Source organism: Rhizobium sophoriradicis (genome assembly GCF_003939025.1).
In the GTDB taxonomy this organism is placed as follows: domain Bacteria; phylum Pseudomonadota; class Alphaproteobacteria; order Rhizobiales; family Rhizobiaceae; genus Rhizobium; species Rhizobium sophoriradicis.
Window position 1 is genome coordinate 226,270 of the sequence record NZ_RQIH01000009.1, and the last position, 56,357, is coordinate 282,626.

Consider the following 56,357-nt stretch of genomic DNA (forward strand, 5'->3'; position numbering starts at 1 on the left):
TGGAAGGCCTCGCCCTGGTTGGCGTAGATCTCGGTCGTCGCCGTCAGGTCGAGCGCGGTATCGTCACGGGAAATCTTCACCGGTTCGGCCGCCCGGGCAACACCCGCCGCAAGGGCGAAGGCCGCCAGGAAAAGGGCTGCGATCACCGCGATCACTCGTCCGGACGGTGACTTGGGCAGCATGCGGTCTCTGGTCATCGGCTGTCGGTTATCCTGCCTTTATCCGTATCGGTGGCGAGCCGTGAAAACATCACATGGTCGTGCCACCGACCGTTGATCTTCAAATATCCGCGCAGATAGCCTTCCCGCTGAAACCCGGCCTTTTCAAGCAGACGCATGCTGCGCGCGTTATCTGGAATACAGGCTGCTTCGATACGGTGCAACTCAAGCCCGGTGAAGATGTAAGGAATAACCAATTGCAGAGCGGCGAACATATGCCCCTGGCCGGCATGGCGTTCGCCCATCCAGTAGCCGATCATGCAGCTTTGTGCCGCACCCCGCCTGATATAGCCGATGGTGACGCCGCCGACGAGGGTGCGTTTTTCCTTGAGGAAAATGAACAGCGGGATCGCCTGGCCGGAAGCATATTCCTGCTTGCCGCGGATGACGCGGGCGCGGTAGGAGCCCTCCGTCAACTCGTCGCGCCGCCAGGTCGGTTCCCAGGGTTCGAGGAAGTTGCGGCTTTCCGCCCGCAGCCGGTGCCACTGGTTGAAATCCTGGTAGCGCGGCAGGCGTAGGAGATATTTGTCGTTTTCCAGTTCGACCGCATCCGGCTGCCGCGACAGGAACCGAAACACCGATTTTGGCATCGATTACTCCCGGCAGACGGATGTCGGCTCAGCGGCCTGCCTGCATCGTCCTCGGCGCCGAGACCGAAAGCGAGGCGGTGATGTCTTCCATCGGTGCGAGCTGTTCGAGCGGCCCGATCGCCGAAAGCGTCGGCACCGTGTCGTAGAACAGCCGGCCGGCGAGATCGGTCAGCCGCTCGATGGTGATGCCTTCCAGCCGTTCCATCATCTCCGGATTGGAGATCGGCCGGCCGTAGAGCATCATCTGCCTTGCGATCTGGCCGGCGCGGGCGGCCGGGCTCTCCTGGCCCATCAGCAGCTGGGCGCGGATCTGGGCGCGGGCGCGCTCGATTTCCTTCTGGTGGATCTCATTGGCGGATTTGTGCAGTTCGTCGATGATCACGGGCACCAGCTCCGGCAGGTTTTCGCCGCCGGTCGCCGCATGAATGCCGAAGATGCCGGTGTCGGAAAAACCCCAATGGAAGGCATAGACGGAATAACAGAGGCCGCGGAATTCGCGCACTTCCTGGAACAGCCGCGAGGACATGCCGCCGCCGAGAATATTGGCGAGGATCTGCGAGCAGTAGAAATCGCGGGCATGGTAGGGCTTGCCTTCGAAGCCGAGCAGGATCTGCGCATCCATCAGGTCGCGCGGTTCGCGCACGCTGCCGCCAACATAACGCGCCGCTTCCATGACCGGCGGGGCGGATGGCGATGTCGGCAGGCTGGCGAAGCGATCCTCGACCATGCGCAGGAATTCTTCATGATCGACGGCGCCAGTCGCCACGACGAACATGCGGTCGGTGGTGTAGTTGCGGCCGAGATAGGCGCGGATCTGCTGCGGCGTGAAGGAGACGACGGTCTGCGGCGTGCCGAGGATCGCCCGTCCGAGCGTCTGGTCGCGATAGGCGGCCTCGGAGAAGCGGTCGAACACCACGTCGTCGGGCGTATCGTTGGCAGCGTTGATCTCCTGCAGGATCACCTGCTTCTCGCGCTCCAGCTCCTCCTCCTCGAAGGCCGATTCCGTCAGGATGTCGGCGAGGATATCGACGGCGAGCGGCACGTGGTCTTTCAGCACGCGGGCATAATAGGAGGTCGTCTCGGTCGAGGTGGCGGCGTTGACCTCGCCGCCGACATCCTCGATTTCCTCGGCGATCTCACGGGCCGACCGGCGCGCCGTGCCTTTGAAGGCCATGTGTTCGAGCAGGTGGGCGATGCCGTGCTCGTCTGCCGTCTCGTTACGCGATCCCGATTTGATCCAGACACCGAGCGCAACGCTTTCAAGGTGCGGCATGGTTTCTGTGACTACTGTCAGCCCGGATTTCAGCCGGGTGCACTCAACTGTCATTGGCTATCTTTCTGCGCCTGCCGTCGTCTTGCCGCGGGCGTGTTTGCCGATAAAGGTTTGAACGGCTTTAAGCTCCGGTTCGATGATCTGGAAGCGCTCCTCCCTGTGCATCAGATCAGCAAGCCACGTCGGAAGCGCCGGGTCAATACCGCTGGCCGATTTTACGGCGGCCGGGAATTTCGCCGGATGTGCGGTCGAAAGCGTCACCATCGGCGTATTCGGCTTCTCCTTCTTGGCGGCGACGAAGACGCCGATCGCCGAATGCGGATCGAGGAGATAGCCGGTTTCCGCATGGGTCTTGCGGATCGTCTCGGCGACTTGGCTCTCGCTGGCGCGCCCGGCGCGGAAGTCGCGGCGGATCGCCTTCAGCGCTTGCGGGCCGATCTCGAAGCCAGTGGATTGCTTGAGGCTTTCCATCGAAGCGCGCACCTTCGAGGCGTCGCGCCCATAGGCTTCGAAGAGCAGCCGCTCGAAATTCGAGGAGATCTGGATGTCCATCGACGGCGAAGTCGTCGCCTTGACCGCCTTCATGTCGTAGCGGCCGGTCTTCAGCGTGCGGGTCAGAATGTCGTTTTCGTTGGTGGCGATGACCAGCCGGTCGATCGGCAGGCCCATGCGCTTGGCGCAGTAGCCGGCGAAGATGTCGCCGAAATTGCCGGTAGGCACCGTGAACGAGATCTTCCGGTCCGGCCCGCCGAGCGCCACCGCCGTGGTGAAGTAATAGACGATCTGGGCCATGATGCGCGCCCAGTTGATCGAGTTGACGCCCGACAGGCTGACCTTGTCGCGGAACGCCGCGTCGTTGAACATCGCCTTGACGAGGTTCTGGCAGTCGTCGAAATTGCCTTCGACGGCCAGCGCATGCACATTGGCGGCCGTCGAGGTCGTCATCTGCCGCTGCTGCACCGGCGAGACCTTGCCGTGCGGGAAGAGAATGAAGATATCGGTGCGCTCACGTTCGGCGAAAGCGTCTATCGCCGCGCCGCCGGTATCACCCGAGGTGGCGCCGACGATCGTCGCCCGCTCGCCGCGCTTCTCAAGCGCATAATCCATCAGCCGTGCCAGCAGCTGCATCGCCACGTCCTTGAAGGCGAGCGTCGTGCCGTGGAAAAGCTCCATGACGAAGCTGTTCGGCCCGGTCTGGACGAGCGGCGCGATTGCCGGATGGCGGAAGGTGGCGTAGGCCTCGTCGATCATCGCCCGGAACGTCGCCGCGGGGATCTCGCCATTGGTGAAGGGCGACAGGATGGTGAAGGCGATCTCCTGATAGCTCTTGCCCCTCAGCGCGCGGATTTCTTTCTTCGAAAACTGCGGCCATTCCCGGGGAACATAGAGCCCGCCATCACGCGCCAGCCCGGTCAGCAGGGCGTCGCAAAAGCCGAGGGCAGGGGCCTCGCCGCGGGTCGAGATATAGTCCACGTTGGTCATCCTTGATCTATCGCTGGAAGAAATTCGGCCGGGCAGAGCCGGGGCCTGCTCTGCCGGAAACCGGCAAGCGGCTGCCCTCAGGCCATACCATTGCCGTTATCTTGTTGAAGTTGCCCGCATCCGGCGGCGAAAAGTGCATCAAAACGGCGCGTACCCAATCGATTTTTGTTTGCGCCGCTGATATAGACCATCGCAAACCGTCGTGAAAGGCCTCGCGAAAAAGACTGGGGCCTCCAAGAAACGCTTGTGCAAAGGGTGGAACATAGTGCTCGGCAAGGTCTCGCGTCTTATCATCTCCACGTCTTTCGTTGCCCTGCTTGCCGGCTGCAACTCGCTCGGCATCGGCGGCGACAGCAAGCCGGAGGCGGCGCCGGCCCAGCCGAACGGCAATGCTCAGATCATGCCGCTGGCGCCGGCCAACCCGTCCTCGAACAACCCCTCGATCGGCACGGCCAAGACGGCGCAGGGCGCCGTCGCCCCGGTCGTCCAGGGCGCCTGCCCGCAGATTTTCCTGCGTGACCAGGATGCGATCTTCCGCACCTATGCCAAGGGCAAGAAGGACGACCCGCAGCAGATCGTCTTCCAGGCCTCCTTCGGCGACTACACCCGCCAATGCACGCTGAACGACACGGCCCTGACGATGACCGTGGTCGCCCAGCTGCGGCTGATCACCGGCCCGGCCGGCAATCCCGGCCCGGTGACGCTGCCGGTCCGCGTCACCATCCTCGATGGCGAGAACGTGCTCTATTCCGAGGTCACCAAGTTCCCGACCGAGATCCCCGCCGGCTCCCCGGGCACGCAGGTCATCTTCCGCAAGGAAGGCATCCAGATGCCGGTCGGCGCCGGCGCGCTGGTGCGCGTCAACGTCGGCTTCGACACCCAGCCGGCGAAGAGCAAGAAGAGCAGCTGATTATTTCGGGTAAAGTGCGGTCTGGCCGCCGCGTGAGCCGGCCGGTTCGAGCAACATCTGGCAGCCTCATCGATCTGTTCCGGGGTCATCGCGCGGACAACGTTTCGCATTGGCTGCTGATGTCGTTTTGACGTGTGACGGAGACGAACGCCGCCCCTGGGATCCACAGCTCCGCACTCGACTTCTTTAATTTCCCTGGGGTTGGATGCCGTGTCTCTTCACGGGGTGGCAGCCGCATGGATCCCAGGGTCAAGCCCTGGGATGACGGAGGAGATGTGGTGCCTGGTGACATCGGCTCAGCAGCCGCGAAAGAGCGACGGCAAAAACAGCGCCTCAAAATTGCGCCGGCGGTGCGTCTGGGCGACGAAGCCAACCCCACACTCCGTCATCCCAGGGCTTGACCCTGGGATCCACAACCTCGCACTTGGCTCGCTAATTTCCTTGCAGATGGATGCCGTCGCTCTTAACGCAATGCCCGCTGCATAGGCGCCGGATTAAGGCAGAGGACGACGGAGCGAGGGGAGGCCGGAGAGCATCCGGCAGCGGCGGCGGGCGATGGTCGTAGCCTGCCCGCGCAATGACCGCAGATCCCTAAAGCACGCCTTCCCAGGCCGCCAGCGCGGCAACCACGCCCGGCAGGTCGTTCATGCGGGAAATCACCGTCTCGGCGCCGGCATCGGTCAGCTTGTCGGCATGGGCAGGGTAGCTGTGCGAGGCGCCGGTAAAGCCGATGACGCGCATGCCGGCGGCGCGCGCCGCATGCACGCCGTGCACGGAATCTTCGACGACGACGGTCCTGTCGGGCGAGACGCCCATGCGGCTTGCGCCGTGCAGGAAGATATCCGGCTTCGGCTTGACGCGGTCGGGACCGAGATCCTTGGCGGAAAAGATGTTGGGTGCAAACAGCGGCTTCAGACCCACCTTGGTGAGCATCATGTCGAGCCGCTTCGTGCTCGAATTCGAGCAGATGCAGCGCTTCATCGGCAGCCGGGAGACGGCGAATTCGACGCCCGGTATGGCCTTGACGTCGTTCGCCAGCCTGACGTCGAGCACTTGCTCCGACTTATCAAGCAGCGAGGCCGAAAGCGGGATGCTCGCCTCGCGCTCGATCTGAAGCAGGATATTGTGCCATGTCATGCCGGCGAAGCGCTCGCCCATTTCCTCGGCGCCGATCGGATATCCGGCGTCCGTCAACAGCGCGGATTCCACTTCCGCGGCGATGATTTCGGAATCGACGAGAACGCCGTCGCAGTCGAAGATGATGAGGTCGAAGCCGTCCATATGTTCACGCCTTGCTGAAAGTCTGGTCTGTCCGGGGATGCCGCGGCTTTACACGATGGCTGGCCAAAGCTCAACCTGATCGCAAGCATGGCTGCGATGCGGCAGGCGACCGGCTCGGTGGAACCACGGTCGCCGGACGCCCATGAAGCGGGCACTTCAGGCCGCTGCAGGCTGCCCCGCCGCTTCGTAACGAGCTCGGCTCAGGCTGACCAGGCCGGCGATCGCCGTGCAGCCGGCTGCAATGGCGACCGCGAAGTCGAGCGCCGCCGACAAGGGCAGCGTTGCGAAAATGATCGACATCGCGACCCCGCCCAAGGTTTGGCCGAGAAGCCGCGCGGTCCCTTGCATGGCGCCCGCGGCACCGCTTCTGGCTTTCGGTGCCGAAAGCAGCAGAATTCGGTTGTTGGGAGTCTGGAATAGTCCGAAGCCGAGGCCGGCGATCACCGTGCCGACGAGAAATCCGATACCTCTCGGGTCCGGCGGCGTGAGACCGGCCACCAGAAGGCCAAGCGCCATAAGCGCGCCGCCGATTGCACAAAGCCATGACGTCTTGAACCGGTTTGCCAGACGTCCCGAGATCGGCGCGATGATTGCTGTCGCGGCAGGCCAGGGCATCATGTAGAGACCAGCCAGAACCGGCGTCATGTGCAGCCTGTGTTGGAGGTAGAAGGGCAGGGCGATGTAGCTCAGCATCTGTCCGCAGAAGCAGGAGATCGAGGCGATCACCGCCATGCGGAATGCCGGCGCCGCTAACAGGTCGGTCGGAATCAGAGGCAGGTCACTGTTTCGTTCCAGACGCAGCAGGCCGAATAGGCAGGCGAGTGAGGCGGCGATGAGGGCGGCACCGCTGACCGGCGCGGTGGCTATCCGGTCGGCGCCTGAGAAGAACAGGATGAACATCAGCGTATTGGCCAGCAACGCCTTCGCTTTCAGCTTCCGCTTCGCGCCCTCAACGTGGCCGAGCAGGCCGCCGCCGAGGAGAACGATGACGCCGAGCGGTATATTGACCGCAAACAGCCAAGGCCAGGTCGTGACGGAGAGGATGGCGCCGGCAATGCCGGGGCCGGCTGCGGAGGAAATTGCGATGACCATGGCATTGATGCCGATGATCGGACCGAGCATGCGCTGCGGCAAGGCCTGGCGCAGGATCATCATCGCCAGCGCCATGATCGCGCCCGCGCCAAGGCCCTGGGCGAAACGCGCAAGGATCAGCAAGGGCAGGTCGCCCGCCAAGGCGCAGGCTGCGGAAGCCGCGGTGAACAGCGCGACGCCGATCAGGAAGACCCGCCGGGCGCCGTAGATCTCTCCGAGCGCCCCGCATGGAAGAATGGCGACGAGCACGGCCAACTGGTAGGCCGAGACGACCCATACGGTGTTATCCGCTTCCGCCTGCAGCGAGAGTGCAATCGACGGCAAGGCGACATTGGCGATCGCTCCATCCAATACGACGAGAACAACCGCCAGAAGCAGGAGGGCGACCGCCAGATAGCGTCGGGGCGCCGCCAGACCTTCTTGAGAAACCGGTGTGGTGTAGCTTAGAGACATGGGAAATCCTCGGTGTGCCTGGGATGGTGACTAGTTACTCCCAGCTCACCCATTGCGCCAGACGCAACGGAAGCAATGGTCAGTTGCGTGTGGCGCCACGTCTGCTAGGATCGCGCCATGTCTGATCTCGATTTGAACCTTCTCGTCGCGCTGGACGCTTTGCTGGCCGAACGAAGCGTATCGGCTGCCGCGCGCCGGCTTGGCCTCAGCACGTCCGCCATGAGCCGGACACTGTCACGCTTGAGGACTGCGCTCGGTGATCCGATCCTGGTGCCGGCCGGCCGCGGCATGGTTGCGACGCCCCATGCCCTGGCCATTGCCGAAGATGTGCATCTGTTAAAAGACGCTGTGAAAGCGGTGCTGAGCCCGCCGTCGACCGTCGACATTCGGGAGGTGCAGCGCCACTTCACGATCCGCGCCAATGAAGCCTTCGTGCTTCTCTACGCCGCGGATCTGAGCGCCGCAGTGACGAAGGCTGCACCGGGAATAAGGCTTCGTTTTGCGCCGAGATCCGACAAGGACGTTCAGGCATTGCGGGAGGCGGCGATAGATCTGGACATCGGTGTGCTCCCGCGCGACAGCGGCGAGCTGCGTTGCCAGAGCCTCTTCGAGGATCGGTACGTCGGCGTCGCAAGGGTGGGGCATCCGATATTCGATGCAGATCGGATAACGGCCGAGCGTTATGCCGCCTGCGGCCACGTAGTCTTCTCGACGCAGGCGGACTACGCCGGTCCGGTCGACAGAGCGCTCGCCGAACTGGGCTTGGATCGGGATGTCAGGCTGATCGTGCCAAGTTTCCCGGCGGTGATCGCAGTTGCAGCCTCATCCGATCTGATCGGTTCAGTTCCGAAGTCCTATTGCAAATCCGCGGCGACGAGAGAGATCAGAACCTTCGACCTGCCGGTCGCGATACCGGGTTTCAACATCGTCCAGGCCTGGCACCCGCGCATGGACGCAGATCCCGCTCATCGCTGGCTGAGGGCGCTTATCTTCGAGACGTTCCACTCGATGAACTGAACACGGGCCAGTCAGGGTCCAGCTCTTCACGAAGACGCAGAATGTCAGCAAGCACTTCGGCTCCGGCCCATCGAGGGCCATGGGCTCGCCTCCGTCCGAGTGAAGCGAGCCCTTCCGACCTACTGCTCCGGCAGGATGATTTTGTTGGTGGTGGTACTTTTGACCGGCTTCTCGCCGGGCACATGCGACATCGTGCGGGTCGTGCTTTGCAGCGAGTCGCCATCGGTGCTGGTCTTGGTGCGCGACTTGCTGAACGTTCCCTGGTCGACCGCCTGGGCCTTGGTCTGCGCCTTCAGCTTGTCGCCATTGTCGTTGATATGCGTCTTGCTTTGCGCCTTGCCGTCGGCTGTGGCCGCACTTCCCCCCGATCCGATCGAGGATGTCGTGCCGCCGTCGGTCTGGCAGGCGCCCGCCGTTCCCACAGAGCTGGCGGATGTACCGCCGGCCGAAGCGCTTCCAGCCGTTCCGACGGTGCCGGCCGCATTGCATTCTTCCGCAAGGACGGCCGAACTCGACGCGAGTAGAGCGATCGAGGCGGCCGCGATAAGATTGATAGGTCTCATTGCCATCTCCTATTTCGCAGGTTTCGTTATCGAACAGGTGCCATCAGAACGCTTGGTGATGACGGTGCCGTCAGGCCGGGTGATGCTTGCGGTGGAAAAGCTGTCGACGCTTCCGGAGCTGGCCGAGGAGCCGGCAGAGGCGGATGACGAGGACGAGCCGGCCGACCCGCTCCCTGTTGTGGTCGAGGAAGACACCTGCCCATTGCCAGCCGTCACGGTGGTGGAAGTGTTACCCGCCTGTGACTGAACGATCGTGCAGGTCGTTCCGTCGTCGAGCTTGATCTCCTCCGACATGGTTGGGCCGGCGATCAGCGCGAGCGAAGCGGCGAGTGCGATTAAGGAAAACCGGGTCATTGGTTTATCTCCCAAGGGTTTGGCCGGCGCCCCAAGGGCGCCGGCCCGGGATCATTTGCAGTCCTCGGTGCCGGCGGCATCCTTCTTGACCTGGCCGGGCGCGCAGCCCTTCTTGCCCTGGTTGTCCTTGGAGCCTGCAGCGCTGCTGCCGGTGCCGACGGTGCTGCCGGTCTTGTCTCCATCAGCCGACGAGGCGCCGGTGCCGACGCTCGAGGCCGAATTCGCATCGCCCGAGCCTGCGGCGGAGCCGCCCGTGCCGACCGAGCTGCTCGATGTGCCGCCGCCGGCCGAGGAGCCGCCCGTGCCGAGCGTCGAAGCGGAACCGGAGCCCGATCCTGCGGCCGAGCCGCCGGTACCGACCGAGCTGCTCGACGTGCCGCCGCCAGCCGACGAGCCGCCTGTGCCGACTGTCGAGGACGAACCGGGGGTGCAGTTGGTCGCGCCGGCAGCGCAGGTGCCCCCGGCAGAGCTGCCACCAGTACCGACCGTGCTGCTCGCAGTTCCGCCGCCGGCCGACGAACCGCCGGTGCCGACCGTGCTCGAGGATTGGGCGAATCCGGAAGCCGCCGTGCCGGCCAGAAGGGCCGCAGCCAATGCAAGATGTGTTACCTTCATCATGGTATTTTCCTCCATTTGTCGTTGAGCTGCTGTCGCCTTCCAAGAGAATGGACAGCTGCCTGACAAACTTCGGTTACATCGTGACTGTTCCTATTCTGGGCCCTCAGTCGGATAGGCGCCGGACCTTGGTCTGGTCCCGTCGCCCGCGGGTTGCGGAGCTACGCAAAACTTCGGGTCTCTACTTATGCATCGACCGGAAACAGCTTCAGGAACTGCCGGTCGCCTTCCGGCGAAAAGAGGATCGAGCGGCTTTCGGCGGTGCGCCGTGCCCAGCCCTTGTCGAGGAAGCTTGACAGCAACGCCTTGCCGAGGCTGCCGGCTAGATGCGCCCGCCTTTCGCTCCAGTCGAGGCAGGAGCGGCAGAGCGGTCGGCGCGACGATTTGAGGCTGCCGACATCGATGCCGATGCGCTTGAGGTCGCCTTCACCCTTTTCCGTCAGCGCCAGGCCGTCGCCGACCGCGTCGATCGAACCCGACGCAATCAGGCTGTCGAGCATGCGCACGCCGTAATCGCCGGCCAGATGATCGTAGCAGATGCGCGCCTTGCGCAACGCCGGTTCCTTCGGTCCGGGCCGGTGGCGCAGATGCCCGCGCCCGGCGGCAAAGCCCATCATGCTTTCGATCAGCCGCGCAACGGCCTCGTCGGCCAGCGTGAAATAGCGATGGCGCCCCTGCTTGCGCTGGGCAAGCAGGCCGCCGGACTCGAGCTTGGCCAGATGCGTGCTCGCCGTCTGCAGCGTGATGCCGCCGACCCCGGCAAGCTCGGTCGCCGTCAGCGCCCGGCCACCGGTCAGCGCCGCAAGCATGTTGGCGCGGGCGGGATCGCCGATGAGCGCGCCGATCTGCGCAATGTCAGGACCTTCCTTCATACTTCGATCGTAACCGAAGCATCGCCGTCAGGCAATGTGCGAAAAACGGGGAAGCAACAAGGAGAAACCGATGATCACCTGCTTCATCCGCTATCAGATCGATCCCTTCAAGAAGGAGGCCTTCGCCGAATATGCCCGCAACTGGGGCCAGGCGATCCCTCGGAACGGCGCCGACCTGATCGGCTATTTCGGCCCGCACGAGGGTTCGGCGACGACCGCTTACGGCGTCTACAACATCGAAAACCTCGCCGCCTACGAAGCCTATCGCGCCAGGCTGGCCGCCGACCCGCTCGGCCGCGACAATTACGAATTCGCCAGGCGTGAAGGCTTTATCCGCAAGGAGGACCGGATCTTCCTCAAAAACGTCTCCGCCCCTCACGCCAAGCTGGTGCTGCCATGATCGCCGTCATCTTCGAAGTCATGCCCTATATGGGCGAACGCCACAAATATCTCGATCTCGCCGGCGAGCTCAGATCAGAGCTCGAAAAGATCGACGGCTTCATCTCGATCGAGCGTTTCGAGAGCCTGACCAACCGCGGCAAGCTGCTGTCGCTCTCCTTCTTCCGCGACGAGGATGCCGTCAAAAAATGGCGCAACCTCGAAGCTCATCGCGCCGCCCAGCAGGCCGGACGCGGCGGCATCTTCGCCGACTATCGCCTGCGCATCGCCAGCGTCCTGCGCGATTACGGCATGTTCGAACGCGACGAGGCGCCGGCGGATAGCCGCAAGGTGCATGATGCGGCGTGATGGTGTTTCTCGCTGGTTGGGGCACCCACAGGAGCTCCATATTAAGCGAAATTCCGGCCTGGGAGATCGGCGAGGGCGCCCCTCATCCGGCTGCCGCCACCTTCTCCCCGCGCGCGGGGCGAAGGGGATATGCCGCATCCTCTCGGTCCCTTTCCAGCGTTTCGCAGGGCACGTCCCCTCTCCCCGTCGGAACGGGAGAGGGTTAGGGTGAGGGGCAATCATTAGTATGAACTGGACAGTCCCATCCCCGCCGACTCGGTCCGACTGCTGCCGCAATAAATTCCCGAAATCGGCCGCCCCTTCAGGCTTTGGTAACTAAGTTGCGTAACCATAACGGAGAGTTAAGCGTACAGCGTATGAGTGAGTATCAGAATGGCATCAGTTTTTCCGCTTGCCGACCTCAAGGCCTCCGTCAAGTCGGATTCCCGGCCGGACTCCTGGGTTGACACGATCATCAAGGGCGATTGCGTCAGCGCCCTTGAAGCCTTGCCCACCCACTCCGTCGACGTGATCTTCGCCGACCCGCCGTACAATCTCCAGCTCGGCGGAACGCTGCACCGTCCCGACCAGTCGCTGGTCGATGCCGTCGATGACGAGTGGGACCAGTTTGCCTCCTTCGAGGCCTATGATGCCTTCACCCGCGCCTGGCTGCTGGCCTGCCGCCGCGTCTTGAAGCCAACGGGCTCGATCTGGGTGATCGGCTCCTATCACAATATCTTCCGCGTCGGCGCGACGCTGCAGGATCTGAACTTCTGGATCCTCAACGACATCATCTGGCGCAAGACCAATCCGATGCCGAATTTCAAGGGCCGCCGTTTCCAGAACGCTCATGAGACGATGATCTGGGCAAGCCCCAATGCCAAGGCCAAGGGCTATACCTTCAACTACGATGCGATGAAGGCCGCCAATGACGACGTGCAGATGCGCTCGGACTGGCTGTTCCCGATTTGCAACGGCAATGAGCGGCTGAAGGGCGAGGACGGCAAGAAGGTGCATCCGACCCAGAAGCCGGAAGCGCTGCTTGCCCGCGTCATCATGGCCTCGACCAAACCGGGCGATATCGTGCTCGATCCCTTCTTCGGCTCGGGCACCACGGGCGCCGTCGCCAAGCGCCTCGGCCGTCACTTCGTCGGCATCGAGCGCGAGCAGGATTATATCGATGCGGCCTCCGCCCGCATCGCCGCCGTCGAGCCGCTGGGGAAGGCGGAACTGACCGTCATGACCGGCAAGAAGGCCGAGGTTCGCGTCGCCTTCAACGTGCTTGTCGAAAGCGGCCTGATCAAGCCCGGCCAGGTGCTGACCGACGCCAAACGCCGCTACAGCGCCATTGTTCGCGCCGACGGCACCGTCGCTTCAGGCGGCGAGGCCGGCTCTATTCATCGTCTCGGCGCTAAGGTGCAGGGTCTCGATGCATGCAACGGATGGACCTTCTGGCATTTCGAAGACGGGCAGTCCCTGCGCCCGATCGACGATCTCAGGTCCGTCATCCGCAGTGATCTGGCAAAGGTGGAGTGAGCAGCACCTTCGCAAGGTCGAAATACCTTCTTCCGGTTTCCCTCCAGTTGCGGAAGAAGGCCAAGGCGCCCGGAGTTCAAGCTCCGGGCGTCTTCTATTTTCAGAAGGTTTTGTAATCGGTGACGTCGACGCGGGTGATGCAGCCTTCGGCATTGAAGGTGATCGTCTCTTCGCCTTCGCGGATCAGCGGCTTGCCCGTCTTGCTATGGGTGGCGCGAAGCGACCAGACGGCTCGACCGGAAAGCGGCGTCAGCGTTTCGACCAGCGAATTCTCCGCCGTCTGATCGGGATAGTCGTCGAAATAGTGCCGGAAGGCGGCCATGATCTCTTCGCGGCCGGCAAGACTGCCGACGCCGTTCGAGACATAGGTCGCGTCCTCGGCGAAATAGCCCTCGATAACAGGGAAATCGAGGGCGTTGATCGCGGCGTGGAAGCGTTCGATTTCCTCGGCCGGGTCGAAAGCCATGGCTCAGACCTTCAATCCGTAGGCGGCAAGATCATTGCGCAGCTTCTCGGCGCCCGAAAACAGCACCGCATTCCAGCCGAAGGCCTTGGCGCCTTCGACATTGGCGGGGGCATCGTCGATGAAGATCGTCGCCTTTGGATCGAGGTCGAAGCTCTTCGTATGTGTCTCGTAGATCGCGATATCCGGCTTGATCAGGCCGACATCGCCGGAAACGGTCACGCCGCGCGGCAGCTTGAGGAAGGGAAAACGCTCCTGCGCCTCGCGAAACGTGTCGGAGGCGAAATTGGTCAGCATCGTCACGTCCCGTCCTTCGGCGATCAGCCCTTCCAGGATCGCGACGCTGTCGTCATAGGCGTGCGGCACCATCTCGTGCCAATGTTTGCGGAAGGCGCGGATATGCTCTTCGCGAGCCGGATGTTCAGCAATCAGCAGCGCTTCGGCATCCGCCCAGGTGCGGCCGCGGTCCTGCTCGACGTTCCAGTCATGGGTGCAGATATTGGCGAAGAACCAGTTGCGCTCGGTTTCATCAGGAATGAGCCGGCTGAAGGGAAGATGCGGATCGTAGTGAATGAGGACTTTGCCGATGTCGAAAACAATATGCTGTATGTCGGTGGTCATGGTCATGCCTTGGATGTTTTGAACGCGAGAGGAATAGCCGCTGCGATCGCTTTTTTCATGACGGTCGGCAAGGCCTGCGCTTCAAGATTTGTAACCGGCTCCCACCATCCGTCATCCGCTTCCAGCTTCTGAACGATCGCCGCGCGCCAGATCGACAGCCTGAGCTCGAAATGGGTGAAGACATGGATGACGGTGCCGCAGGCCTGCCAGGCGGCGGCGAAGGGCGCGGCCGCCGCCGAGGTCTCGCCGTCCAGCCGCGCCGTCCAGGAGGTCGTTGGCACCTCGGTCATGCCGCCGAGCAGACCGCTTTCCGCGCGCCGCCTGAGCAGGATCTCGCCGTCGCCGGTCACCGCTATGAAGGCGGCACCCTGCCGCACCGGCTTTTCCTTCTTCGCCGCCTTGACGGGAAAGAACTCGGGATCGGCAAGCTTCAGTGCCTGACACGATCCGCGGAACGGACAGAGCGAACAGGCCGGCCGCTTCGGCGTGCAGATCGTCGCGCCGAGATCCATCATCGCCTGGGCGAAATCGCCGGGCCGGTTGGCAGGCGTCAACAGCGTCACCTTGTCCTTCATCACAGGCTTGGCGCCCGGCAGCGGCGCTTCGATCGCGTAAAGCCTGGAGATCACCCGCTCGACATTGCCGTCCATGACGGCCGCCTGCCGGTTGAAGGCGATGGCGGCGATGGCCGCTGCCGTATAGTCGCCGATGCCGGGCAGCGATTTGAGACCGGTTTCGGTATCGGGAAAGACGCCGCGATGGTCCTTCGCCACCGCTTCGGCGCATTTCTTCAGGTTGCGGGCGCGGGCGTAATAGCCGAGCCCCGCCCAGGCGGCCATCACCTCGTCGTTCTCGGCGGCGGCAAGGTCGGTCACCTCAGGCCAGCGCTCGAGAAACTTGGCGAAATAGGGTTTGACCGCCTGCACCGTCGTCTGCTGCAGCATCACCTCCGACAGCCAGACGCGATAGGGATCGGGTTTGACGCCGCGTGCCGCCATGCCGGGCGACACCCGCCAGGGCAGGTCGCGGTGATGGCGGTCGTACCAGTCGAGCAGGGGCTTTGCAGAGAGGCTGTCTAGTGTGGTGATCGTCATGATTTGCCGGGATCAGGGGAAGGCCCTATACTTGGCGAAGCAATGCCGGCGGATCAAGCCGGCGATGCGAATTGCCTGCGCGATTGGCAGGGGCGTCCAAGGGTTTCGATGAGTTATCCACGCAAAGATGTAAAGCAGATTTCCGAGCTGGCGAACGGGCTGATCGATCCCGTCCTGGCGCGCCGCGCCGGTATCAATACGGCGCTGCTCGGCTCGTGGAGCGAAATCGCCGGCGAGGATTTCGCCGATTGCACCCGGCCGGAAAAGATCGCCTGGGCCCGCGGCGGCGGCGATGACGGCAGCTTCCGCCCCGGCGTGCTGACGATCGCCTGCGAAGGTGCGCGCGCGCTTTTCCTCACCCATGCCCAGGGCGAACTCATCCAGCGCATCAACAGCTTCTTCGGCTTCGCCGCCGTCCACCAGATCCGCATCGTCCAGAAGCCGGTCTCCCAGGCCGTGCGCCGCTCCCGCACCCCGCCGCCGCTGAAGGGCGAAGCCGCCCGCAAGCTGGAAGGCATGATGGAAGGGATAGAGGGCGACAAGCTGCGCCAGGCGATCCAGCGATTGGGTACGGCGGTGATGGGGAAGCGGGGTGGGCGTTGATGAGCAAGATGCCTGAGTTGGTCCGAAACGCCGAAACTGGCTGTGATCGGCGTAGGGATGCGAGCGATGAAATCACGCGTCGACAAATCCGGGAGGCTATAGACGATCCGAGCACGGATATCGATGTCGATGCGGTTTTTGAGCGATTGGAGCGATTGCACGCTGAGCGGATGAAGGCTGAGGACTCCGTCGCTTAGCCCGCGCCGCGCATTCATCAGCGCTATGGATCCCAGGCTCAAGGCCTGGGATGACGAGATCGAGGAGGGCGACAGGCTGGAGGCGCCAATGCTGGATGCGCTTCACCCGTCGCGGCAAGAGCGATGTGCGCGAGCGTCGCGGAACTGCTGCACATTTCCAGGCGATAAGGCGTCCGCCTCTTGCCAATCTCCTCAACCTCCGTCATCCCAGGCCTTGAGCCTGGGATCCACGCGTCAGGGCTCGGCTGCATGGCTGATCCAGCGGTCCTCGAAAACCACGGACGTCCAAGCGAAGGCCTACTGGCGATGGGAGCTTCTGAGCGCTATACCCAATAGCGGACGGGAGAAAAATCATGCTGGCCTTGCGGTTGCCACCTGATATCGAAACGCGGCTCGATGAGCTTGCCAGGCGTACGGGGCGCAACAAAAGCTTTTATGCACGTCAAGCCATCATCGAACATCTTGACGATCTAGAGGATATCTATCTCGCCGAAAAACGCCTCGACGAGCTTCGCGAGGGCGAGAGCGATAGTGTGCCGCTGGCCGAGCTGGTCGAGTGCCATGGTATGGAGAATTGACTTTCACCGAGCAGCCGAGGGTGAGCTTGGAAACGTGGGCATGCTCCCATCGGCAACCGCCGCGATGTCTATCGCTAATCAGCAAGCCGACAGCTCGCATTTCGTCTAGCCGTCCCATCACGGTCACAATTCTTTGAAGGAAGTTGGCGAACCGTGGCTTGTGAGTGGCCGTCAGCCGTTATATCGCACAGTCACGCCGTCACTCTCATACCTATGGGGAACCCATGCAGATGTCCGAAATGCAACTGACGAAACGCCGCCTGCTCAGCGGTATCGCCATCGCCGCCGCTGCCGTAGCGCTTGTCGCCTGCAACGACAGCAAGGACGCTGCCGATGCTTCGTCCTCCGGCAAGACCATGGCCGACGGCACCAATGTCGATACGATGCAGACGGCCGCGACGTCGGCGACCGACATGCCTCAGTCCGACGGCGATGTCGACATGGCCGAGGTGCTGAAACCCGGCGCGCTGCCGGAAATGGCGCTGGGCAAGGCCGACGCCCCGGTCAAGATCGTCGAATATATGTCGATGACCTGCCCGCATTGCGCCCATTTCCACAACACCACCTTCGACACGATCAAGCAGAAATACATCGATACCGGCAAGGTGCAGTTCATCATCCGCGAATTCCCCTTCGATCCGCGCGCCGCCGCCGCCTTCATGCTCGCCCGCTGCAGCGCCGCCAATCCGGGGCAGATGAGCACGCCGGAGCAGTATTTCGCGATGGTTTCGATGCTCTTCAAGCAGCAGCAGGTCTGGGCCGCCGCCGAGGATGGCCGCGCCGCATTGCTGCAGATGTCGAAGCTGGCCGGATTTACTGAGGATAGCTTCACGAAATGCTTGACGAACCAGAAGCTTCTGGATGAAGTGAACGCCACGCGGGAAAGGGGATCCAAGGATTTCGGCGTCGACGCAACGCCAACCTTCCTCATCAATGGCAAGCGCTATTCTGGAGACATGCCGGTTGACACCATGTCGAAGCTCATCGACAGCCTCATCTGAACCGGACCGTTTGACGACGACGGGCGACGGCGAAAGCCGTGCGCCCGTTTTTCGTTTTCAGCGCAGTTTGCGGGGGTGGCCCCTTCATCCGCCTGCCGGCACCTTCTCCCCGAGGGGAGAAGGGGTACGCCGCCTGCCTTTCCTTCCCATTATTCGAGGGAAGATTTGGGCACGGCATCGACCCCGAGTCTCTTCTCCCCGGCGGGGAGAAGGTGCCGGCAGGCGGATGAGGGGGCTTCCTGCCGTGGATTTATCCGCATGAAGTTCAACAAGCTGCGCCTGGTCGGCTTCAAATCCTTCGTCGAGCCGACGGAATTCATCATTGAGCGGGGGCTGACCGGCGTCGTCGGCCCGAACGGCTGCGGCAAGTCCAATCTCGTCGAAGCGCTGCGCTGGGTGATGGGCGAGAATTCCTACAAGAACATGCGCGCCTCCGGCATGGACGACGTGATCTTTTCCGGTTCCGGCAACCGCCCGGCCCGCAACACCGCCGAGGTGGCGCTCTACCTCGACAATGGCGAGCGCACCGCGCCGGCCGCCTTCAACGATGCCGACGAGATCCAGGTCACCCGCCGCATCGAACGCGAGCAGGGCTCGCTTTATCGCATCAACGGCAAGGAAAGCCGCGCCAAGGACGTGCAGCTGCTGTTTGCCGACGCCTCCACCGGCGCCCGATCGCCCTCGATGGTCGGCCAGGGCCGCATCGGCGAGCTGATCCAGGCAAAGCCGCAGGCCCGCCGCCAGCTCCTGGAAGAGGCGGCCGGCATATCGGGCCTGCATTCGCGCCGCCACGAGGCCGAACTGCGCCTGCGCGCCGCCGAAACCAATCTCGAGCGTCTCGACGACGTCACCTCGCAGCTCGAAAGCCAGATCGAAAGCCTGAAGCGCCAGGCCCGCCAGGCGAACCGCTTCAAGACGCTGTCGGCCGATATCCGCGGCCGCGAGGCGATGCTGCTGCATATTCGCTGGGTGCAGGCGAAGGAGGCCGAAGCCGAGGCCGACAGCGCCCTCAACCAGGCAACCGTCATCGTCGCCGAAAAGGCGCAGATGCAGATGGAGGCGGCGAAGAACCAGGGCATCGCCAGCCTGAAGCTGCCGGAACTGCGCGAGGGCGAGGCGCGCGCCGCCGCCGCGCTGCAGCGTCTGCAGATCGCTCGCAGCCAGCTGGAGGAGGATGCCGGCCGCATTCTGCGCCGCCGCGACGAGTTGACCCGCCGTCTCGCTCAGCTCGCCGAAGACATCCGCCGCGAGGAGCGGCTGGTCGCCGACAATGCCGTCATCCTCGCCAAGCTCGACGCCGAAGAGGCCGAGATATCGGAAATCCTCGCCGATTCCGGCCGTTATGCCGAGGAAACCCGCGAGGCCTTCGAGGGCGCGGCGGCAAAGCTTGCCGACAGCGAACGCGTCTTCACCCAGCTGACCGCCGAGCGCGCCGAGGCTGCGGCCGGCCGCAATCAGCTGGAGCGCGCCATCCGCGATCTCGCCGACCGCCGCATGCGCCTCGAACGGCAGATGAACGAAGCAAACCAGGAACTTGCGGCGATCGGCGAGAAGATTGCCGACCTGCCCGATCCCGAGGAGAAACGCGCCATCGTCGAAGCCGGCGAAATCGCGCTCACCGATGCCGAAGCCGCCGTCCAGGGGATCGAGCAGGCGCTGGCCGCCGCCCGCCAGACCGAAGCGCTGTCTCGCGCCCCGGTCGATCAGGCCCGCGCCGGCCTCAATGCCATCGAAACCGAGGCCCGCACCATTTCCCGCATGCTCGCCGCCGGTGCGGCCGCCGGCAAGTTTCCGCCGGTTGCCGACGAGCTGAAGGTCGATCGCGGCTTCGAAACCGCGCTGGGGGCTGCGCTCGGTGACGATCTGGAATCGCCGCTCGATGCCGAAGCGCCGGCCCATTGGTCGGAGAATGGCGATGGCGCCGGCGATCCCGCGCTTCCCGCCGGCGCCACACCGCTGTTGACCCATGTCCGCGCCCCCGCCGCGCTCACCCGCCGCTTGCGCCAGATCGGCCTGGTCGACGAGGCCGAAGCGCAAGCGCTGATGGCGGCGCTGAAGCCCGGCCAGCGGCTGGTGACGAGAGAAGGCGCAGTCTATCGCTGGGATGGCCATGTCGCCGGCGCCGACGCTCCGAGCGCTGCCGCCCTGCGCCTTGCTCAGAAAAACCGCCTGGCCGAGCTCGAGGGCGAAGCGGCGCTTGCCCGCGACGTGCTCACTGAGGCCGAGGAACGGCAGGCGGCGGCCGCCGAGGCGATCCGGGTGGAAGAACGCAAGCTCACTGAGGCGCGCGACATGAGCCGGCTGTCGGCGCGTCATCTGGCCGAAGCCCGCGATGCGCTTGCCGCGGCCGAACGTGCCTCCGGCGATCTGATCCGCCGCCGCGACGTCGTCAGCGAGGCTGCCAGCCAGCTCGGCGCGCAGCTGGAGGAGATCGGCATCCAGGAGGAAAATGCCCGAATCGAGCTGGAGGATGCGCCCGATCTGACCGAGATCGACGAGCGGCTGCGTTTCCAGCAGGTGGAGGTGGCGACCGATCGCGGCGCGCTCGCCGAAGCCCGCGCCCGCCATGAAAGCCTGGCGAGGGAAAACGAAGCCCGCCAGCGCCGCATCATGGCGATCGCCCAGGAGCGCGAGACCTGGCGCCAGCGGGCGGCAAGCGGCGAGGATCATGTCGCGACACTGCGCGAGCGCGAGGAGGAGGCGCGCGAAGAGGCGGCCGATCTGGAAATGGCCCCGGATGAATTCGACGACAAGCGCCGCGCGCTGCTCTCCGAATTGCAGAAGGCCGAGGAGGCGCGCCGCAATGCCGGCGATCTCCTGGCCGAGGCCGAACGCATCCAGCGCGAGGCCGACCACAAGGCGGCGACCGCACTTTCGGAACTGGCCGAATGCCGCGAACGCCGCGGCCGCGCCGAGGAGCGCCTGGTCTCGGCCCGCGAAAAGCGTGGGGAAAGCGAAAGCCGCATCCGCGAGGTGCTGAATGTTCCCCCGCACGAGGCGCTGCGGCTCACAGGCCTCCAGCCGATGCAGGCGCTGCCCGATCCCCGCGAGGTCGAGCGCGATCTGGAGCGGCTGAAGATGGAGCGCGAGCGGCTCGGCGCCGTCAACCTGCGCGCCGACGAGGAACAGAAGGAACTGAGTGAAAAGCTAGAAGCGCTGATCAAGGAGCGCGACGACGTCATCGATGCGATCCGCAAGCTGCGCGGCGCCATCCAGAGCTTGAACCGAGAGGGCCGCGAGAGGCTGATCGCCGCCTTCGACGTCGTCAACGGCCAGTTCCAGCGGCTCTTCACCCATCTCTTCGGCGGCGGCACTGCCGAGCTGCAGCTGATCGAATCCGACGACCCGCTCGAAGCCGGCCTCGAAATCCTGGCCCGGCCGCCCGGCAAGAAGCCGCAGACCATGACGCTGCTCTCCGGCGGCGAGCAGGCGCTGACGGCAATGGCGCTGATCTTCGCCGTCTTCCTCACCAATCCGGCGCCGATCTGCGTGCTCGACGAGGTGGACGCGCCGCTCGACGACCACAATGTCGAGCGCTATTGCAACCTGATGGACGAAATGGCGGCCTCCACCGAAACCCGCTTCGTCATCATCACCCACAATCCGATCACCATGGCCCGCATGAACCGCCTCTTCGGCGTCACCATGGCCGAACAGGGCGTCTCCACCCTCGTTTCCGTCGACCTGCAAACCGCCGAACGCCTGCGCGAGATCGCCTGAGGTTTGCGTGGCGGCTGTGGATCCCAGGCTCAAGGCCGGGGATGACGGCGGAGAGGTGGTGCCTGGATGGCGGAGGAGAGGTGTTGCCGGGGCGACGGAGGAGAACTGGTACCGACTTGACCGGGGAGGGTGGCGAGGCAAATAGGGCGCGCCGGCGCGATCAAGCTACGGCAGGCGGGGGCGAAGCAAGCTGCATCGCCGGTGCGTCTGGCAACAAAACCAACCACACTCTCCGTCATCCCCGGGCTTGACCCTGGGATCCACGACCAACACGCGGACTTCCATTTCTCTGCAGTGGGACGCCTTCGCCGTTCGCCCAGCGCCAGCCGCATGGATCCCAGGGTCAAGCCCTGGGATGACGGAGGAGAGGTGGTGCCCGGATGGCGGCGGAGAGGTGGTGCCCGGATTGGCTGAGGAGAAGTAGTGCCGGGCTGACGGTGCAAGGGTGGTGCTGGGTTGGCCGTGGAGAAGGTAGTGCTTGGCTTGCGGTGGAGAAGTATCGGTGGACGGAGCAGAGGTGGTGCCGGGACCACAAGCTGCGCCGGACGCAATGAAGCGAGCCGCGAGCGCGGCGAGGCAAACAGCATCGCCAGTGCGTCTGGCGAGAACGCCAACCACACTCTCCGTCATCCCAGGGCTTGACCCTGGGATCCACAACCAAGCACGCGGACTTCTAATTGCTCTGCAGTGGGGCGCCTTCGCGGTCCACCTAGTGCCAGCCGCATGGATCCCAGGGTCAAGCCCTGGGATGACGGAGGAGAGGTGGTGCCCGGATGACGGAGGAGAGGTGGTGCCTGGGTGGCGGAGGAGAGGAGGTACCAGATTGACGGCGGAGGTGGTGCTCCGCTCGACCGAGGAGAGAATATCCGAGTGGACGGAGCAGAGGTGGTGCCAGGAAACGAGCCGCGCCGGGCGCGATCAACCGAGCGCGGCGGAGAAAGCTGCATCGGCGGTGCGTCTGGCGGCAAAGCCAACCACACTCTCCGTCATCCCAGGGCTTGACCCTGGGATCCACAACCAAGCCACTCGGCTACCGTGGGACTGTTCGCCGACCCGGCATGATCCCCGATCACCCACTCGATGCCGCCTGGAAGACGGCGAGCTGCGCGGCGAAGGCGCGTTGGTAGGCCGGGCGGGCTTCGGCGCGGGCGACATAGGCGGCGAGGTTCGGGTATTCATCCAGGATGTTCGATGATTTCAGCCGCAGCAGCACCGTGACCATCAAGAGGTCGCCGGCGCTGAAGGCGCCATCGAGCCAGTCGGCATCGCCGAGGCGGGCGGAAAGGCTGTGCAGCCGCTTGCCGATGCTCTCCTCGAGTGCGCGCAGGCGCTGCTCGTACCAGGGCTGGTCACGTTCGAGGATTCTGGCGAGGCTGTGATCGAAGACCGGCGGCTCCACGGTGTTGAGCGCGGCAAACATCCATGAAATCGCCCGCGCCCGGGCATTGGTTTCGTCCGGCAGCAGGCCGCCGTGACGCTCGGCGATATGCAGGACGATCGCGCCGGACTCGAACAGGGTGAGATCGCCTTCCTCATAGGTCGGGATCTGCCCGAAAGGCTGCAGCGCCAGATGCGCCGGCTCCGTCATCGCCTTGAAGGAGACGAGACGAACCTCGTAAGGCTGCCCCACTTCCTCGAGCGCCCAGCGAACCCGCATGTCGCGCGCCAGGCCGCGGCCGCGATCGGGCGAACGTTCAAAGGCGGTAATGGTAATCGTCATCGCTTCCTCCATCGCTGTCTGTCCTGAAGACGTCCGGCCGGACGGGATTCCGACATCGATATTCGAGATAGTCCTCGCCGCAGCTTCGCATAGGGCGCAAGCGATGCACGCTACCGGCGCCGAGCGTCAGCCTTCTGCCTCGCCGCATTTCGAGAGGATCTCGTCGACAACGACGGCGAGCGGCGCCGTGGCGTCGATGCGCTGCGCATGCTTCGGGACATCCTCCTTCGTCGCATGCAATCGCATGATCAGCGCCCGTTCGGCCGGTCGTCCGCCGAACTCGTCTTCGGGCCTTGCGGCAAGTCGCCGCTTCAGCGTGTCGAGATCGACATCGAGCTCGAAGACCGCGTCGAACCAATCGACGAAGCTTGGAAGATTGCGACAGCCACCGCAGAAGAAGGAGATGAGGCTGCGCCGATCGACGATCATGGCTCTGACCTTCCCGACATCCCAGATGTGATGCGCGTGCACCCATGCGCTGCGGTCCGCCACGCGCTCGTCGGCAGGCTCGTCCACCGGTTTCCCGGTCGTGGGATCGCCGCGATAGGCAAGCTCCCGGTCGCCATGGACGACATGGTAACCGCGCCGCTGCAGCTCGTCGGCCACCGCGGTCTTTCCGGCGCCGGAAACGCCTTCGATCAGATAGTTTCTGACGCCCATTTCGTTGATCTCTGAAGCAGCCGTCCTCATGCAACGGCGCGATTGACTTAACATGGTTGCCGCCGCTCCGAAACGGCCGGCAGCGCCGGCCGGCATCGGCGGCATCCTGCTCAGGCCGGGATGAAGCGACCCCGATAAAGGGGAGGCGGCCAACCTTCGTCTCCCCTCAAGCGGCGGAAGATGCAGATCGCCGCCCGTGGCGTGGCTCCAGGTCGAAGGCCTGCGATGACCGAGAGTGGGCCAATTCCGTCGCCATCTATCGAAATCAAGAGGACATCTCTGGTCGGGCCGCATCCGCCGACCGGTAACAAGGATTAGCCCGGCCTTGAGGGCCTCGAGCCAACAAATCGCTCCCATTTTTCGCGCCTTTGGCGACAAACACCAAAAAAGGTCGGCTGTCTTGCGCCCCGTACCCCATTTGGGTGATGCTCTTTTCGCTGACTTGCATTAGAAGTTGTTTCAACGCAACCTGATTACTTTGCTGAAAAAGGCGGGCGCTCAGCGTTGCGGATGTCGAAATTTGCGATGCGCTTTCCGGGTAGAGGGCAAGAATCCGGGGAGCTGTTTTGAGCAATGACGGGGGCGTAAGGCGGCTTTCCAGCATTGCGGAAAACAAGGATCGGAGCGGTTCCATGAACCGTTCCGGGTTGCGGGACCCCCCGTCCGGTTTTCCTGGCCGGACGGAAACAAGGCTTTGCGGGGCAATGTTGCAGCCCCGCAAAGCTTTTTTTGTGCCTTCTTCATTTCCTTCTCATCGTCTCGACCGCTGGCGGCGTGCAAGATTTATTGTGCAACGCAACATTTTGCCGCATTTGTCGATTTTCATTTGAACTCCAAGGGATTAAGCTAATCCCTAAGTTTGTTGACGGACGTCGCCTTTTACTCGGCGTTGTCGGCAGTCTGAGGGATCACGCTGATCCTTCCGTGGTGTTGGGGGGAAGATGACCAAGTGGGTCTATAGGTTCGGCGACGGACAGGCTGAGGGCGGCGCGCGCGATCACGAAATTCTGGGCGGCAAGGGCGCCAATCTCGCGGAAATGTGCGCGCTCGGTCTGCCGGTTCCGCCGGGACTGACGATCGTCAGCCGGGCCTGCGAGACTTATTACAAGAATGGCGGCCATATCGAGGACGGGCTGAAGGCCGAAATTCGCGCCGGCATAGCGGCGATCGAGGCGATCACCGGCCGCCATTTCGGCTCCACCAGCCAGCCACTCCTGCTCTCGGTGCGCTCCGGCGCCCGCGTCTCGATGCCCGGCATGATGGACACCGTGCTCAATCTCGGCCTCAACGACGAGACCGTGCAGGCGCTCGGCCATGATGCCGGCGACGCGCGTTTTGCCTGGGACAGCTACCGCCGCTTCATCCAGATGTATGCCGATGTCGTCATGGGCCTCGGCAACGACGCCTTCGAGGAAATCCTCGAGGACGAGAAGGCGAGACTCGGCCATGAATTCGATACCGAGCTCAGCGCCACCGAATGGCAGCACATCGTCTTTCTCTACAAAAGGCTGATCGAGGAGGAGCTGGAGCAGCACTTCCCGCAGGATCCGGAGGTCCAGCTCTGGGGCGCGGTCGGCGCGGTCTTTTCCAGCTGGAAGAGCGCGCGCGCCGTCACCTACCGCCAGCTCCACAATATTCCCGAAGGCTGGGGCACGGCCGTCAACATCCAGGCGATGGTCTTCGGCAATCTCGGCAATGCGTCTGCGACCGGCGTCGCCTTCACCCGCAACCCCTCGACCGGCGAGAAGGCGCTTTACGGCGAATTCCTCGTCAATGCGCAAGGCGAGGATGTCGTTGCCGGCATCCGCACGCCGCAAAGCATCACCGAGGAGGGGCGGATTTCCTCCGGCTCGGAAAAACCTTCGATGGAAAAGCTGATGCCGGAGGCCTTCCACGAACTTAGCCGCATCTGTTCCGAGCTCGAAGTCCATTACCGCGACATGCAGGATATCGAATTCACCATCGAGCGCGGCAAGCTGTGGATGCTGCAGACCCGTTCCGGCAAGCGTTCGACCCGGGCGGCGATGAAGATCGCCGTCGACATGGTCGACGAGGGCGTCATTACCGAGGAGGAGGCGGTGCTGCGCATCGAGCCCTCCAGCCTCGACCAGCTCTTGCATCCGACGATCGATCCGCGTGTCACCCGCCAGGTGATCGGCACCGGCCTGCCGGCCTCGCCGGGGGCGGCCACCGGAGCCATCGTCTTCACCGCCGAAGAGGCGGTCGAGGCCGAGGCCGAGGGCCGCAAGGTCATCCTGCTGCGCGTCGAGACCAGCCCGGAAGATATTCACGGCATGCATGCGGCCGAAGGCATCCTGACGACACGCGGCGGCATGACCAGCCATGCGGCGGTCGTCGCCCGCGGCATGGGCACGCCCTGCGTCGTCGGCGCCGGCACCATGCGCATCGATCAACGCAACGAGCGGCTGCTCGGCATCGGCGTGACGCTGAAGAAGGGCGATATCATCACCATCGACGGCTCGGCCGGCCAGGTGCTGAAGGGCGAGGTGCCGATGATCCAGCCGGAGCTTTCGGGCGATTTCGGCCGCATCATGGGCTGGGCCGACCGCGCCCGCCGCATGACCGTGCGCACCAATGCCGATACGCCGGCCGATGCGCGCGCCGCCCGCTCCTTCGGCGCCGAGGGCATCGGCCTTTGCCGCACCGAGCACATGTTCTTCGAGGGCGAGCGCATCCATGTCATGCGCGAGATGATCCTCGCCGAAAACGAGAAGGGCAGGCGGCTGGCGCTCGACAAGCTCCTGCCGATGCAGCGCACGGATTTCACCGGCCTCTTCACCGTCATGCACGGCCTGCCGGTGACGATCCGCCTGCTCGACCCGCCGCTGCACGAATTCCTGCCGAAGACCGATGATGAGGTCGCCGAAGTCGCCTTCGCCATGGGCATGGAGCCCTTGGCGCTGCGCCAGCGCGTCGATGCGCTGCACGAGTTCAACCCGATGCTCGGCCATCGCGGCTGCCGGCTGGCGATCTCCTATCCCGAAATCGTCGAAATGCAGGCCCGCGCCATCTTCGAGGCGGCGGTGGCCGCCGCCCAGGAAACGGGGGCCGCCGTCGTGCCTGAGATCATGGTGCCGCTGGTCGGCCTGCGCTCCGAGCTCGATTACGTAAAGGCCCGCATCGACGAGGTCGCCGGCGAAGTCATGGCCGAGGCCGGCATGAAGATCGATTATCTCGTCGGCACGATGATCGAGCTGCCGCGCGCGGCACTGCGCGCCCACGTGATCGCCGAAGCCGCCGAATTCTTCTCCTTCGGCACCAACGACCTGACGCAGACAACCTTCGGCATTTCGCGCGACGACGCCTCCGCCTTCATTCCCACCTATCAGCGCAAGGGCATCATCGAGCACGACCCCTTCATCTCGCTCGATTTCGATGGCGTCGGCGAATTGATCAGCATCGCCGCCGAACGCGGCCGGCGCACCCGCAACGACATGAAGCTCGGTATCTGCGGCGAACATGGCGGCGACCCGGCCTCGATCCGCTTCTGCGAAACGATCGGCCTCGATTATGTCTCCTGCTCGCCGTTCCGCGTGCCAATCGCACGACTTGCGGCGGCGCAGGCGGTGATCTCAGCGGCGAGGTAAAGAGCCGGCGGCGCCTGTGGCGGTCAGTAACGATACCGCCAGCGATCGCGGTAGACATAGGGCCCGTTCAGATCCCAGGCCATGCGGTTCATCATCTCGGCACTTTGCGCCCGTGATTCCGCCCGCCGGTCGAGATCTATGCGCTGCAGGCAGGTGGCAAAACCATCCGAGCCGCGGCGGAAGCCATAACTCAGGCACTGCCGCTCATCCGCCGCCCGCCGCTCCTCCGGCGTCATCGTCTGACAGGCGGACAGGCCGGCGGCAAGAAGGGTGATGAGGAGGGCGATGCGCATCGGGGCTATTCCTTGCTTTTCCCTGAGGAAATGCCATTCGGGCGGGGTTAGTCAAGCTGCAGGCGCGGGGCGTGCCCACCTGGTTTCGCTGGTGGATGGCTGACAGGGATGCCTGTGAATGGGTCTCCTGGCCCACCCCACCCATCGGCAGCAGTCGCATGGATCCCAGGGTCAAGCCCTGGGATGACGGAGAGTGTGGTTGGCGTTTCGCCTAACGCGCCAAAGTAGGGAGGCTCCGCACAAGAACGAGCGAGTGTCCGCCCCGCGCTCCGTCATGCTCGGCCCGCGCCGCCAGAGTAGGGGAGACCCCGCACAAGAGGAAGCGTGTGCCCACCTCACCCTCCGTCATGCTCGGCCTTGAGCCGAGCATCCACGCCGCGTCCACCAGCAGTTGCATGGATCCCAGGCTCAAGGCCTGGGATGACGGAGAGTGTGGTTGGCGTTTTCGCGAAACGCGCCGCCAGAGTAGGGGAGACTCCGCACAAGAAGGAGCGTCTGCCCACCCCACCCTCCGTCATGCTCTGCCTTGAGCCGAGCGCCCATACCGTCTCCATCCGGCAGCAGTCGCATCGATCCCAGGCTCAAGGCCTGGGATGACGGAGAGTGTGGTGGGCAGTTTTCGCCAAATGCGCTGCCTGAGCGAGAAGGGGAGGCTAAGCTGCCCCGGCCGGATCGCCGATCGGCAGCAGCGCCGGATCGAGCGGCGGATCCTGCGGGTTCTTCGTATCGGACGGGTCCTGCGTCGGCGTCAGCGGCGGCTTCTGCTGCGTGGGGTCGGGAATGCCGGGTGTCGGCGTCGGGCCGCGCGGCGTGTCGGTCGTCGGTGTCGGGATCGGATCTCTGTTCGGCATGATCGCCTCCTTTTCCAAAAGGGAACGGCATGCCGGAAAGATGGTTCCACTTTCGCCGCCCACCTTGCTAGGCATGAAGGGCATTCCTCTGTATGAGGAGAGCCTCAAGCATGAGGACGAGCATGGCCATTCGCGATCGATTTTCGAAGAAACTGAGCTGCCCGCAATGCGGCAACACAGGCTTTGCTGAGGCCTCGGAGATCGACGATGCCAAGCGCAAGCACCCGGATTTCAAGGTCGATCAGCTGCCGCGCGGTTTTGGCGTGCAGCGCGCTTCCAACCACCAGGAAAGCTTCATGCTGAAATGCGAATGCGGCCGCAAGTTTCCCTTCCGCAGCCTGGCGGAGGCCGCGGCCGAGCGGCGCTAGGTCATCATTTCGGCAACAACGCCCAAGGCTTCAGATCCGCTCCAGCACTTCGACGAAGGCATCGGCGAAGCGCACCAGATGCGCGGTCTCCGCGTCGGGCGCCTGCATGCGGATTTCGGTGCCGGCATAATCGAGCAGCGCCAGCACGACGCGCATCTCGCTTTCGCCATCGGGAATGCGAAGCACCGCGATGCGCCGGCAATCGGCGACAAGGCCTGCGGCCGGCAGGTCGAACAGAAGCTCGCCGCCCGCCCGGCCTGCCGCCTGGCGCACCGCCTCGCAGAAACCGGCATCGCCGTCGGCATAACCTTCGAGCGAAAGTTCGAGCTCGACGAGCTCCATCGGCAGCATCGGTTCGCTGTGGTCGATTCCGCCAAGCGCAGACGCTTGCGGCCTTGCTGCTATCTCAGGTGAAATCATCCCGCCTCTCCGTGCCTATAAATCAGGAGATGAAACCGCGGCAGAATGACCTGTTTTTAAAATATCAGCAAGGGCTGATGATTCGGGCCGGCCATCGCCTCCACCATGTCAGGAGAATTCCATCGGATATTCCCAGACAACAGTTTCAATTCAGCCGAATCTTGCCAGATCCGGATGATTTTGGGCCGGGCTGGCCTAAAATCTGAATCCGGATCTAGAGCCTTTCCTGGTTAGATTGAAGCATTCTGTTGGCTCAAACGGAGTCGGATGGTCGACCGGCCGGCGCGCGTCGTAGCCCAGTTCTACGGCCAAGCCGGCCGGTCGATCAGCCGGCCCGTTTCAGCCAACCCTCCCGCAGATTTGCCTGGCAAATCTGCAAGACTTGGGAATCGCCGGACGCACTGATCGCTTCGCCATGGCGAAGCGGTGCGGCCGGTGGGCCGGGCATCTCTAGCCAGGATCAGAGGCGATCGGCTCGGGCGTATCTTGGGGTATGCCCATCGCCAATCGCCTCTGCCCTGACGAAAACCTGCTCCGGCAGAATGCTTCAATCTAACCAGGAAAGGCTCTTAATCAAAGAAATAGAGCATGATGTCGTCCGAAAACCGCTTCACACTTTTCGGCATCATGCTCTAAACAGGGATATGGCGATTTGCGTGGTTGAGGGCGCGGCGCTGACGAGCAACCGGTAAGTTTGATGGCCATCCGTTACGACCGTCCCGTTTCCAGCGCCGCCCGCATTTCGCGGCTGCTCGGGGCGTTTTCCCTGGTTCTGGCGCTGGCGGTGCTCGTCGCCCATCGCTTCGGCGGGCTTGCCACCCCCTATCTCGTGCTGCTGCTGTTCACCGCCGCCGGCTTCGCGCTGCTCGCCGCGCTGCTGGCAGCCGTCGGCCTGCGCAGCCTCTGGATGACAGGCGCCGAAGGCGGGCTGGCCGCGATCGCCGCGCTGATCTATACCGCCTTTCCGCTCGGCATCGGCGCCTTTGCCGCCGAGCGCTACATGACGCTGCCTGATATCTACGACGTGTCCACCGATCCGATCTCGGCCCCGGACTGGCTGTCGACCCCGAAGGCCGATCAGATCTGGCTGAAGCGCAACCTCGTGACACCGGAGGACCGCGAAAAGCAGCTGGCCGCCTATCCCGAGCTGACCGGCCGGCGTTATGAGGGCGCGCTCGACCGCGTGCTGGAGGCGGTGCGCAAGGTCGCCAAGCAGAGCGGCTTTACCATCGTCAGGAGCACCGGCACGACAGAGCCGGACCGCGACCCGGAAGACGGACCGGCACAACCGGCGGCCGGCGACGACGCCGTCGCCGATGCGCCCGGCATCATCCCCGTGCCGACACCGCGCCCCTATGACGACGACGTCGCCAAGCTGATCCGCGGCGCCAACGGCGTGATGCTGCAGGCGACCAACCGCACGCTGATCCTCGGCCTGCGCTTCGATATCCTCATCCGCCTGCGCGAAGAGGCCGAAACCACCTTCGTCGACATCCGCGTCGCCTCCCGCTACGGCCAACACGACCTCGGCTTCAGCGCCGCAATCGCCGGCGATTATCTGAAGGCGCTGGACGCCGAGTTGCTGGGGCTTGCGGGTGGGTGAGCCGCGGTGCCGCCAAAGGCGGCAGCAATCGATCCAGTGAATCGATTGCAGCGGCGAACGCCCTGAGCTTAGAGCGAAGGGCCGGGAGAGGGTGCGGCAAACGCAACCCAATTCCGGCGCCCCGAATTCGACGTCGATTTTATATCCCAAGCCCACTTCCCTCATCCAGGGCGGCACAACGATCAGTCCTCATCCTGAGGTGCCCCGCAGGGGCCTCGAAGGACGAGGGCGGGTGGCTGGTTGCCAGCCCCGTCCTTCGAGGCTCCGCCCTATGGGCTTCGCACCTCAGGATGAGGCTGGAGAGAGGGCGTGCCATTAGCTGGAGAGAGGGCGTGCCATGCCAGCCCCCCTCTGCCCTGCCGGGCATCTCCCCCACAGGTGGGGAGATTCGCAAGAGGTTGGATCATCGCTCCCTCTCTATCGTTTCGCCCATCCTGCAACGTCAGTTGTTTGGGGAAGCCAGCGCTCCCAGCCAATCTCCCCACCTGTGGGGGAGATGCCCGGCAGGGCAGAGGGGGGCGGCCACGGCACACCGCAAAGAGGCTGGCAGGCGGCAGGCACAACGATCAGCCCTCATCCTGAGGCGCCCCGCAGGGGCCTCGAAGGACGGGGGCGGGTGGCTGCGGTGGCCAGCCCCGTCCTTCGAGGCTTCGCCCTACCGGCTACGCGCCTCAGGATGAGGCTGGAGAGAGGTCACGCCATGACGCTGGCGAGGGCTCACTCCACCACCAACCACCCCGTATACCGCACCACCAGCCCGGTCAGCCGCCCACCGATCTCGACGTGAAAATGAAACCGCCCATCGCGCGCCTCCTCGAACGTCTCCCCGCCCGGCGCCAGAAACAGCGGCAGCGGCATCCCGCAAAACCGCCAGCCGCGCACCACCAGCCGCAGCCGCTCGCCCTCCGGCACCAGCGCCACCAGCACCCGGAACGGCCCGAAGACTTCGGTGAGCAGGTGGCGGTCGCGGCCCTTGGCCTCGAGCTGCAGGCTGTGGAAGCTTTTATCCCCGAAATGCCGCGTCCAGATCTCCTTCTCGCCATCGGCGGTAAAGCGCACCGTGACCGGCACATCCTCACCCGCCGGCGGAAAGCCGATCAGCCGGGCGACGATCCTTGCCAGCCAGCCGCGGCCGCGCTCGACGCGCGCCCGGCCGGAGGCGACGCGGACGCCGGCCCCAGGGGCGCCCGCATGCCCGCGCGCATGCATGGCTGATATGGCTGGCGGCAGCCGCTCGAAGGCGCTGCCGAGAAGCCTGTGGTAAAGCGGCAGGCCGGCGCCCTCGCTTTCCGCCCTGATCCCTGTCGTAATCGAAAACCGCCGGAATTCCGCTTCGAAATCCTCAAGCTGCAATTCCCCCGTCGCCGGCCGCGCGCCACTTTCCGGCCGGACGCCGCCGAGCAGCCGGCGCACCAGCGCCGCCACGCCTGCGACCGGAATGAACGGCCCGTCATCACCCTCGGCAATCAGATGCCAGCCGCAGGCGAGCGGCTTGCCGGCGGCATCGAGGCCGCTCAGGCGCACGAACATGCCGCCGCGATGGTCGCCGATCGCCAGGCCGTGGCTCGCCCGCTGCATGAGCCGCGCCAACGGCGTGAGCGACGGCAACAGCTTCAGTCGCACCAGACCTGCCGCAAACCCGAGCAGCCGCTGCAGCAGCTGCGGCTCCGTGCCGACGCCGGTGAAGCTCGATTGCAGGCCGGCAAGGCGCGCCGGCAGCAGCGCCAGATCCGGCGCATCCACCAGCAGGAAATTCCGGCTCCTGAGCGGCGCCACGCCGGGTGGGGAGATCGTCACCCGCATCGCCTCGATCAGCCCGCGTCCCTGCGCCGGCCGCCCCTGCCGCAGCACCGAGACCGGCTTGCCGGCATAACTCGCGATTGCTCTGACGACATTGAGGCCGATCTTCACATGCGCCGACGGGGCAATGCCGGCGGCCACCGCATCGATCCGGGAAAACCGCGGCGCCATGACATCGAGCGCGGCGAAGGACAGCGCCGGCAGGCTGCTGAGGCCGGAAAGCGCAAACACACCCTTCGCTTTCGCCTCGGCATCGAGCCCGCCGATGCCAGCGACGAAGCCGGTGCTGTCGGCAAGATCGGCATAATCGATGTCGAGGCCGATGCAGGCGCGCACCACCTTATAGGGGTCTTCCCCAAAACTCTGAAACGGCCCGGAGGCATCGACGACGAGATCCGGCCGCAGCCGCGTCAGCTGTTCGGCGAGATCGCCGTCGCGATCGAAGGCCACCGCCTGCAGGCTCGCCCCGAGCGCGCTGCTTCCCAGGCCCTCGGATCCATCCTTCGGGGATCTGAGCTCGGCGACGAAATCGTCGGCCTTTTCAAGCGAGCGACCGGCGATCAACAGCCGGAGCCGCGGTTCATCGCCAAGCAGCCGCGCGAGCCGTCCGCCGAAGGTGCCGTAGCCGCCGATGATCAGCAGCGAAAGCCGCTCGCCGCTCATGCGATGAAGCGGCTGCGCTGCTCCGCCGTCGGCACCATGCAGCTCTGCCGCCCGGCAATCTTCAGCCGGTTGCGGGCGATGAATTCATAGAGCGCATCCGCCACCCGCCGCGGCAGCAGCCGGAAGACCTTCGCCAGCGAATAGGGAAAGCCGAGGCCGGCCACCATGCGGATCGTGCCGTCCGACTTGAAGAAGGCGCGGCCGTTCTCGATGAGGATATTGGTTTCATAGTCGCGCTCATTCAGCCCATAATGCCGGTAGAGCGCTGCGCCGAGCGGCGACTGGGCGGCGAGGAAGCGGTATCGCCGCTTTCTGTCGTGCTTCAGCACGAATTTCACCCAGCCGGAGCAGAAGACGCATTCGCCATCGAAGACGATCAACGGCTGGTCATCGGCAAAATCCGGCACATCGGCATCATCGCGATAGCTGTAGGCGGCGCGCGTCATGGTAATCTCCCCATCTCCCGCTTACAACAGCCGGTAGGTGGCGGCAAGAGAAGGCGGCCCATCCGCCGCGATCTCGCCGCGCTCGACGAGATCCTCGATATGGGCAAGCACGGAAAGTGCGGCCGCCCCGTGCAGCTTCGGATCGGTATCGCGATAGATCGCCTTCACCATCTCTGTTATCGCGCGGTCGCCCGCCCCGATGCGCTCGAGGATCGCCCGCTCGCGCCCCAGCCGGTGCGCCTTCAGGCTCCGCAGGAAGGCGGCGGGCTCGCGGACCGGCCCGCCATGGCCGGGCAGCAGCAGACGGTCCTGGCGCTCCATCAGCCGCTCGAGCGAGGCCATGTAATCGGCCATCGACCCATCCGGCGGTGCCACGATCGAGGTCGACCAGGCCATGACATGATCGCCCGAGAACAGAAGATCGCGGCCTTCGAGCGCGAAGGCGGCATGATTGGCCGTGTGCCCCGGTGTCGGCACCGATGTCAGCGCCCAGCCATCGCCCGTTAGGGTCTGCCCCTCACTGAGCGCGATATCCGGCACGAAGGCGAGATCCGAGCTTTCGGAAAAGGGATTGATCTCGCCATCCCTGAGCGGCCGTGCCGGCCGGTGCGGCCCCTGGCCCACCGTCACCGCCCCCGTTTCCGCCTGCAGCCGGCGGGCAAGCGGCGAGTGATCGCGATGCGTGTGGCTGACGAAGATATGCGTCACCTCACGGCCGGCAAGCGCCGCCATCAGCGCCTGATAATGCGCCTCGTCCTCCGGCCCGGGATCGATGACCGCGACCGAGGCGGCGCCGACGATATAGCTGTTGGTGCCGTAAAAGGTGAAAGGCCCGGGATTCTCCGCCGTGATCCGCTCGACCTGAGGCCCCACCGGCACGGCGCGCCCATAGGCCGGCTCGAAAGCAAGGTCGAATGCGGGGCTTTCCATGAGGGCGATGATCTCGCGGCCGATGACGTCGCCCATTCCTAGCACGGCCCTTGGCACTCTGCAGCGCATAAATCTGCCCGATGCGCAACTTAGTCATTGTGACAGACGGAGAGCTTTGCTAATCAGGCGTCGATTTGAGCTGGCGCTTCGCGCCGAAAGCTCTGGTGGGGCGTCGCCAAGCGGTAAGGCAACGGTTTTTGGTACCGTCATCCCTGGTTCGAATCCAGGCGCCCCAGCCACTGTTTGTTTTTACGTTTATTCATTTTGCGCCTCATGAAGCCGCCAGCCGTCTCCCATGCCCGAACCATCAAAATAACTGTTAGATTTTTACGAAGGTCTTAAGTTTCGCAAAAGCATTATTTCCGTCAAGCGTGCTCCCCAGCTATTGGCGCGCTGTATAGGTTTCTCTGCCAGAATGAGGGCAGGAGGGCTTCACCCGTTTTGAAGACACTCGACGAGTTTCGGCTGCGGCTTGATCCTCCACCCAGTCCACCCTTGACGCGGTAACGCGACGCCGCCCAATCATAAATGTACACCGAATCCTCGTAGCAACGTGTAGTATACCGCTTGCACAAGAGAGGATTCACTTTGAACGGATTTGATGATGCAGGGACAATAGGCGGGTGGCGTGCCGACCACCTCTATGTTCACCCTTTCAAGAATGGCGTTGGGAAGTTCTTCACGGTGATCATCGAGGACGATGGCAACCGTTCTGTCGAGTATATCCCGCCGTTTCCGTCCCGGAACAGGATGAAGGTGAAGTTCACCTTCATCACCGAACGCAACGAGATCACCAAAATCGAGTTGCGCAAATACAAGGAATACAAGGACGGCTGGCGGGAGCAGTGGTCAGGGGCGGATGATCCGATCGGCCTGACGCACTTCTCGTTCCAGAAGATCATGGCGCTGCTCCAGTTGATGACAGAGCTGGATCTGGCCAGCGTCACAGAGCGCAGGCTAGCGATCCATAACGGCCCCGGCCCTATCGACAAGGAAACGGCTGACAAGGTTAAGTCCATCGTTGCCTTGCCGGAAGGGCATAAGATACTCGACGAGGTCTTGCAAAGCGGCCTGATCCAGTCCCACGACATCGTCAACATCGGTTATCGCAAGGCGCAACTCGCCATCTTCAAGCGGCTGCTGGAAGAGCCGGATTACCTCGACGCTTACAAGGCGGAGGAAGGCTTGACGACGCCACAGGAGGAAAAGGTCTGGCAGCATTTTTTCCAGAAGAACCCTTGGATCTTCGGCTTCGGGTTGGATTACCGCTACCTGAGCATCTTGCAGACTGAGGCGCATATAGCCGATACCGATCTGGGCGGCAATGATGCCGCGATCGTGGACTTCCTGATGGGCTGCACGAACTTCACGGTACTGGTCGAGGTGAAAAAGCCGTCCACGCCTCTGTTCCTGAAAAATCAGAACCGGGCGAATAGCTGGCGGCTGTCGAGGGATTTCACGGATGCCGTTTCGCAAATCCTGGAGCAGAAGGCGAGCTGGCAGCTTAAGGCCGAGACTAACGCGCACAAGAACCTCAATGCTGCTGGGGAGCTACTGCGCCAACGCACCCTAGACCCCAAATGCATCCTGATCACGTCGTCCAGCGGGGCGTTCGCCGGTTCGGAAAGGGAGCGCGAGATCAAGCTCAGGACTTTCGAGCTATTCCGGCGGGACACCCGGAACATTGAGATCGTCACCTATGACGAGCTGTATGAGCGGGCGTGCTTCATCGTTTCCGACAAAGGCTCTGGCAGCCATGCAAACACCAATGCCAGTGATGCCGATTATCCCTTCTGACCGCAGGGAGCCGAGATGGCTTCTTTCGTAAAAGGCAGGTGCATATCCAATGCAACCTGGCTTGATTGACGAGGTCTGCGGGCAGCAAGGGCAAGGATTTCACGCGGCGGGCGCACAAGCGCAACGCGGAGCCTCGGGAACCGCCGCCGGCGGGGTAGCCGACTTCAGGAACAAGGTATCCGGGAAGTATTTCCTCGGCGCATGGGGCACACGTAACACCTCACGGTTCGTCGTGAACCTCGGGCTTATATGCAGATGTCAGTCGCAAGGAGGCTCCGGATGCTCGGCTTGCTTTCTGTTAAGAAAAAAGAGCGCTCTGCGAGACGTCGGCGGACATAAGGGCGATCGGCGTCTCGCGCCTTACCCCCGCTCTTCAAACAAACTCACCCCCGTCAACCTCGCGAGCCTCCCCACCAAGGCATCCTGAAACCCGACATCACCAACCTCTGCCGCCGCCTCACGCCGCTGCCGATGATACCAATACCCGCCGCTGACCTTGGCCGAGCTTTCCTCGCTCGTCGCCAGCCACGTCTGCGTGAGATGCCCCATCTCCAAATCATCCGGCGCCCCGGCGCCGCCCATTTTGGTCGGCACCCAGCCGGGGTCGACGGCGTTGCTGAAGACATCCTGCCAGTGGCGGGCGAGGGCGGCGGCGAGGGTGGCGATGTAGAGCTTGCTTTCCGAATAGGCCTGGCTGGCGTTCCATGGCCGCCGCTTCCAGTCGATATCGTCGAGACTGCCGGCGCCGCTGCGGTGCATGCCGCTCGTGAGATAGATCAGGCGGTCGGGGCGGGTGATCCAGGCGGTGAGGAGATAGGGGGCGAGCACGTTGACCGCCAGCGTCTTGGCATGACCTTCAGGCGTTTCGCCGCGGCTGCGTTCGAGGTAAATGCCGGCATTGTGGATGACGGCGTCCATGCGGCCGATGGCGTTGACCTGTTCGGCGATGGAGCGCGTCTCGGCGGCGCTGGCGAGATCGCCGATGACGAGGCCGAGGGCGGTGGCTGAGGTGTCTGCGATGGCGGCGGCGCGCTCGCGGGAGCGGGCGTGGAGGACGACGTCATGGCCTTGGCTGATGAGGGTGCGGGCGGCGGCAAGCCCGAGGCCATCGGTGGAACCGGTGATGAAGATGCGGCTCATGGGGTTTCCTTTCGCGGTGGCGTGGTGGGGGCAGAGTGCTTGGGTGGGGGTGCTTGGGTCAAGCCCGAGGACGACGGAGGGTGGGGAGTGGGGATTGGCTGGAGGTGAGATGGTGCGGCAATTGGTGAGGTTGGAGCTTGGCAGGGCGCCTCCACACACTCTGTCATCCCAGGCCTTGAGCCTGGGATCCATGCGGCGAGTGCTGTGCTGGCCGCCGGCAGTGGGAACGGCAGGGCATCTATCCGTGAACGTGTGCACGTCGAGTGCTGCGTGTGGATCCCAGGGTCAAGCCCTGGGATGACGGAGAGGGGGGAGACTTCGGCTGGACCCGCAATGCCGGCAGGCGGATGAGGGATGCTTTTCGCTGTGATTTCAGCGTCTTGACGACGGTGTCCGTCGGCGTCATCGGCGACGGGCGTGGATCCTCGGGTCAAGCCCGAGGATGACGGAGAGTGGGGGAGCGTCGCTGCCAAACCCCACCGCCGGGCATGCTCAAGCCCACTTCCGGCCGCCAAGCTCGTCCGCGGGCCGCACTCATACTTGCCGCCGCCACGTCAGGCCTCACTCGCCCGCTTCCCGCCGCCGCTCCGCCCCGGCCGCAATCGTCTGCACCAGTTCGTCCACCTCGCGCGCCAGCCGCTCCAGCGGCAATCCCACGAAGCGGCCCTCCAGGCTGATGCTGACCACCCCGTGGACGGCGCCGAAGAGGGTGCGGGCGCGGATGGCGCGGTCTTGCGGCGGCATGTCGGGCTGCAGTTCGGCGAGCGGTTCGGCGATCACGTCCATCAGGAAGAGGTGTTCGTCGAGGTGCCATTGCGGCGTCGGGCTGGTGTCGGGGGGGAAGTGGTCGAACAGCGCCTTCCAGAGGTTGCGGTGCTCGACGGCGAAGGCGAGGTAGCCCTGGGCGAGGTTGCGCAGGCGGTCGGTCGGGCTTTTGTCGCGGGCCTCGGGCAGGGTCAGCTTCGCCTCCAAGGCCTTCAGCGTCGAAGAGTTGACGTGGATGACGAGCTCGGCGAGGTCGGAGAAGACGGTGTAAAGGCCGCCGAGCGCGCAGCCGGCGTCCTGGGTGATGTCGCGGGCGCGCAGGTTCGTCAGCCCGTCGCGGGCGATGCGCTCGCGCGCCGCCTCGATCAGCCGCGCCTTCAGATCCTCGCGTTTTTCTTCTCGCCTGCCGGCCATTAACCATTCCACTTCGATTTTTTGAACGGTGTTCAAAATTTATCTTGAACGTCGTTCATGATTCTGCCATAACAGCACTCGTGAACAACGTTCATAAACCGGAGGCAAGAAATGTTCAAACTGATTTCCATTCTCTTGCGGGGCAGGGCGCATGATGCCGAGCAGGCCTTTGCCGATCGCCACGCCGTGCCGCTGCTTGCCCAGCAGATCCGCGATGCCGCCCAGGCGATCCAGTCGGCCCGGCGCAGCGTCGCCGTCGCCATCGCCCAGAACGAGCAGGAGAAGGCGCAGCATCAGACGATCCTTTCCCGCATTGCCGATCTCGAGACCCGCGCCTGCGCAGCGCTGGATAAGGGCAATGAGAGCCTGGCCCGCGAGGCGGCCGAGGCGATCGCCTTTCTCGAAGCCGAGCGCGATGCGTCGGTCGCGGCGCAGGCCCAGTTCACCACCTCGATCGGCAAGCTGAAGGGCATCGTCCGCTCGGCCGAGGCGCGGCTGCAGGAGCTGCAGCGCGGCGAGCGGCTGGCCCGCGCCACCGAAGAGGCGCAGAAGCTCGATGTCGTCGTCGCCGGCCCCGGCCTTGCCACCCTCGACGAGGCCGAGGAGACCTTAGCGCGGCTGCGCCTGCGCCAAAGCCAGAACGAACTGACCGCCGCCGCGCTGAAGGACATGGAAAGCGCCACGCGGCCGGCCGGCATCATAGAAAAGCTCGCCAATGCCGGCTGCGGCGCGCCGCTCACCTCATCGGCCGATGATGTGCTCGCCCGGCTGAAGAGCCGCATCACCCCGGCCGCCTGAATTCATCCATCCCACCATTCACCCCTAAAAATTGAAGGGTCACTGCAATGAACGACAGTTTCCAGAAACATTCCGCCAGCTGGGTCAGCTTCTCCTACATCTCCTTTGGCGCCGCCGCCTTCATGCTGGCGCTCGGCCTTTACATGATGCCGCTCGATCTCTGGGGCAAAGGCTATCTCGCCATGGGCATCTTGATGCTGGTGCAGACCACGGTGAACATCACCAAGACGCTGCGCGACAATGCCGAATCCGAGAAGCTGATCCGCAAGGTCGAGGACGCCCGCACCGAAAAACTGCTCGTCAAATTCAATCGTAGCGATGAAGATTGATCTTCCTTAACCACAGCGCAGAGTTGTTGCCGCATTCAACCAATGGGTAACAACTCTGTGGCCTTCTCGAGCTGCCGAAAGAGGGACCAAGCCCGTGCAACACAATCTGATGATGTCTAGGAAATTCGCGCCGCTGTTCTGGACCCAGTTCCTCACGGCCTTCAACGACAATTTTCTGAAGAACACGCTGGTGTTCCTCATTCTCTTCAAGATGTCGGCAAGCGAAGGTGCTGCCCTGGTGACGCTTGCCGGCGTCATCCTCATCGTGCCCTTCCTGCTGCTCTCCGCACTCGGCGGCGAGCTGGCTGACAAGCACGACAAGGCGAAGGTCGCCGAACTCCTGAAACGCTCAGAGATCGGCATTGCCGCGCTTGCCGTCGTCGGCCTCGGCTTCTCCTCCATCTCAGTGCTGATGGTCGCGCTCTTCGGCTTCGGTGTCGTCTCTGCGCTGTTCGGGCCGATCAAATACGGCATCCTGCCCGATCATCTCGATCGCCGCGACCTTCCGAAGGCCAATGCCTGGATCGAGGGCGGCACCTTCATCGCCATCCTCGCCGGCACGATCATCGCCGCCCTGGCCTTTTCCAGCGGCGACAATGTGCTGCTGTTCGGCTCGATGATGATGGGCCTGTCGCTGCTCTGCTGGCTGGCGAGCCGGATGATCCCGCCGACCGGCTCGAAGGCGCCGGATCTGCAGATCGACCGCAATGTCATCCGCTCCAGCTACACGCTGGTGATGGAAATCCGGCAGGACAAGCGGCTGTGGCGTTCGGCGCTGATGAACTGCTGGTTCTGGCTGGTCGGCGCCTTCGTTCTGTCGATCCTGCCGACCATGGTGACCGAGCTGCTCGGCGGCTCGGAGCTCGTCGTGCCGGCCTATCTCACCGTCTTCGCCATTGCCGTTGCCGTCGGCTCGGCGATCGCCGCCTGGATGTCGTCGGGCCGCATCGTGCTCTTGCCGGCCCCGGTCGGCACGGCGCTGCTCGGCCTCTTCAGCCTCGATCTCGCCTGGAACCTCTGGGGCCTGCAATCGACGACCCATGCGACGACGATCCTCGATTTCTTCGCCGGTCAAAACACCATCCGCGTCGCCATCGATCTCGCCGGCATGGCGATCGCGGGCGCCTTCATCGCCGTTCCCACCTTCGCCGGCCTGCAGACCTGGGCGCATGAGGACCGCCGCGCCCGCGTCATCGGTGCGGCCAACGTGCTCTCGGCGCTGTTCATCACCGTCGGCCTCGGCCTCGTCGCCGTCATCCAGGCGCTCGGCGCCTCCATACCTCAAATCCTGATCGGCCTCGGCATCCTCAATTTCGCCGTCGCCTGGCTGATGCTGAAGACGCTGCCGACCAACCCGTTCCGCGATTTCATCTCGATCCTGTTCCGCGCCTTCATGCGCCTCGAGGTCGAGGGGCTGGAGAATATCAAGAAGGCCGGCCGCGCGCCGATCATTGCGCTCAACCATGTCAGCCTGCTTGATGGCGCCCTGGCGCTCGCCATCACCGAGGAAGAGCCCACCTTTGCCGTTGATTACAAGATCGCCCAGGCCTGGTGGGTGCGGCCCTTCCTGAAAATGTGCAAATTCCTGCCGCTCGACCCGACCAAGCCGATGGCGACGCGCTCGCTGATCAAGGTGGTGCAGGATGGCAGCCCAATCGGCATCTTCCCCGAGGGACGCCTGACGGTGACCGGCACGCTGATGAAGGTCTATGATGGTGCTGCCATGGTCGCCGACAAAACAGGCTCGATGGTGGTGCCCGTCAAGATCGACGGGCTGGAGAAGAGCTATCTCTCCTATCTCGACAACGGCAAGATCCGCCGCCGGCTGTTTCCCAAGGTCAAGGTCACCATTCTCGAGCCGGTGAAGCTGGAAGTGCCGGCGGAGCTGAAAGGCCGCAAGCGCCGCACGGCGGCAGGCGCTGCCCTCTATCAGGTGATGTCGAACCTGCTGTTCGAGACCGCCGATACCTCGTCCACCGTGCTCACCCGCGTCATCCAGGCGGCCCAGGAATTCGGGATGAAAAAACTCGCCGTCGAGGATCCGGTCACCGGCAGCCTCACCTATGGCAAGCTCTTGACCGGTGCCGCCGTGCTCGGCGCCAAGTTCCGCGCCCGCTTCCCGGAGGCAAACATCGGCGTCATGCTGCCGAATGCCAATGGCGCCGCCGCCACCATTCTCGGCGTCATGAGCGCGGGCAAGGTGCCGGCCATGCTGAACTTCACCGCGGGCGCCGCCAACATCCTCTCCGCCTGCAAGGCCGCCGAGATCAAACATGTGCTGACCTCGCGCGCCTTCGTCGCCCAGGCCAAGCTCGGCCCGGTTGTCGAGGAGCTGGAAAAGCAGGTGACGATCGTCTGGCTCGATGATCTGAGAGCCGAGGTCAGCGCGGTCGACAAGATCCGCGGACTCCTGCGCAAGGCGCGCCCGCTGGTGAAACGCCAGCCGGATGATCCGGCCGTCATCCTCTTCACCTCCGGCTCCGAGGGCACGCCGAAGGGCGTGGTGCTGACCCACCGCAACATCCTGTCGAACGCCGCCCAGGCCGCCGCCCGCATCGATTTCCACAGCGGCGACAAGGTGTTCAACATCCTGCCGGTCTTCCATTCCTTCGGGCTGACGGCCGGCACCGTGCTGCCGCTAATTTCAGGCGTGCCGGTCTATTTCTATCCCTCGCCGCTGCATTACCGCATCGTGCCGGAGCTGATCTATGTCTCCAACGCCACGATCATCTTCGGCACCGATACCTTCCTCAACGGTTATGCCAGGACCGCGCATCCTTACGATTTCCGCTCGATCCGCTATATCTTCTCCGGCGCCGAGCCGGTGAAAGCCTCGACCCGCAACACCTATATGGAAAAATTCGGCCTGCGCATCCTCGAAGGCTACGGCGTCACCGAGACGGCGCCGGTCATTTCCATCAACACGCTGATGTACAACAAGTCGGGCACGGTCGGCAAAATCCTGCCGGGCATGGAATGGAAGCTCGAACCGGTGCCCGGCATCGATGAGGGCGGAAGGCTGCATGTGCGCGGCGCCAATGTCATGGCCGGTTATCTCCGCGCCGAAAAACCCGGCGTGCTCGAGCCGCTCGCCGATGGCTGGCACGATACCGGCGACATCGTCACCATCGACGAGGACGGCTTCGTCAAGATCCGCGGCCGCGCCAAACGCTTCGCCAAGATCGGCGGCGAAATGATCTCGCTCGCCGCCGTCGAAACACTCGCCGCCGAGCTCTGGCCCGGCGCCCTCTCCGTCGTCTCCTCGCTGCCCGACCCCAAGAAGGGCGAACGCCTGGTGCTGCTCACCGAAGCCGAAACCGCCACCCGCGCCGAATTCCTCGCCTTCGCCAAATCCAAGGGCGCCATGGACATGATGGTCCCGGCCGAGGTCACCATCGGCAAGGTGCCGGTGCTGGGTTCCGGCAAGGTCGATTTCGTCGCGGCGCGCAAGCTGGCGGAGAGCGTGGCCGAGAAGGGGGAGGCGGCGTAGGCGTGAGTGGGATGCAGGGGAGGGCACCACCTCTCCTGCGTCAACCGGATCACCACCTCCCTCCGTCATCCTAGGCTTGACCCTGGGATCCATGCGGCTGGCACTGGGTGGACTGAGATGGCGTCCGACTCAGCGAGACAATTGAAGCCGCGCGCTTGGTCGTGGATCCCAGGGTCAAGCCCTGGGATGACGGAGAGTGTGGTGGGCGTCTCGCCAAACGCACCGCCAATGCGGCTTGCGACGCCGCACTCGGCTCAGCTTCATTGGCGCCCGGCGCGGCTGTGAGCCTCGGCACCACCTCTGCTCCGTCTACCCGCTGCCTCTCTCCACCGCCAACCAAGAACCACGCCTCCACCGTCAACCCGGCACTACCTCTCTTGCGCCACCAGGCACCACCTCTCCTCCGTCGACCTGGCACCACGCCTCCTCTTCCATCCCGAGCACCACTTCTCCTCCGTCATCCCAGGGCTTGACCCTGGGATCCATGCGGCCGGCACGACAGGAGCGCAGCCGGCATTACCAGAGCGTCAGATAAAGGTCATCCCACCCGGGATTCATCGCCTCGACCAGATCGAGCTTCCATTGCCGGTTCCAGCGTTTCAACGACTTCTCGCGCTGGATCGCACTGCCGATGTCCCAATGTTCCTCGTACCAGACGAGACGGGTGCAGCCATATTTCCAGGCAAAGCCCGGCGTCAGCCCCTCGCGATGTTCATGGATGCGTCGCTCCAGATCGGATGTCACGCCGATATAAAGCGTGCCGTTTTTCTGGTTCGTGACGATGTAGACATATCCTGCCATGCCGGCTTGGTTGTGGATCCCAGGGTCAAGCCCTGGGATGACGGAGCGTGTGGCTGGCGTTCTCGCCAGACGCGCCGGCGAGGGAGCTTGCCGTGCTGCTCGCTTGATCGCAGCCGACGCGGCTCGTGGGTCGCGGCAACACCTCTCCACCGTCAATCCAAGCATCACCTCTCCTCCGTCATCCCAGGGCTTGACCCTGGGATCCATGCCGCTGGCACCAGGTGAACAGCGAAGGCGCCCCACTGCAGAAATAGAAGTCCGCGTCCGTGGCCGTGGATCCCAGGGTCAAGCCCTGGGATGACGGAGCGTGTAGTTGGCGTCTCGCCAAACGCACCGGCGGTGAAGCTTGCGGCGCGGCGCTCGTGGTTCGCTCATCGCGCTCGGCGCGGCTTTTGGTCCCGGCACTATCTCTGCTCCGTCGACCCCCGGCACCACCTCTCCACCGCCAACCGGGCACCACACCTCCACCGTCACCCTAGCACTACCTCTCCTCCGTCATCCCAGGGCTTGACCCTGGGATCCATGCGGCAGGCACCGGGCGAACAGCGAAGGCGTTCCATGCGGAGAAATGGAAGTCCGCGTGCTTGGTTGTGGATCCCAGGGTCAAGCCCTGGGATGACGGAGTGTGTAGTTGGCTTTGTTGCCAGATGCACCGACAACGCAGTTTGCGGCGCCGCGCTCGCGGTTCGTTTCATCGCGTCCGGCGCGGCTTTTGGTCCCAGCACCACCTCTCCACCGCCAACCGGGCACCACCTCTCCTCCGTCATCCGGGCACCACCTCTCCTCCGTCATCCCAGGGCTTGACCCTGGGATCCATGCGGCTGGCACTAGGTGGACCGCGAAGGCGCCCCACTGCAGAGCAATTAGAAGTCCGCGTGCTTGGTTGTGGATCCCAGGGTCAAGCCCTGGGATGACGGAGGGTGTGGTTGGCTTTGTTGCCAGACGCACCGGCGATGCAGCTTGCGGCACCACCTCTGCCGCGCCGTCCCGGGCGCCACTTATCCTCCGTCATCCCAGGACCGCCGATCTCCAGGCAGGAAAGCGCGTCGCGTGCCGCTGCCCATACGCGCCATCATCAACGATACGGCCCCCAATGACGCGTTTCGCCTCTCCTGCGGCGCATATGAGGTTGTCTCGCCCGAGCAGTCGCTTCACCATGACGGCAACTTCAGCTTCGAAAAACAGACAGGCAGGCCATGACAGATATCGCGCAGATGCAGGAACAGCGATTGAACGCCCTTCGACAGACCGCGTCGGGTGCGCCGAAACTGCCGTCCAACCCGTTTTTCGGCGTCGGGCCGATCACCGATGCGACGACCGATGAAGTCGATAGCCGCCTCAGGCGCATCGCTTTCGACGCCTGGATCGAGAAGACCTATCGCAAGTTCGACGACCGGGGCAACGATATCGGCGGCTTCACCACGGCCGAGATTTCCCGCAGCATGCATCGCGGCTATCCGGCCGACAAGATCCTGACCGACATGATGCGGGCGATCCATCGTTATTTCGGCTTCCCGAAGGAGAACCGCATGGCGGTCGGGCTCGGCGGCGGCCATAGCGGTTTCACCGTCTGCATCCAGCACCTGATGAATGCCAATGACCCCGCCCAGCGCGTCTATGTCGATACGCCGCGGCCGGAGAGCGATCCGTCCAAGGCCGCCGGCTTCTTCCGCCAGTCCTGGGCGACGCAGCTGATCGAGATGCAGCGCTTCGCCGAAAAGGGCTGCGAGAGCCGCATTCATTTCGCCGCCTCCGAGGGGGTGATCCCGACGGCGGCCGAGCTTTCGGCCCTCGGCGTGTCGATCTTCGTCGGCGTCGGTCACGAGACGACAGGCGCCAATGCCTATACCAGCGCCGAGATCCGCGAACTGCTGAGCTGGCTCGACGGCGATCCGGCCAACCGCCATGCGGTGTTCGACGCCACTTCGATGCTCGGCGCTATGCCGTGGGAGCCGGAGCTCGTCAGCGCCGTCATGGCGAAGTGCTGCCTGTTCATGCCGTTCCAGAAGGCGATCGGCGGCATCTCCGGCTATTTCGTCGCCTCCTTCACGCCGCATGCGCTGGCGCTGATCGAGAAGAATCAGCAGGATCCGGCCTGGGCGATCCCGCGCCAGCTGAAGATCGCGCCGCCGATCGATCCCCGGCAGCCGTTTTCGGCCAAGCGCTCCGTCGATGCCGGCCCGTTCTACGATGCCGGCGAAGACCGCATGCTCGGCGGCGTCATCAATACCTACAGCGCGCTCGCCTTTGCCGAGACCACCTTCGGCCTGCTGCAGTCGGAAGCCCGGGTCGGCTCCGTCGTCGAGCTCAACCGCCGCTCCGCCGCCAACCGCGCCGTGATCGACGAATGGGTCAAGTCGCACCCGCTGCTGTCGTTGACCGTCACCGATGCCGAGCGCCGCGGCGCCGCCGTGACGCTGCTGAAGGTCGAGGACACCGACATTACCGATGCCGGCATCCACGCCCGCATCATCGCCCGCTCCAAGCAGCTGCTCGGTTATGAGGGCATCACCCATCCGAACGGCGAATACGAGCCCGGCCTCGATGCGGCCCGCTACGTCAATGCCTTCCCGGGCACACCAGGCGATTACCGCGCCTGGGTCGGCGGCATCCGCGAGCCCGACGATGTCGTGGCGCTGTTGGAAAACCTGCAATATGCCTATCTCAGAGCCAAGATCGTCGTGCTCGAGGAGGAGCTCGCCAAAAACGGCGTGACCTTCGAGGCGCCCACCAAGGCCGACGGCGCTATGCGTAAGGACGATCCGAACCGCGCCTATACCGTACTGATCGCCGATCTCATCGGCTTGCGTTTCGGCGCCGACGGCGAGCCTGATTATAGCGAGGTCAAGGCCTATATCGAGGAGAAGGGCGGCAGCTTCCATCTCGGCCCGCTCGGTGATCGCGCCAGCCTCGAAAAGGGCCGCATCCACTTCTTCTACCAGCCGAATCTCAGCACCGAGGCGGAGATCCTGCCGCAGACCGACAAGGGCCAGTATGATGCGCTGATCGCGGCGGCGACCTTCATCCCGAAGGCTTCGGTCTTCCCGCTCGGCGGCGTGCGCATCGGCGCCGGCACCGGCAATATGGCCTCGGCCTCCTGGGGCGGCGGTAACGGCGAGGGCGGCACTGCGCCCCTGATGAACACACCCGGCATCAACAGCCGGGCGACCGCCCAGATGGCTTTCAAGGCGATCCTGAAGGTCGTTCCCGACCTGCCGGTCGACCGGCTGCACCGCATGGTCGCCGGCGGCGATTTCGATACCGGCCGCCAGCTCAAGGATTTCCCGACGGCAAAGCTCGAGGGCCGCAAGCTCGCCGTCCTCGGCTACGGCAATATCGGCCGCGAAGTCGCCAAGCTCGCCAAAGCCTTCGGCATGAAGGTGGCGATCTATGCCCGCGAGCATCACAAGCGCTGGATCGAGGCCGAGGGCTTCGACTATGCCACAAGCCCGGTCGAAGCGGCAGCCGGCGCCGACGTGCTCTCCGTCCATATCGGCCTCGGCCGCCTGGATGCTTCGACCGGCACCTATTCCAATGCCGGCACCGTCGATGCCAAGGTGCTCTCCGCCATGAAGGACGGCGCGGTGCTCGTCAATTACGACCGCGGCGAAGTCGTCGATACGGGCGCGCTGGATGCCGCACTTGCCTCCGGCAAGATCGCTCATGCGGCGATCGACGCCGACCTCTTCAGGGATGCCGCGACCGGCACGCTCAGCGGCCCGATGCTGCCCTACCTGCCGCTCGAGGAGCGTCACAAGGGCAGGCTGGAGCTCTTGCCGCATGCCGCCGCCGACACCGACCACCCGTCGCGGGTGACCGGCGCCAAGCAGGCGGTCGACCAGATCTTCGACGTCATCCGCTTCAAATCCGTCGTCAATCTCAAAGGCGACCTGCCGGAAGGCTACGTCTCCGGCGGCAGCCGCACGCCGGCCGGTATCGGCAAGGTGACGAAACAGGTGGTTGCCGAAGCCGGCGGCAAGGCGGAACTGCTCGAGGAATTGCGCCAGGTCTCGGAAAAGATCGCGGCGATCACCGGCGCGCTTTCGGCCGTTTCCGATCGGGGGCACCAGGCGCGGATCGTCGAGCGTTACACCGGCCTGCTGGTCGAAAGCGCCGACCGGCAGCGGGCGCTGCTCGACCAGCTCGGCCTTTACGGGCCGGCGGAGGGGTGAGCTGCAGCGGCGCTCGGCGGCGACCTGTTGTCGCTGACGCCGTGCCGTGCAGCCCCCTCATCCGACCCTTCGGGCCACCCGCCGGGGTCGAGCCACGCGTCTCGACCCGTCCTTCGGACCCCCGCTGGGGAGAAGAGGGGAACGCGCGGCCTCACCATCGATCCTCTTGGATGGAGTGCATTTCAGCAGGATGGTTCTGTTTGCCTGTGTCGGAGCGACTTGCTCCCTCTTCTCCCCAGCGGGGAGAAGGTGGCCCGAAGGGTCGGATGAGGGGGCTGCTCGGCACAACCTAACGTTCGTTCTGCCACTCCGCCCAAAGGCCAGGAGCCCGAAACAAAACAGGCAACTCTCGGCCGCCTGTTTCTTTATACCGGACGAACCGTCCGTTACTTCTGTTCCGGCGCCAGGAACTCGGCGCAATAGGACGGGCCGCTGACACCAGGAATATCGGCGACGGTGCGGATGTCGCGGATCGTATAGTCGGAATTGGTGGTGATTTCGGCCTGGCAGCGCAGATAGGCGGTGCGGGCGGCGGCGATCTGTTTGCCGCGCTTGCCATCGGCGCCTTCGGCATATTTCGCCGGAATGCGCACGGTCTTGTAGCCGCCGCGCCAGGTATAGATGGTGCTCGAACCTTCCTCGCGGTCGCTGATCGGCGGCCCGTAGGCGGCAAAGAAGATGCCGGCCGATTTGCCGACCCAGCGGGCCTCGATCGGATTGCCGGCGGAAGGAATGGTCGTGCATCCGGCCAGCGCAATTGCAAGCCCGGCCGCGGTGATGGTGCGGAGTTTCATCGTGTCGTCCCTGATCTCTGACGCATTGGCCGCGAAGCCGCCGTCGCGGCGGTTTCGCCTGTCCCGCCGAGCCCTTTAGCGCGGAACCCGGCAAAAGAAAATTGCCGCTTTCGCACTTCCGATTAATTTGCCCGGGGTGTGTCTTTTTGCTGCAGCAGCTCCTTCCAGCCCCGGTCATCAACCCGTCAAAAATTCCGTCGGGTTTTTGAATTTTGGCGCTTGTGCAACCAGATAGGCTGTTCTATAGAAGCGCCGCTGGTCACGGAGTGTAGCGCAGTCTGGTAGCGCACCACGTTCGGGACGTGGGGGTCGAGTGTTCGAATCACTCCACTCCGACCAGCTAGAAACCCCGCTTCGGCGGGGTTTTTCGTTTCCAACAGACCTTCCCATAAAAATCACGGCAACGAATGCGGCAATGGATGGTCATTTTTTCCTCCCCGCTCGGCCTGTGGTGAAGGCTGCGCCGACGTTTGCTTGGTGATCTGGATGGTGATGGCCGTATGTCTTCTCGAGCGTCTCAAGCGTCATGCCCAAGTAGCCGGAAGTCTCCCACTTGTCAGCGGCGGCCTGCATTAGCCAGGTGGCAGCCGTGTGCCTTAAGGTGTGGCGGACAACGCCGGCTGCATCGTCACCTAAAACCTGATCGACGAGGTTCCTGAAAGCCCGCTTCGGATCCGCGGGCTTGCCGTTGTACTCGACAACATATCTGGCGCCCATGCGGTGCCAACGGCGCATGTGAGCGAGCAGGCGGCCTGGAAGGCGAATCGGAGGAGCGCGCTTGTTATCGGCGACGGCTTCGCCATCCCACGCGCGGTAAAAGACGCCAGCGTCGAGATCAATGTATGGCCGGCCTTCCTCCTTGACGAAAGATGCTTGCCATACGCGAGCCGAGCGGCTGCCGGTGTAGACGGCGGCCAGTGTGAACCGAGCGATATGTATGGTTGGACGCCACTTGTTGGGCACGCCACGATACTTGCTGCGCTTCCTGTAAGCGGCCCAAATCAGCTTCGCCATCGTCGACCTTTCCAGGTGCTTGACTCGGCCCTTCGCCTTCGGCGGGAGCGTGACGGTCACTGCCTCCCGAGTTACCTTATCGGCGATCGCCTGTCGGCAAGCTGCCCGCAGATCCTCGAGCTCGCGGCGCGCACCGTTCGACGTTCGACGCTCCCTAACGTACTCGGCGCATGTCGCGCTCGTGATGTCGTCAAGCGTCTTGTCGCCCCAGTATGACATGAGGTTCTCAGCACGCGCTGCGAGCTCTTTCGGTCGGGTGGAGGAATCCTTTTTGAGTGACAGATAGTGAGCTAGAACCTCCGCAATCGTGACTTCCGAAGCTGGCCGGTTTTTTGATGGCGGCTGTGCGAGGAATTGCCTACCAATGTGTTCGGCTAGCGCTTTTTCAGCTCCTGAACGATCATGCTCACTGCAGCCTGTGCCGAATTGCTTGCCGCCATCGAGGATGACCCAGACCGCGGCGCGATCTTTGTTGGCTGGACGTAGCCAGAGGCGGGCAGGTTTGCGGGCACGCGACATGCTTGTTTCATCTCCTCTATGGCTTGCAGTGTGGTGAAGTCTTTGCCCGCGATGCGCATGATCATAAGCCGGCCGCGTGCCGCCTCTTTGCGGAGCCCGCTTACCGTTATGCCGCCATGCGGGAAGGCGAGAGGAATGATATGTGCCAGCCGCAGCGGCGCGTCTGTGGCGATATTGTCATTTGCGGCAACTGGCATCGATCCTCCTGTTTCGTTGGGAAGAGTGAAGTGTAAACACCCCTGTCACGTCAATAGAACCGGCCGGCGCGCTGCTTGTGTGGGGGCAGGTGGTGATCGCGCCGGCCATCGGTATATGTGAGCGGCCAGCCGCATCATGCGGCGACAACGGCTGACCGCTGGTCGGCCCAGGGCAAGGCCGAATTGAACCGAGCGCGCTCAAAGAGCTGAGCCGCGCCCGGCCGCGGCGCCGTGTCAAGCGGCGTCGCTCGCCTGCCGGGTGATGGGCCGGCAGGATGGAAACTTCAGTTCGTCGCTGGCCGCTGGCCGGCGAAATAATCTGCTGCAACGTCCTCGCGCGGTACGCCGGTTTCGCGCTCAATGAAACTGAGCACGGATGCGGCAAGTCGCTGGATCTGTCTCAAGCTTTCGTGTTCGTCTGAGATCCAGGAGCCGTCGAAACGGTCGAGCTCTCCAATTGCCATCGCGAGCTGCAGGATGGCAAACTCAGGAGTGGTCGCGTCTATGGAAGCGGCACGCTCCCTCATGACATCGATGGAAAACATGAGTGCCTTGGCTAGGTCTGCTTCGTGGGTCTCATCTGCAGCGTTCATCGCGCTGATGAAACCCTTCGTTTTTCTTACAATTCTTGCCTCTGCCTGGCTGGCCGGTCTCTTGATGAGGCCGCGAGGCAAAAGGGTTCTGTCATCAGTAGATACGTGGATGGTCATTGGATGCTCCTCGTTGCGTTTGGCGTCGTGACACTTTATGGGTACATGAACACACCTGAGGTGTCAACACTTCAGGTGCATAATTTTACCTATGAGGTGTATTCATGATTACCGGGGCACAGATCCGGAGCGCCCGCGCTATAATCAAGTGGGAACAAAAACAGCTTGCGCAGGCTGGAGGCGTCTCCGTCGAGACTATCAAGCGACTGGAAAAAATCGACGGTCCATTGCTATCAGCTACGGGCAACACGGTTTCCAAAATACAAGTGGCTCTCGAGGCGGCCGGCGTCACGTTCATCGACGGCGAATACTCGGGGATGGGCGGCCCCGGTGTTCGCCTGCGCGATCCGGCCTAGCCTCGTGTCTATTATCGTCGACGACAAGGTCTATTTCATTCAGCGACAGAAACATGGATCCTTCTATCTCGATGCCACGTTCTCGCTTTCCGACCTCGGCGGTACTGTTCCCGGCTTTGGCGATCGCTACGCCCTTGCGATCCACAAAAATGGAACGGTAATAGCCGAGGTGGTCGGTCGGTACTTCCTTCGGCACATCGACGAAAAGACGGGCAACGAGTGGTACGCTTGGTTTATCGTCGTGCAAGAGGTCAGCCTTAGAGAACAAGACGATCTCTTCCGAATCTTCAGGACCGTTTACAAAGAGGATATCAGAGGGAATCCAGTTAAGCAGAAGCGCGCTGCCAAGAGAGAATCAGAGGAGAAAGGGTTTGAGTACTGGGAGGAGCAAGATCGTCAGCGAGCAAAACACGCACCAATTCACGGCCTCGACGCCCGTGAGGAGCGCATTCTACGCTTCATGGTCGCGCATCCCGACTATTTGACAACAGACCTGATCCCTCAGGCGGGAGACAAGACCATGGAAACCCTGGCCAAAGTGGGTGTGGTGCGTGCCGGCGCCAAAAACGCCAGCGGCCGGCGCGAGTGGTTCGTCACGGATGAAGGGCGCGCCGAGGTGAAGCGGATGGACACCTACCGTGATTGGAAGTTTTGAAAATGGCGACGGATAATGTGATCCCGATTCAGCAACCTGCGTCCACATTTGACAATGACATTGAGGACGCGCTGCGGCAGGTGGCCGGCGAGCTCGGGCTGTCGCGCAACGACGCGATAAGGACGATCGTCAGGGAATGGTTGCAGCAGAACACGTATCTGCCCGTCCACGAGCTCGATGAAGACGGGGAGGTCGGCGGGAACGCGTAGATTTTCCCATGGATAAACATGTGGATTAAACGCCGCCGCCGCGCACAGCATCAATGATTTCAGCCATAATGCAACGGCCGCCAAGGAAACGACTGTGCCTGGAAAACACAACGATGTCGTCCCTCAGCGGCTGGAGCTGTACCCGCAAAGGAGGGGGATGGTCAGGGCCATTCCCCTCCGGATAAGGTAAAGCTACCGTGCAACATGTACGCTGGTTGCGCAACATGCAACGCATCAAACGTTTCGGTCGTCAACAGATTGGTGACTGGTCAACGGCCACCGGTTCGGCTGGCAAACCGCGCTTACACTCCCTCAACCTTTTCACAATAACGCTCGGGTTGATTTTCATTGAGGAGATTCGCGCGTGCCAGTTAAGCCGGTCGAGATGTTTTGGGATAGCAGCATGACCATCGTACATTTCCATTTCAATATATTCACAAAAAATGCGGTTGATCTCGTAGCGTTCGGTTTGCATGTCGCAAACAAATACGGCGGCAAAATCACTGAGAGGAGCCGATTCACCAGCGGCGAGAGAAGAATCCGCGGCGATCGTGGAGCCTTGGTTGTGGATTTCGGAAGCGTCACAACGGCAGGAGAAGCTTACCGCATGAGAACGCAAGCGCTCACCGACGGTGGCAATCTGAAAAGCAGCTTCAAAGGAGCGCTCAACGCAAGTGACCCACGTCGCGTTCAATCAAATGTGGTTTTGGAAGAGATCCGTGCGCAATCGTCGAGCAACTAACTGCTGAAAGGCGGGCCAAAGCCCGCCGTTTGTTACGGGCGTCCACGAAATGTGTTTGAACTCAAGTCGACGTACCGATCTCGCGCGGCTAAAAGACGCCACCAAGAGGTGACGCCATGACCGATTCAAAAGATCAAGACAAAGTTGACGAGCCGCAAAAGCGCCCCCCGCCTCCGAAAGCGATCAAGTTCTACGATCCGTGGGAAGAGGAATTTCGCCGAGCGTACAAAGACGATAAGAGCTTCGATTTTTGAAGGACGTCGCTCTTCTTGACTCTGCGAGATCAATTGCCAAATATCGGAAGGTAAAAAACCGTCCGAGCGATGATCATGACAAATTATGTCGAGACGCAGCGGTTCCACTGTTCGAACGGAGCCGGCCGCAATTACACGGTGATTGAACAAATGCGGGCACCTCAGTCAGCAAGTCCACGAGTCGACTACGTCACAGAAGATGGCGACGTCGCCGAGCGTTTAGATGACGGAACTTTTCTACTGCTTCTTTCGAACGAGGTTATTCGTGTTTCTTAGCTAGGTGGCGTGCGGATCAAGCAGCCTCGCGACCCGCCTCGCATCACATCCGCGGTAGAAGACCGATGTACTGACTGGCGTAAATCCCGACGATGAACAGCGCCACCAGGAACATTGCAATCATAACCGCCCGCAGGCTGCTGCGCTCATCCATCTCCGCCTCCACCTCATCTCCACAAAATGGATGTAGTGCGACCCAGGACTGAGGGAATGGCGGCGCAATAGCCGCCGCTAGGCACCGCCACTATCCGATGTACACCCATCCGAGCTTTGGCAATTGCGGATTTTCAGCACTCAGTTGGATGCGGCATGCGACTTCACCCCAATCAAACTGGTAACGATGCAACGTCTCATCCCGATCTCCAGGCGAAACGAACGACATCCTAACGCGCACGGATGAGTTTTCACTTCCAACATCAAACCCGATCTCCTCGTGGTCCACACCTGGGTCGTAGCGAACGGAGCGGTCACGAAACTCCGAGATTGGTCCGGTTACGCAATCAACGATTGGCAGTTCTCTTTGGTCCCTGAGAATTAGAGGTACGGGCGCTATTGCCTCATATAGCACCTTCCCGTCGCTCTTTTGGTGCTTCGAGCCCTTCGTTTTGGAGGTCAAATGGAAAAGCTGGCTAGCGGGGTGATAGGTGAAATGGGGATTTGGCACGCTTCGCAGCAAGGTGGCGTCGACGTCAGGAACCATTCGTATCGAATAGTGTGTGGTCTCCCTGTTGAACATACTCCAAACGAGCCTTTGCTCCAAGAATTCCGGAACAACGTAAGTTCGGTGTCGTAGCCCGAGCGAGATCGATAAATCGTTCTGCAACGTCAACCAAGCGACCGACGTCGATCTTGTACCGCTTCGGATGACAATGTGTTTCTGCTTTGCAGGCACGGCGTCTACCCCCTCGATTCACAATGATGCACGCCAAAAATGGTCTATAGGATCGATGGGTTGCAAGAAAGGGCGGGCTTCGGCCCGCCCCTCATCAGTGCCTACCATTGAGGAGACTCGATCAGCTTGAACTGTGGCGGACCATAGGTTGTTGACCGTATCGCGATTGATCCGCCATCGCTCTGGGATGCGCATGGACTTAATACCGTGCCTGCCGCAAAGGCGTTGGCCTGCTTTGCATGCAGCACCTCATTGATGCCCTGCAGGCGGCTAAAAAAGCGATTCAACGTGTTGCTGCCATTCGCGGACGCGAACAGCACCGTCGGCGCCACACTCCAAGCAAAGGCCACATCAAAGTCGAGCGTGTAGAACCCCTGCCTGGGGATGACGATCTGACCAGAGCCATTGATCGCATGCTCAGCACCCGCCTGAATGGTGCCGCCAAGGGCAGTTTGCCAGCCGTTGACATTAACGACGGCGCCGCTGGCCATGCCAACGTCTGGCCCTGGTGCCGTCGCATACAGCATACACGGAATGCAGCGGCCGCCGATTATTTCCCATTCCGTCGCCCGGGCGATCAGCGTCATGTTTTCGCCGGCCCACAAGAACAGGCCGCCGGCCGCGAATTTGCCGATCGGGTTCGTGGTGTAGGCCACGCCCAACTTGCCGCGGGAACTGTCGTTGACGCCAATATCGAGCACGCGGCCAACATACAGCGATGGATCCGGAAGGGTCACAGTGTAAGTCGTGCCGATCGGGATAGTCCAGCGGTGCGCGAGATCGAGGTCGCCTGAGACCAATGACGCGTTGCTGGAGTGTTGGATCGCGTTCACATAGTCGATAGTGGTGCCGGGAAGAGGAACCCCCTGCCACCAAGCGCCATCGGCAGACTGGAAGCGATCACCAGAGCCAGGGTTCGTGGCGAAGCGTTTATAGAACCGCGGCTGTGGTGTGTACGACGCAATAGCGATGTAGCTTGCCGTAGCATTGATGGTGGCTCCCTGCGCCGTCGCCACGTCAGGATAAACACTGAACATCAGTGCAGATGCTGCCGATTCCGCCGCCGCCTGCGCTGCCTCGGCGGCCGCAACAATTGCAGAAGATACTTGGTCCGTGACGATTCGGAAGGTCGATCCAATCTGCCGGCCAATGACCAACATATTAGCGACGACGCCACCTGGCGCGATGTCGTTGCCTGCATTGGATTTGATTTCGAGCGCAGTCCCCCCATTGAAGCTAACGGTCATGGCGCCGGTATTGGTGGCCGTAAAGTTAAGCAGGACCAGTGCGGATTCGACAACTGGGATGGTGGTTGTCGCCTCGACAGCATTCGCCGTCCCGGCGCCGGCATTATTTGCCTCGATAAACGAATATGGCAGATCTGCCACACGTGTCCACGATCCAGTTCCGGT

At 63.2% G+C, this 56,357-nt stretch carries 52 protein-coding genes, 2 tRNA genes and 1 pseudogene (2 of these 55 only partly in view); 26 read left to right on the forward strand and 29 right to left on the reverse strand.

The genetic code is table 11. The annotated features are described in order from the left end of the window. The 4 genes in view from EFR00_RS17220 to thrC are tightly spaced (at most 28 nt apart) and all read right to left on the reverse strand, a layout consistent with a single transcriptional unit that may run on beyond the window. Positions 1-197, reverse strand: the 5' end (the start) of a protein-coding gene (locus EFR00_RS17220; RefSeq protein WP_038687346.1) for a sensor domain-containing phosphodiesterase. 2,716 nt of this gene lie to the left of the window's left edge; 197 of the gene's 2,913 nt are visible here — the first part of the coding sequence; the start codon lies at positions 195-197; its stop codon lies off the left edge, out of view. Continuing rightward, complete coding sequence (locus EFR00_RS17225) at positions 194-808, reverse strand: GNAT family N-acetyltransferase (protein ID WP_077990929.1); 615 nt, start codon at positions 806-808, stop codon at positions 194-196. The genes EFR00_RS17220 and EFR00_RS17225 overlap by 4 nt, the downstream gene beginning before the upstream one ends. 28 nt (positions 809-836) lie before the next feature. Then, positions 837-2,135 (reverse strand): M16 family metallopeptidase, encoded by a 1,299-nt coding sequence (locus tag EFR00_RS17230; RefSeq protein WP_038687348.1) that lies wholly within the window; start codon positions 2,133-2,135, stop codon positions 837-839. A 3-nt stretch (positions 2,136-2,138) separates the two neighbouring features. Continuing rightward, positions 2,139-3,563, reverse strand: a complete 1,425-nt coding sequence (gene thrC, locus EFR00_RS17235; RefSeq protein WP_077990926.1) for a threonine synthase — start codon at positions 3,561-3,563, stop codon at positions 2,139-2,141. Between the two features lie 2 nt (positions 3,564-3,565). On the opposite strand from thrC, the gene EFR00_RS33045 reads away from it, so the two are divergent. Together EFR00_RS33045 and EFR00_RS17240 are read left to right on the forward strand one after the other, a co-directional pair. Then, entirely contained in the window at positions 3,566-3,769 is a 204-nt protein-coding gene (locus tag EFR00_RS33045; RefSeq protein ID WP_039618299.1) for a hypothetical protein, read from the forward strand. A gap of 56 nt (positions 3,770-3,825) precedes the next feature. After that, positions 3,826-4,473 carry a hypothetical protein gene (locus tag EFR00_RS17240; protein WP_183758948.1) on the forward strand — a complete coding sequence of 216 codons (648 nt, stop codon included), beginning with the start codon at positions 3,826-3,828 and terminating at the stop codon, positions 4,471-4,473. A 591-nt stretch (positions 4,474-5,064) separates the two neighbouring features. Here EFR00_RS17240 and EFR00_RS17245 read toward each other — a convergent pair. Then, positions 5,065-5,754 (reverse strand): HAD family hydrolase, encoded by a 690-nt coding sequence (locus tag EFR00_RS17245; protein WP_039618303.1) that lies wholly within the window; start codon positions 5,752-5,754, stop codon positions 5,065-5,067. Positions 5,755-5,910: 156 nt separating this feature from the next. Then, positions 5,911-7,299 (reverse strand): MFS transporter, encoded by a 1,389-nt coding sequence (locus EFR00_RS17250; RefSeq protein ID WP_183758934.1) that lies wholly within the window; start codon positions 7,297-7,299, stop codon positions 5,911-5,913. A gap of 117 nt (positions 7,300-7,416) precedes the next feature. Between EFR00_RS17250 and EFR00_RS17255 the strand changes: the two genes are divergently transcribed. Next, a complete protein-coding gene (locus EFR00_RS17255; RefSeq protein ID WP_039618305.1) occupies positions 7,417-8,316 on the forward strand; it encodes a LysR family transcriptional regulator in 900 nt (299 codons plus the stop codon). A gap of 119 nt (positions 8,317-8,435) precedes the next feature. Here EFR00_RS17255 and EFR00_RS17260 read toward each other — a convergent pair whose 3' ends face one another. The 4 genes from EFR00_RS17260 to EFR00_RS17275 form a co-directional block, all read right to left on the reverse strand. Then, positions 8,436-8,879, reverse strand: a complete 444-nt coding sequence (locus tag EFR00_RS17260; protein WP_039618307.1) for a hypothetical protein — start codon at positions 8,877-8,879, stop codon at positions 8,436-8,438. Between the two features lie 9 nt (positions 8,880-8,888). Beyond that, positions 8,889-9,233, reverse strand: coding sequence for a hypothetical protein (locus tag EFR00_RS17265; protein WP_039618309.1), 345 nt, complete (start codon positions 9,231-9,233; stop codon positions 8,889-8,891). A gap of 51 nt (positions 9,234-9,284) precedes the next feature. Further along, the gene (locus EFR00_RS17270) at positions 9,285-9,851 is read right to left on the reverse strand and encodes a hypothetical protein (RefSeq protein WP_077990924.1); all 567 of its coding nucleotides are present in this window, start codon (positions 9,849-9,851) and stop codon (positions 9,285-9,287) included. A gap of 182 nt (positions 9,852-10,033) precedes the next feature. Beyond that, a complete protein-coding gene (locus EFR00_RS17275) occupies positions 10,034-10,720 on the reverse strand; it encodes an ArsR/SmtB family transcription factor (protein WP_039618313.1) in 687 nt (228 codons plus the stop codon). A gap of 70 nt (positions 10,721-10,790) precedes the next feature. On the opposite strand from EFR00_RS17275, the gene EFR00_RS17280 reads away from it, so the two are divergent. From EFR00_RS17280 to EFR00_RS17290, 3 genes are all read left to right on the forward strand, one after another. Then, positions 10,791-11,120 carry an NIPSNAP family protein gene (locus tag EFR00_RS17280; RefSeq protein ID WP_039618316.1) on the forward strand — a complete coding sequence of 110 codons (330 nt, stop codon included), beginning with the start codon at positions 10,791-10,793 and terminating at the stop codon, positions 11,118-11,120. Next, positions 11,117-11,467: an antibiotic biosynthesis monooxygenase family protein gene (locus EFR00_RS17285; protein WP_039618317.1), complete on the forward strand. Its 351-nt coding sequence runs from the start codon at positions 11,117-11,119 to the stop codon at positions 11,465-11,467. The genes EFR00_RS17280 and EFR00_RS17285 overlap by 4 nt, the downstream gene beginning before the upstream one ends. 372 nt (positions 11,468-11,839) lie before the next feature. Beyond that, positions 11,840-12,982 carry a site-specific DNA-methyltransferase gene (locus tag EFR00_RS17290; protein ID WP_039618319.1) on the forward strand — a complete coding sequence of 381 codons (1,143 nt, stop codon included), beginning with the start codon at positions 11,840-11,842 and terminating at the stop codon, positions 12,980-12,982. A gap of 100 nt (positions 12,983-13,082) precedes the next feature. Here the strand turns inward: EFR00_RS17290 and EFR00_RS17295 are convergent, their stop codons facing one another. From EFR00_RS17295 to mutY, 3 genes are read right to left on the reverse strand one after another with little or no spacing between them, the layout of a single operon-like run. Further along, a complete protein-coding gene (locus EFR00_RS17295; RefSeq protein WP_039618321.1) occupies positions 13,083-13,448 on the reverse strand; it encodes a nuclear transport factor 2 family protein in 366 nt (121 codons plus the stop codon). A 3-nt stretch (positions 13,449-13,451) separates the two neighbouring features. Continuing rightward, entirely contained in the window at positions 13,452-14,066 is a 615-nt protein-coding gene (locus EFR00_RS17300) for an HAD family hydrolase (protein ID WP_039623072.1), read from the reverse strand. A gap of 2 nt (positions 14,067-14,068) precedes the next feature. Further along, the gene (gene mutY, locus EFR00_RS17305) at positions 14,069-15,160 is read right to left on the reverse strand and encodes an A/G-specific adenine glycosylase (protein ID WP_039618322.1); all 1,092 of its coding nucleotides are present in this window, start codon (positions 15,158-15,160) and stop codon (positions 14,069-14,071) included. Positions 15,161-15,268: 108 nt separating this feature from the next. Here mutY and EFR00_RS17310 point away from each other — a divergent pair, with 108 nt between their 5' ends. From EFR00_RS17310 to EFR00_RS17330, 4 genes are all read left to right on the forward strand, one after another. Continuing rightward, entirely contained in the window at positions 15,269-15,763 is a 495-nt protein-coding gene (locus EFR00_RS17310; RefSeq protein ID WP_039623073.1) for a DUF721 domain-containing protein, read from the forward strand. 550 nt (positions 15,764-16,313) lie between these two features. Continuing rightward, the gene (gene relB / locus EFR00_RS17320) at positions 16,314-16,538 is read left to right on the forward strand and encodes a type II toxin-antitoxin system RelB family antitoxin (RefSeq protein WP_039618325.1); all 225 of its coding nucleotides are present in this window, start codon (positions 16,314-16,316) and stop codon (positions 16,536-16,538) included. A 230-nt stretch (positions 16,539-16,768) separates the two neighbouring features. Next, entirely contained in the window at positions 16,769-17,539 is a 771-nt protein-coding gene (locus EFR00_RS17325) for a DsbA family protein (protein WP_183758930.1), read from the forward strand. A 258-nt stretch (positions 17,540-17,797) separates the two neighbouring features. Next, positions 17,798-21,259, forward strand: a complete 3,462-nt coding sequence (locus EFR00_RS17330) for a chromosome segregation SMC family protein (RefSeq protein WP_039618330.1) — start codon at positions 17,798-17,800, stop codon at positions 21,257-21,259. Between the two features lie 1,069 nt (positions 21,260-22,328). On the opposite strand, the gene EFR00_RS17335 is transcribed toward EFR00_RS17330, so the two are convergent. The 3 genes from EFR00_RS17335 to EFR00_RS17345 all read right to left on the reverse strand — a co-directional run bounded on the left by EFR00_RS17335 (position 22,329) and on the right by EFR00_RS17345 (position 24,273). Then, a complete protein-coding gene (locus EFR00_RS17335) occupies positions 22,329-22,979 on the reverse strand; it encodes a glutathione S-transferase family protein (protein WP_039618334.1) in 651 nt (216 codons plus the stop codon). 126 nt (positions 22,980-23,105) lie between these two features. Continuing rightward, positions 23,106-23,639 carry an AAA family ATPase gene (locus tag EFR00_RS17340; protein ID WP_039623076.1) on the reverse strand — a complete coding sequence of 178 codons (534 nt, stop codon included), beginning with the start codon at positions 23,637-23,639 and terminating at the stop codon, positions 23,106-23,108. A gap of 265 nt (positions 23,640-23,904) precedes the next feature. Next, positions 23,905-24,273 carry a hypothetical protein gene (locus EFR00_RS17345; RefSeq protein WP_039618336.1) on the reverse strand — a complete coding sequence of 123 codons (369 nt, stop codon included), beginning with the start codon at positions 24,271-24,273 and terminating at the stop codon, positions 23,905-23,907. A 307-nt stretch (positions 24,274-24,580) separates the two neighbouring features. Here EFR00_RS17345 and ppdK point away from each other — a divergent pair, with 307 nt between their 5' ends. After that, complete coding sequence (ppdK, locus tag EFR00_RS17350) at positions 24,581-27,247, forward strand: pyruvate, phosphate dikinase (RefSeq protein ID WP_039618338.1); 2,667 nt, start codon at positions 24,581-24,583, stop codon at positions 27,245-27,247. Positions 27,248-27,270: 23 nt separating this feature from the next. On the opposite strand, the gene EFR00_RS17355 is transcribed toward ppdK, so the two are convergent. Further along, positions 27,271-27,540 carry a hypothetical protein gene (locus EFR00_RS17355; RefSeq protein WP_077990922.1) on the reverse strand — a complete coding sequence of 90 codons (270 nt, stop codon included), beginning with the start codon at positions 27,538-27,540 and terminating at the stop codon, positions 27,271-27,273. A gap of 653 nt (positions 27,541-28,193) precedes the next feature. Further along, positions 28,194-28,391, reverse strand: coding sequence for a hypothetical protein (locus tag EFR00_RS17360; RefSeq protein WP_039623078.1), 198 nt, complete (start codon positions 28,389-28,391; stop codon positions 28,194-28,196). Positions 28,392-28,513: 122 nt separating this feature from the next. On the opposite strand from EFR00_RS17360, the gene EFR00_RS17365 reads away from it, so the two are divergent. Then, complete coding sequence (locus tag EFR00_RS17365) at positions 28,514-28,759, forward strand: hypothetical protein (protein ID WP_039618346.1); 246 nt, start codon at positions 28,514-28,516, stop codon at positions 28,757-28,759. A 30-nt stretch (positions 28,760-28,789) separates the two neighbouring features. Here the strand turns inward: EFR00_RS17365 and EFR00_RS17370 are convergent, their stop codons facing one another. Continuing rightward, the gene (locus EFR00_RS17370) at positions 28,790-29,179 is read right to left on the reverse strand and encodes a hypothetical protein (protein WP_039618348.1); all 390 of its coding nucleotides are present in this window, start codon (positions 29,177-29,179) and stop codon (positions 28,790-28,792) included. A gap of 697 nt (positions 29,180-29,876) precedes the next feature. On the opposite strand from EFR00_RS17370, the gene EFR00_RS17380 reads away from it, so the two are divergent. Then, positions 29,877-30,782, forward strand: a complete 906-nt coding sequence (locus EFR00_RS17380) for a DUF1499 domain-containing protein (protein WP_039618351.1) — start codon at positions 29,877-29,879, stop codon at positions 30,780-30,782. Positions 30,783-31,499: 717 nt separating this feature from the next. Here EFR00_RS17380 and EFR00_RS17390 read toward each other — a convergent pair. The 3 genes from EFR00_RS17390 to EFR00_RS17400 are packed head-to-tail and all read right to left on the reverse strand — an operon-like array spanning position 31,500 to position 34,621. Further along, the gene (locus EFR00_RS17390) at positions 31,500-33,245 is read right to left on the reverse strand and encodes a saccharopine dehydrogenase family protein (protein ID WP_039618353.1); all 1,746 of its coding nucleotides are present in this window, start codon (positions 33,243-33,245) and stop codon (positions 31,500-31,502) included. Next, complete coding sequence (locus tag EFR00_RS17395; protein WP_039618355.1) at positions 33,242-33,691, reverse strand: thiol-disulfide oxidoreductase DCC family protein; 450 nt, start codon at positions 33,689-33,691, stop codon at positions 33,242-33,244. The genes EFR00_RS17390 and EFR00_RS17395 overlap by 4 nt, the downstream gene beginning before the upstream one ends. Positions 33,692-33,712: 21 nt before the next feature. Continuing rightward, positions 33,713-34,621: an MBL fold metallo-hydrolase gene (locus EFR00_RS17400; protein ID WP_039623081.1), complete on the reverse strand. Its 909-nt coding sequence runs from the start codon at positions 34,619-34,621 to the stop codon at positions 33,713-33,715. A 165-nt stretch (positions 34,622-34,786) separates the two neighbouring features. Between EFR00_RS17400 and EFR00_RS17405 the strand changes: the two genes are divergently transcribed. Together EFR00_RS17405 and EFR00_RS17410 are read left to right on the forward strand one after the other, a co-directional pair. Continuing rightward, a tRNA-Gln gene (locus EFR00_RS17405) sits at positions 34,787-34,860 on the forward strand. Positions 34,861-35,209: 349 nt separating this feature from the next. Further along, the gene (locus EFR00_RS17410; protein ID WP_225888060.1) at positions 35,210-36,418 is read left to right on the forward strand and encodes a Shedu immune nuclease family protein; all 1,209 of its coding nucleotides are present in this window, start codon (positions 35,210-35,212) and stop codon (positions 36,416-36,418) included. 360 nt (positions 36,419-36,778) lie between these two features. Here the strand turns inward: EFR00_RS17410 and EFR00_RS17415 are convergent, their stop codons facing one another. Both EFR00_RS17415 and EFR00_RS17420 read right to left on the reverse strand, forming a co-directional pair. Next, complete coding sequence (locus tag EFR00_RS17415; RefSeq protein WP_039618357.1) at positions 36,779-37,558, reverse strand: SDR family NAD(P)-dependent oxidoreductase; 780 nt, start codon at positions 37,556-37,558, stop codon at positions 36,779-36,781. Positions 37,559-38,119: 561 nt separating this feature from the next. Further along, the gene (locus EFR00_RS17420; protein WP_039618359.1) at positions 38,120-38,737 is read right to left on the reverse strand and encodes a TetR/AcrR family transcriptional regulator; all 618 of its coding nucleotides are present in this window, start codon (positions 38,735-38,737) and stop codon (positions 38,120-38,122) included. A gap of 111 nt (positions 38,738-38,848) precedes the next feature. Between EFR00_RS17420 and EFR00_RS17425 the strand changes: the two genes are divergently transcribed. From EFR00_RS17425 to EFR00_RS17435, 3 genes are all read left to right on the forward strand, one after another. Beyond that, a complete protein-coding gene (locus tag EFR00_RS17425; RefSeq protein ID WP_039618361.1) occupies positions 38,849-39,535 on the forward strand; it encodes a PspA/IM30 family protein in 687 nt (228 codons plus the stop codon). A gap of 47 nt (positions 39,536-39,582) precedes the next feature. After that, the gene (locus tag EFR00_RS17430) at positions 39,583-39,864 is read left to right on the forward strand and encodes a YiaA/YiaB family inner membrane protein (protein ID WP_011424367.1); all 282 of its coding nucleotides are present in this window, start codon (positions 39,583-39,585) and stop codon (positions 39,862-39,864) included. A gap of 94 nt (positions 39,865-39,958) precedes the next feature. Further along, a complete protein-coding gene (locus EFR00_RS17435; protein ID WP_077990917.1) occupies positions 39,959-43,354 on the forward strand; it encodes an acyl-[ACP]--phospholipid O-acyltransferase in 3,396 nt (1,131 codons plus the stop codon). A 516-nt stretch (positions 43,355-43,870) separates the two neighbouring features. Here EFR00_RS17435 and EFR00_RS17440 read toward each other — a convergent pair. Continuing rightward, on the reverse strand, positions 43,871-44,155 hold the full coding sequence (locus EFR00_RS17440; RefSeq protein WP_039618365.1) for a GIY-YIG nuclease family protein: 285 nt from the start codon (positions 44,153-44,155) through the stop codon (positions 43,871-43,873). Positions 44,156-45,205: 1,050 nt separating this feature from the next. Between EFR00_RS17440 and EFR00_RS33050 the strand changes: the two genes are divergently transcribed. Continuing rightward, complete coding sequence (locus EFR00_RS33050) at positions 45,206-45,355, forward strand: hypothetical protein (RefSeq protein WP_167482294.1); 150 nt, start codon at positions 45,206-45,208, stop codon at positions 45,353-45,355. After that, a complete protein-coding gene (locus EFR00_RS17445) occupies positions 45,352-48,327 on the forward strand; it encodes an NAD(P)-dependent oxidoreductase (RefSeq protein ID WP_039623084.1) in 2,976 nt (991 codons plus the stop codon). Before EFR00_RS33050 ends, EFR00_RS17445 begins: the two co-directional genes overlap by 4 nt. 386 nt (positions 48,328-48,713) lie before the next feature. On the opposite strand, the gene EFR00_RS17455 is transcribed toward EFR00_RS17445, so the two are convergent. Beyond that, entirely contained in the window at positions 48,714-49,121 is a 408-nt protein-coding gene (locus tag EFR00_RS17455; protein WP_039618367.1) for a hypothetical protein, read from the reverse strand. 262 nt (positions 49,122-49,383) lie between these two features. Here EFR00_RS17455 and EFR00_RS17460 point away from each other — a divergent pair. Then, positions 49,384-49,460, forward strand: a tRNA-Pro gene (locus EFR00_RS17460). 84 nt (positions 49,461-49,544) lie between these two features. Here the strand turns inward: EFR00_RS17460 and EFR00_RS17465 are convergent. Both EFR00_RS17465 and EFR00_RS17475 read right to left on the reverse strand, forming a co-directional pair. Beyond that, positions 49,545-50,654, reverse strand: a complete 1,110-nt coding sequence (locus EFR00_RS17465; protein ID WP_077990914.1) for a site-specific integrase — start codon at positions 50,652-50,654, stop codon at positions 49,545-49,547. Between the two features lie 481 nt (positions 50,655-51,135). Continuing rightward, entirely contained in the window at positions 51,136-51,561 is a 426-nt protein-coding gene (locus EFR00_RS17475) for a hypothetical protein (protein ID WP_077990912.1), read from the reverse strand. Positions 51,562-51,665: 104 nt separating this feature from the next. Between EFR00_RS17475 and EFR00_RS17480 the strand changes: the two genes are divergently transcribed. From EFR00_RS17480 to EFR00_RS33055, 5 genes and pseudogenes are all read left to right on the forward strand, one after another. Then, positions 51,666-51,917 carry a helix-turn-helix domain-containing protein gene (locus EFR00_RS17480; protein ID WP_077990909.1) on the forward strand — a complete coding sequence of 84 codons (252 nt, stop codon included), beginning with the start codon at positions 51,666-51,668 and terminating at the stop codon, positions 51,915-51,917. Between the two features lie 4 nt (positions 51,918-51,921). After that, positions 51,922-52,572, forward strand: a complete 651-nt coding sequence (locus tag EFR00_RS17485; protein ID WP_125864853.1) for a hypothetical protein — start codon at positions 51,922-51,924, stop codon at positions 52,570-52,572. Positions 52,573-52,628: 56 nt separating this feature from the next. Then, positions 52,629-52,781: pseudogene (locus EFR00_RS17490) on the forward strand (CopG family transcriptional regulator); the annotation flags it as partial. 403 nt (positions 52,782-53,184) lie between these two features. Then, entirely contained in the window at positions 53,185-53,523 is a 339-nt protein-coding gene (locus EFR00_RS17495; RefSeq protein ID WP_125864854.1) for a hypothetical protein, read from the forward strand. A gap of 116 nt (positions 53,524-53,639) precedes the next feature. Further along, a complete protein-coding gene (locus EFR00_RS33055) occupies positions 53,640-53,777 on the forward strand; it encodes a hypothetical protein (RefSeq protein WP_167482295.1) in 138 nt (45 codons plus the stop codon). 1,269 nt (positions 53,778-55,046) lie between these two features. Here EFR00_RS33055 and EFR00_RS17505 read toward each other — a convergent pair. Beyond that, positions 55,047-56,357 carry the 3' portion of a hypothetical protein gene (locus EFR00_RS17505; RefSeq protein WP_077990897.1) on the reverse strand. It continues 273 nt past the right edge of the window, so the window shows 1,311 of its 1,584 coding nt (coding positions 274-1,584); its start codon lies off the right edge, out of view — the gene reads right to left on this strand; its stop codon occupies positions 55,047-55,049.

Coding starts and splice junctions, on each gene's coding strand:
- EFR00_RS17285 (WP_039618317.1), top strand. CDS start 11,117: ATGATCGCCGTCATCTTCGAAGTCATGCCCTATATGGGCGAACGCCAC.
- EFR00_RS17270 (WP_077990924.1), bottom strand. CDS start 9,851: ATGATGAAGGTAACACATCTTGCATTGGCTGCGGCCCTTCTGGCCGGC.
- EFR00_RS17370 (WP_039618348.1), bottom strand. CDS start 29,179: ATGATTTCACCTGAGATAGCAGCAAGGCCGCAAGCGTCTGCGCTTGGC.
- ppdK (WP_039618338.1), top strand. CDS start 24,581: ATGACCAAGTGGGTCTATAGGTTCGGCGACGGACAGGCTGAGGGCGGC.
- EFR00_RS17330 (WP_039618330.1), top strand. CDS start 17,798: ATGAAGTTCAACAAGCTGCGCCTGGTCGGCTTCAAATCCTTCGTCGAG.
- EFR00_RS17380 (WP_039618351.1), top strand. CDS start 29,877: ATGGCCATCCGTTACGACCGTCCCGTTTCCAGCGCCGCCCGCATTTCG.
- EFR00_RS17430 (WP_011424367.1), top strand. CDS start 39,583: ATGAACGACAGTTTCCAGAAACATTCCGCCAGCTGGGTCAGCTTCTCC.
- EFR00_RS17335 (WP_039618334.1), bottom strand. CDS start 22,979: ATGACGATTACCATTACCGCCTTTGAACGTTCGCCCGATCGCGGCCGC.
- EFR00_RS17300 (WP_039623072.1), bottom strand. CDS start 14,066: ATGACCACCGACATACAGCATATTGTTTTCGACATCGGCAAAGTCCTC.
- EFR00_RS17360 (WP_039623078.1), bottom strand. CDS start 28,391: ATGCCGAACAGAGATCCGATCCCGACACCGACGACCGACACGCCGCGC.
- EFR00_RS17480 (WP_077990909.1), top strand. CDS start 51,666: ATGATTACCGGGGCACAGATCCGGAGCGCCCGCGCTATAATCAAGTGG.
- EFR00_RS17325 (WP_183758930.1), top strand. CDS start 16,769: ATGTCCGAAATGCAACTGACGAAACGCCGCCTGCTCAGCGGTATCGCC.
- EFR00_RS17425 (WP_039618361.1), top strand. CDS start 38,849: ATGTTCAAACTGATTTCCATTCTCTTGCGGGGCAGGGCGCATGATGCC.
- mutY (WP_039618322.1), bottom strand. CDS start 15,160: ATGACGATCACCACACTAGACAGCCTCTCTGCAAAGCCCCTGCTCGAC.
- EFR00_RS17465 (WP_077990914.1), bottom strand. CDS start 50,654: ATGTCGCGTGCCCGCAAACCTGCCCGCCTCTGGCTACGTCCAGCCAAC.
- EFR00_RS17340 (WP_039623076.1), bottom strand. CDS start 23,639: ATGGGCGTCAGAAACTATCTGATCGAAGGCGTTTCCGGCGCCGGAAAG.
- EFR00_RS17440 (WP_039618365.1), bottom strand. CDS start 44,155: ATGGCAGGATATGTCTACATCGTCACGAACCAGAAAAACGGCACGCTT.
- EFR00_RS17225 (WP_077990929.1), bottom strand. CDS start 808: ATGCCAAAATCGGTGTTTCGGTTCCTGTCGCGGCAGCCGGATGCGGTC.
- EFR00_RS17230 (WP_038687348.1), bottom strand. CDS start 2,135: ATGACAGTTGAGTGCACCCGGCTGAAATCCGGGCTGACAGTAGTCACA.
- EFR00_RS17345 (WP_039618336.1), bottom strand. CDS start 24,273: ATGGAACCGCTCCGATCCTTGTTTTCCGCAATGCTGGAAAGCCGCCTT.
- EFR00_RS17255 (WP_039618305.1), top strand. CDS start 7,417: ATGTCTGATCTCGATTTGAACCTTCTCGTCGCGCTGGACGCTTTGCTG.
- EFR00_RS17475 (WP_077990912.1), bottom strand. CDS start 51,561: ATGACCATCCACGTATCTACTGATGACAGAACCCTTTTGCCTCGCGGC.
- EFR00_RS17355 (WP_077990922.1), bottom strand. CDS start 27,540: ATGCGCATCGCCCTCCTCATCACCCTTCTTGCCGCCGGCCTGTCCGCC.
- relB (WP_039618325.1), top strand. CDS start 16,314: ATGCTGGCCTTGCGGTTGCCACCTGATATCGAAACGCGGCTCGATGAG.
- EFR00_RS17265 (WP_039618309.1), bottom strand. CDS start 9,233: ATGACCCGGTTTTCCTTAATCGCACTCGCCGCTTCGCTCGCGCTGATC.
- EFR00_RS17250 (WP_183758934.1), bottom strand. CDS start 7,299: ATGTCTCTAAGCTACACCACACCGGTTTCTCAAGAAGGTCTGGCGGCG.
- EFR00_RS17310 (WP_039623073.1), top strand. CDS start 15,269: ATGAGTTATCCACGCAAAGATGTAAAGCAGATTTCCGAGCTGGCGAAC.
- EFR00_RS17495 (WP_125864854.1), top strand. CDS start 53,185: ATGACCATCGTACATTTCCATTTCAATATATTCACAAAAAATGCGGTT.
- EFR00_RS17275 (WP_039618313.1), bottom strand. CDS start 10,720: ATGAAGGAAGGTCCTGACATTGCGCAGATCGGCGCGCTCATCGGCGAT.
- EFR00_RS17295 (WP_039618321.1), bottom strand. CDS start 13,448: ATGGCTTTCGACCCGGCCGAGGAAATCGAACGCTTCCACGCCGCGATC.
- EFR00_RS17260 (WP_039618307.1), bottom strand. CDS start 8,879: ATGAGACCTATCAATCTTATCGCGGCCGCCTCGATCGCTCTACTCGCG.
- EFR00_RS17365 (WP_039618346.1), top strand. CDS start 28,514: ATGGCCATTCGCGATCGATTTTCGAAGAAACTGAGCTGCCCGCAATGC.
- EFR00_RS17245 (WP_039618303.1), bottom strand. CDS start 5,754: ATGGACGGCTTCGACCTCATCATCTTCGACTGCGACGGCGTTCTCGTC.
- EFR00_RS17290 (WP_039618319.1), top strand. CDS start 11,840: ATGGCATCAGTTTTTCCGCTTGCCGACCTCAAGGCCTCCGTCAAGTCG.
- EFR00_RS17420 (WP_039618359.1), bottom strand. CDS start 38,737: ATGGCCGGCAGGCGAGAAGAAAAACGCGAGGATCTGAAGGCGCGGCTG.
- EFR00_RS17395 (WP_039618355.1), bottom strand. CDS start 33,691: ATGACGCGCGCCGCCTACAGCTATCGCGATGATGCCGATGTGCCGGAT.
- EFR00_RS33055 (WP_167482295.1), top strand. CDS start 53,640: ATGACCGATTCAAAAGATCAAGACAAAGTTGACGAGCCGCAAAAGCGC.
- EFR00_RS17415 (WP_039618357.1), bottom strand. CDS start 37,558: ATGAGCCGCATCTTCATCACCGGTTCCACCGATGGCCTCGGGCTTGCC.
- EFR00_RS17280 (WP_039618316.1), top strand. CDS start 10,791: ATGATCACCTGCTTCATCCGCTATCAGATCGATCCCTTCAAGAAGGAG.
- EFR00_RS17390 (WP_039618353.1), bottom strand. CDS start 33,245: ATGAGCGGCGAGCGGCTTTCGCTGCTGATCATCGGCGGCTACGGCACC.
- EFR00_RS17455 (WP_039618367.1), bottom strand. CDS start 49,121: ATGAAACTCCGCACCATCACCGCGGCCGGGCTTGCAATTGCGCTGGCC.
- EFR00_RS17445 (WP_039623084.1), top strand. CDS start 45,352: ATGACAGATATCGCGCAGATGCAGGAACAGCGATTGAACGCCCTTCGA.
- EFR00_RS17400 (WP_039623081.1), bottom strand. CDS start 34,621: ATGGAAAGCCCCGCATTCGACCTTGCTTTCGAGCCGGCCTATGGGCGC.
- thrC (WP_077990926.1), bottom strand. CDS start 3,563: ATGACCAACGTGGACTATATCTCGACCCGCGGCGAGGCCCCTGCCCTC.